General features: G+C 39.3%; 57 protein-coding genes, 2 tRNA genes, 1 rRNA gene and 5 pseudogenes (1 of these 65 running past the window's edge). 53 read left to right on the plus strand and 12 right to left on the minus strand.

Going from position 1 to position 57,671, the window contains the following annotated elements:
* The first annotated feature begins 165 nt into the window (after positions 1-165).
* The 9 genes from rrf to GN217_RS11985 all read left to right on the plus strand — a co-directional run bounded on the left by rrf (position 166) and on the right by GN217_RS11985 (position 5,876).
* A 5S ribosomal RNA gene (gene rrf / locus GN217_RS11945) occupies positions 166-281 on the plus strand.
* A 198-nt stretch (positions 282-479) separates the two neighbouring features.
* Positions 480-556: transfer RNA gene (locus GN217_RS11950), tRNA-Met, on the plus strand.
* A 34-nt stretch (positions 557-590) separates the two neighbouring features.
* A tRNA-Asp gene (locus GN217_RS11955) sits at positions 591-667 on the plus strand.
* A gap of 172 nt (positions 668-839) precedes the next feature.
* Positions 840-1,808 carry a thiamine-phosphate kinase gene (gene thiL, locus GN217_RS11960; RefSeq protein ID WP_156856915.1) on the plus strand — a complete coding sequence of 323 codons (969 nt, stop codon included), beginning with the start codon at positions 840-842 and terminating at the stop codon, positions 1,806-1,808.
* A gap of 63 nt (positions 1,809-1,871) precedes the next feature.
* Positions 1,872-2,276: a tRNA (adenosine(37)-N6)-threonylcarbamoyltransferase complex ATPase subunit type 1 TsaE gene (tsaE, locus tag GN217_RS11965; RefSeq protein ID WP_370459774.1), complete on the plus strand. Its 405-nt coding sequence runs from the start codon at positions 1,872-1,874 to the stop codon at positions 2,274-2,276.
* Between the two features lie 13 nt (positions 2,277-2,289).
* Complete coding sequence (gene tsaB / locus GN217_RS11970) at positions 2,290-2,997, plus strand: tRNA (adenosine(37)-N6)-threonylcarbamoyltransferase complex dimerization subunit type 1 TsaB (protein WP_156856917.1); 708 nt, start codon at positions 2,290-2,292, stop codon at positions 2,995-2,997.
* Positions 2,990-3,439: a ribosomal protein S18-alanine N-acetyltransferase gene (gene rimI / locus GN217_RS11975; protein ID WP_156856918.1), complete on the plus strand. Its 450-nt coding sequence runs from the start codon at positions 2,990-2,992 to the stop codon at positions 3,437-3,439. Before tsaB ends, rimI begins: the two co-directional genes overlap by 8 nt.
* Positions 3,436-4,446 (plus strand): tRNA (adenosine(37)-N6)-threonylcarbamoyltransferase complex transferase subunit TsaD, encoded by a 1,011-nt coding sequence (gene tsaD / locus GN217_RS11980; RefSeq protein WP_156856919.1) that lies wholly within the window; start codon positions 3,436-3,438, stop codon positions 4,444-4,446. Before rimI ends, tsaD begins: the two co-directional genes overlap by 4 nt.
* Positions 4,447-4,694: 248 nt before the next feature.
* Positions 4,695-5,876: an FtsW/RodA/SpoVE family cell cycle protein gene (locus tag GN217_RS11985; RefSeq protein WP_156856920.1), complete on the plus strand. Its 1,182-nt coding sequence runs from the start codon at positions 4,695-4,697 to the stop codon at positions 5,874-5,876.
* 73 nt (positions 5,877-5,949) lie between these two features.
* Here GN217_RS11985 and GN217_RS11990 read toward each other — a convergent pair whose 3' ends face one another.
* Together GN217_RS11990 and GN217_RS11995 are read right to left on the minus strand one after the other, a co-directional pair.
* Complete coding sequence (locus GN217_RS11990; protein ID WP_156856921.1) at positions 5,950-7,281, minus strand: hemolysin family protein; 1,332 nt, start codon at positions 7,279-7,281, stop codon at positions 5,950-5,952.
* An 18-nt stretch (positions 7,282-7,299) separates the two neighbouring features.
* Entirely contained in the window at positions 7,300-9,222 is a 1,923-nt protein-coding gene (locus GN217_RS11995; protein WP_156856922.1) for an ABC-F family ATP-binding cassette domain-containing protein, read from the minus strand.
* Positions 9,223-9,368: 146 nt separating this feature from the next.
* Between GN217_RS11995 and GN217_RS12000 the strand changes: the two genes are divergently transcribed.
* Together GN217_RS12000 and GN217_RS12005 are read left to right on the plus strand one after the other, a co-directional pair.
* The gene (locus tag GN217_RS12000) at positions 9,369-10,004 is read left to right on the plus strand and encodes a redox-sensing transcriptional repressor Rex (protein ID WP_156856923.1); all 636 of its coding nucleotides are present in this window, start codon (positions 9,369-9,371) and stop codon (positions 10,002-10,004) included.
* A gap of 216 nt (positions 10,005-10,220) precedes the next feature.
* Positions 10,221-11,150, plus strand: coding sequence for a Cif family virulence factor (locus tag GN217_RS12005; RefSeq protein WP_156856924.1), 930 nt, complete (start codon positions 10,221-10,223; stop codon positions 11,148-11,150).
* Between the two features lie 51 nt (positions 11,151-11,201).
* Here GN217_RS12005 and GN217_RS12010 read toward each other — a convergent pair whose 3' ends face one another.
* A complete protein-coding gene (locus GN217_RS12010) occupies positions 11,202-11,918 on the minus strand; it encodes a CPBP family intramembrane glutamic endopeptidase (RefSeq protein ID WP_156856925.1) in 717 nt (238 codons plus the stop codon).
* 444 nt (positions 11,919-12,362) lie between these two features.
* On the opposite strand from GN217_RS12010, the gene groES reads away from it, so the two are divergent.
* From groES to GN217_RS12025, 3 genes are all read left to right on the plus strand, one after another.
* Positions 12,363-12,647: a co-chaperone GroES gene (groES, locus tag GN217_RS12015; RefSeq protein WP_156856926.1), complete on the plus strand. Its 285-nt coding sequence runs from the start codon at positions 12,363-12,365 to the stop codon at positions 12,645-12,647.
* Between the two features lie 222 nt (positions 12,648-12,869).
* Positions 12,870-14,501 (plus strand): chaperonin GroEL, encoded by a 1,632-nt coding sequence (gene groL, locus GN217_RS12020; RefSeq protein ID WP_156856927.1) that lies wholly within the window; start codon positions 12,870-12,872, stop codon positions 14,499-14,501.
* Positions 14,502-15,040: 539 nt separating this feature from the next.
* Entirely contained in the window at positions 15,041-15,442 is a 402-nt protein-coding gene (locus GN217_RS12025) for a hypothetical protein (protein ID WP_156856928.1), read from the plus strand.
* Positions 15,443-15,616: 174 nt separating this feature from the next.
* On the opposite strand, the gene GN217_RS12030 is transcribed toward GN217_RS12025, so the two are convergent.
* Positions 15,617-15,904, minus strand: a complete 288-nt coding sequence (locus GN217_RS12030) for a hypothetical protein (RefSeq protein ID WP_156856929.1) — start codon at positions 15,902-15,904, stop codon at positions 15,617-15,619.
* Positions 15,905-15,998: 94 nt separating this feature from the next.
* Between GN217_RS12030 and GN217_RS12035 the strand changes: the two genes are divergently transcribed.
* Both GN217_RS12035 and GN217_RS12040 read left to right on the plus strand, forming a co-directional pair.
* Positions 15,999-16,214 carry a hypothetical protein gene (locus tag GN217_RS12035; protein ID WP_194461799.1) on the plus strand — a complete coding sequence of 72 codons (216 nt, stop codon included), beginning with the start codon at positions 15,999-16,001 and terminating at the stop codon, positions 16,212-16,214.
* A gap of 285 nt (positions 16,215-16,499) precedes the next feature.
* Entirely contained in the window at positions 16,500-18,281 is a 1,782-nt protein-coding gene (locus tag GN217_RS12040) for a S9 family peptidase (protein WP_156856930.1), read from the plus strand.
* A 243-nt stretch (positions 18,282-18,524) separates the two neighbouring features.
* Here the strand turns inward: GN217_RS12040 and GN217_RS12045 are convergent, their stop codons facing one another.
* The gene (locus GN217_RS12045) at positions 18,525-18,839 is read right to left on the minus strand and encodes a hypothetical protein (protein WP_156856931.1); all 315 of its coding nucleotides are present in this window, start codon (positions 18,837-18,839) and stop codon (positions 18,525-18,527) included.
* A gap of 133 nt (positions 18,840-18,972) precedes the next feature.
* On the opposite strand from GN217_RS12045, the pseudogene GN217_RS12050 reads away from it, so the two are divergent.
* The 3 genes and pseudogenes from GN217_RS12050 (at position 18,973) to GN217_RS12060 (ending at position 24,448) form a co-directional block, all read left to right on the plus strand.
* Positions 18,973-20,921, plus strand: a pseudogene (locus GN217_RS12050) (putative thiazole-containing bacteriocin maturation protein).
* Positions 20,918-22,864 carry a TOMM precursor leader peptide-binding protein gene (locus GN217_RS12055; RefSeq protein ID WP_156856932.1) on the plus strand — a complete coding sequence of 649 codons (1,947 nt, stop codon included), beginning with the start codon at positions 20,918-20,920 and terminating at the stop codon, positions 22,862-22,864. Before GN217_RS12050 ends, GN217_RS12055 begins: the two are co-directional and overlap by 4 nt.
* A 12-nt stretch (positions 22,865-22,876) precedes the next feature.
* Positions 22,877-24,448: pseudogene (locus tag GN217_RS12060) on the plus strand (SagB family peptide dehydrogenase).
* Between the two features lie 445 nt (positions 24,449-24,893).
* Here the strand turns inward: GN217_RS12060 and GN217_RS12065 are convergent.
* The gene (locus GN217_RS12065; protein ID WP_156856933.1) at positions 24,894-25,175 is read right to left on the minus strand and encodes a hypothetical protein; all 282 of its coding nucleotides are present in this window, start codon (positions 25,173-25,175) and stop codon (positions 24,894-24,896) included.
* 216 nt (positions 25,176-25,391) lie between these two features.
* Positions 25,392-25,712: a hypothetical protein gene (locus GN217_RS12070; protein ID WP_156856934.1), complete on the minus strand. Its 321-nt coding sequence runs from the start codon at positions 25,710-25,712 to the stop codon at positions 25,392-25,394.
* 498 nt (positions 25,713-26,210) lie between these two features.
* Here GN217_RS12070 and GN217_RS12075 point away from each other — a divergent pair, with 498 nt between their 5' ends.
* Positions 26,211-27,260: an ATP-grasp domain-containing protein gene (locus GN217_RS12075; protein WP_156856935.1), complete on the plus strand. Its 1,050-nt coding sequence runs from the start codon at positions 26,211-26,213 to the stop codon at positions 27,258-27,260.
* Positions 27,261-27,304: 44 nt separating this feature from the next.
* A complete protein-coding gene (locus tag GN217_RS12080; RefSeq protein WP_156856936.1) occupies positions 27,305-28,384 on the plus strand; it encodes a M20 family metallopeptidase in 1,080 nt (359 codons plus the stop codon).
* Between the two features lie 387 nt (positions 28,385-28,771).
* Here GN217_RS12080 and GN217_RS12085 read toward each other — a convergent pair whose 3' ends face one another.
* Together GN217_RS12085 and GN217_RS12090 are read right to left on the minus strand one after the other, a co-directional pair.
* Positions 28,772-29,608, minus strand: coding sequence for a DUF6398 domain-containing protein (locus GN217_RS12085; RefSeq protein WP_156856937.1), 837 nt, complete (start codon positions 29,606-29,608; stop codon positions 28,772-28,774).
* 795 nt (positions 29,609-30,403) lie between these two features.
* Entirely contained in the window at positions 30,404-31,432 is a 1,029-nt protein-coding gene (locus tag GN217_RS12090; RefSeq protein ID WP_156856938.1) for a ketopantoate reductase family protein, read from the minus strand.
* 172 nt (positions 31,433-31,604) lie between these two features.
* Here GN217_RS12090 and GN217_RS12095 point away from each other — a divergent pair, with 172 nt between their 5' ends.
* The 10 genes and pseudogenes from GN217_RS12095 to GN217_RS12140 all read left to right on the plus strand — a co-directional run bounded on the left by GN217_RS12095 (position 31,605) and on the right by GN217_RS12140 (position 39,235).
* Entirely contained in the window at positions 31,605-33,086 is a 1,482-nt protein-coding gene (locus GN217_RS12095) for a methyl-accepting chemotaxis protein (protein WP_156856939.1), read from the plus strand.
* A 6-nt stretch (positions 33,087-33,092) separates the two neighbouring features.
* Positions 33,093-33,365, plus strand: coding sequence for a prefoldin domain-containing protein (locus tag GN217_RS12100; protein ID WP_156856940.1), 273 nt, complete (start codon positions 33,093-33,095; stop codon positions 33,363-33,365).
* Positions 33,362-33,505 carry a DUF5344 family protein gene (locus GN217_RS12105; protein ID WP_156856941.1) on the plus strand — a complete coding sequence of 48 codons (144 nt, stop codon included), beginning with the start codon at positions 33,362-33,364 and terminating at the stop codon, positions 33,503-33,505. The genes GN217_RS12100 and GN217_RS12105 overlap by 4 nt, the downstream gene beginning before the upstream one ends.
* Positions 33,506-33,521: 16 nt before the next feature.
* Positions 33,522-33,866, plus strand: coding sequence for a T7SS effector LXG polymorphic toxin (locus tag GN217_RS12110; protein WP_188856897.1), 345 nt, complete (start codon positions 33,522-33,524; stop codon positions 33,864-33,866).
* Positions 33,867-34,168: 302 nt separating this feature from the next.
* Positions 34,169-35,284 carry a glutamate 5-kinase gene (gene proB / locus GN217_RS12115; RefSeq protein WP_156856943.1) on the plus strand — a complete coding sequence of 372 codons (1,116 nt, stop codon included), beginning with the start codon at positions 34,169-34,171 and terminating at the stop codon, positions 35,282-35,284.
* The gene (locus GN217_RS12120; RefSeq protein WP_156856944.1) at positions 35,281-36,528 is read left to right on the plus strand and encodes a glutamate-5-semialdehyde dehydrogenase; all 1,248 of its coding nucleotides are present in this window, start codon (positions 35,281-35,283) and stop codon (positions 36,526-36,528) included. The genes proB and GN217_RS12120 overlap by 4 nt, the downstream gene beginning before the upstream one ends.
* Positions 36,529-36,959: 431 nt before the next feature.
* Complete coding sequence (locus GN217_RS12125) at positions 36,960-37,100, plus strand: hypothetical protein (RefSeq protein WP_156856945.1); 141 nt, start codon at positions 36,960-36,962, stop codon at positions 37,098-37,100.
* A 47-nt stretch (positions 37,101-37,147) separates the two neighbouring features.
* A complete protein-coding gene (locus tag GN217_RS19210) occupies positions 37,148-37,414 on the plus strand; it encodes a protein kinase family protein (RefSeq protein ID WP_255454388.1) in 267 nt (88 codons plus the stop codon).
* Positions 37,411-37,863, plus strand: coding sequence for a phosphotransferase family protein (locus GN217_RS19215; protein WP_156856947.1), 453 nt, complete (start codon positions 37,411-37,413; stop codon positions 37,861-37,863). Before GN217_RS19210 ends, GN217_RS19215 begins: the two co-directional genes overlap by 4 nt.
* Before the next feature lie 374 nt (positions 37,864-38,237).
* Positions 38,238-39,235 (plus strand): annotated as a pseudogene (locus tag GN217_RS12140) (bile acid:sodium symporter family protein).
* 234 nt (positions 39,236-39,469) lie between these two features.
* On the opposite strand, the gene GN217_RS12145 reads toward GN217_RS12140, so the two are convergent.
* Positions 39,470-39,757, minus strand: a complete 288-nt coding sequence (locus GN217_RS12145) for a restriction endonuclease subunit S (RefSeq protein WP_156856948.1) — start codon at positions 39,755-39,757, stop codon at positions 39,470-39,472.
* 362 nt (positions 39,758-40,119) lie between these two features.
* Here GN217_RS12145 and GN217_RS12150 point away from each other — a divergent pair, with 362 nt between their 5' ends.
* The 10 genes and pseudogenes from GN217_RS12150 to GN217_RS19005 all read left to right on the plus strand — a co-directional run bounded on the left by GN217_RS12150 (position 40,120) and on the right by GN217_RS19005 (position 48,194).
* On the plus strand, positions 40,120-40,296 hold the full coding sequence (locus tag GN217_RS12150) for a hypothetical protein (protein ID WP_156856949.1): 177 nt from the start codon (positions 40,120-40,122) through the stop codon (positions 40,294-40,296).
* Positions 40,297-40,384: 88 nt separating this feature from the next.
* Positions 40,385-42,070 carry a methyl-accepting chemotaxis protein gene (locus GN217_RS12155; RefSeq protein ID WP_232334423.1) on the plus strand — a complete coding sequence of 562 codons (1,686 nt, stop codon included), beginning with the start codon at positions 40,385-40,387 and terminating at the stop codon, positions 42,068-42,070.
* 266 nt (positions 42,071-42,336) lie between these two features.
* Positions 42,337-42,864, plus strand: coding sequence for a hypothetical protein (locus tag GN217_RS12160; protein WP_156856950.1), 528 nt, complete (start codon positions 42,337-42,339; stop codon positions 42,862-42,864).
* A gap of 3 nt (positions 42,865-42,867) precedes the next feature.
* On the plus strand, positions 42,868-44,202 hold the full coding sequence (locus GN217_RS12165) for a hypothetical protein (RefSeq protein ID WP_156856951.1): 1,335 nt from the start codon (positions 42,868-42,870) through the stop codon (positions 44,200-44,202).
* A complete protein-coding gene (locus tag GN217_RS12170) occupies positions 44,192-44,401 on the plus strand; it encodes a hypothetical protein (RefSeq protein WP_156856952.1) in 210 nt (69 codons plus the stop codon). The genes GN217_RS12165 and GN217_RS12170 overlap by 11 nt, the downstream gene beginning before the upstream one ends.
* A 299-nt stretch (positions 44,402-44,700) precedes the next feature.
* A pseudogene (locus GN217_RS12175) lies at positions 44,701-44,868 on the plus strand (BMC domain-containing protein); the annotation flags it as partial.
* A 127-nt stretch (positions 44,869-44,995) separates the two neighbouring features.
* The gene (gene mdh, locus GN217_RS12180; protein WP_370459773.1) at positions 44,996-45,943 is read left to right on the plus strand and encodes a malate dehydrogenase; all 948 of its coding nucleotides are present in this window, start codon (positions 44,996-44,998) and stop codon (positions 45,941-45,943) included.
* Between the two features lie 57 nt (positions 45,944-46,000).
* Positions 46,001-46,855 carry an ethanolamine utilization protein EutJ gene (gene eutJ, locus GN217_RS12185; RefSeq protein WP_156856954.1) on the plus strand — a complete coding sequence of 285 codons (855 nt, stop codon included), beginning with the start codon at positions 46,001-46,003 and terminating at the stop codon, positions 46,853-46,855.
* Positions 46,839-47,240: pseudogene (locus tag GN217_RS19220) on the plus strand (flavoprotein); the annotation flags it as partial. The gene eutJ and the pseudogene GN217_RS19220, both read left to right, overlap by 17 nt.
* 372 nt (positions 47,241-47,612) lie before the next feature.
* Positions 47,613-48,194, plus strand: a complete 582-nt coding sequence (locus GN217_RS19005) for a cob(I)yrinic acid a,c-diamide adenosyltransferase (protein ID WP_232334426.1) — start codon at positions 47,613-47,615, stop codon at positions 48,192-48,194.
* 223 nt (positions 48,195-48,417) lie between these two features.
* Here GN217_RS19005 and GN217_RS12195 read toward each other — a convergent pair whose 3' ends face one another.
* Entirely contained in the window at positions 48,418-48,696 is a 279-nt protein-coding gene (locus GN217_RS12195) for a hypothetical protein (RefSeq protein WP_156856956.1), read from the minus strand.
* 165 nt (positions 48,697-48,861) lie between these two features.
* Between GN217_RS12195 and GN217_RS12200 the strand changes: the two genes are divergently transcribed.
* The 8 genes from GN217_RS12200 to GN217_RS12235 all read left to right on the plus strand — a co-directional run bounded on the left by GN217_RS12200 (position 48,862) and on the right by GN217_RS12235 (position 53,043).
* A complete protein-coding gene (locus GN217_RS12200) occupies positions 48,862-49,335 on the plus strand; it encodes a DUF7986 domain-containing protein (protein WP_156856957.1) in 474 nt (157 codons plus the stop codon).
* Between the two features lie 579 nt (positions 49,336-49,914).
* Positions 49,915-50,193: a CD3324 family protein gene (locus GN217_RS12205; protein ID WP_156856958.1), complete on the plus strand. Its 279-nt coding sequence runs from the start codon at positions 49,915-49,917 to the stop codon at positions 50,191-50,193.
* Positions 50,194-50,619: 426 nt separating this feature from the next.
* Entirely contained in the window at positions 50,620-50,772 is a 153-nt protein-coding gene (locus GN217_RS12210) for a hypothetical protein (protein WP_156856959.1), read from the plus strand.
* Between the two features lie 300 nt (positions 50,773-51,072).
* Positions 51,073-51,282 (plus strand): spore coat protein, encoded by a 210-nt coding sequence (locus GN217_RS12215; protein ID WP_156856960.1) that lies wholly within the window; start codon positions 51,073-51,075, stop codon positions 51,280-51,282.
* A gap of 121 nt (positions 51,283-51,403) precedes the next feature.
* Positions 51,404-51,967 (plus strand): spore coat protein, encoded by a 564-nt coding sequence (locus tag GN217_RS12220; RefSeq protein ID WP_156856961.1) that lies wholly within the window; start codon positions 51,404-51,406, stop codon positions 51,965-51,967.
* 20 nt (positions 51,968-51,987) lie between these two features.
* On the plus strand, positions 51,988-52,422 hold the full coding sequence (locus GN217_RS12225; RefSeq protein ID WP_156856962.1) for a spore coat protein: 435 nt from the start codon (positions 51,988-51,990) through the stop codon (positions 52,420-52,422).
* Between the two features lie 32 nt (positions 52,423-52,454).
* The gene (locus GN217_RS12230; RefSeq protein ID WP_156856963.1) at positions 52,455-52,817 is read left to right on the plus strand and encodes a DUF2642 domain-containing protein; all 363 of its coding nucleotides are present in this window, start codon (positions 52,455-52,457) and stop codon (positions 52,815-52,817) included.
* Positions 52,818-52,833: 16 nt separating this feature from the next.
* Entirely contained in the window at positions 52,834-53,043 is a 210-nt protein-coding gene (locus GN217_RS12235; RefSeq protein ID WP_156856964.1) for a hypothetical protein, read from the plus strand.
* A gap of 180 nt (positions 53,044-53,223) precedes the next feature.
* Here GN217_RS12235 and GN217_RS12240 read toward each other — a convergent pair whose 3' ends face one another.
* A complete protein-coding gene (locus tag GN217_RS12240) occupies positions 53,224-54,159 on the minus strand; it encodes a Gfo/Idh/MocA family protein (protein ID WP_156856965.1) in 936 nt (311 codons plus the stop codon).
* Between the two features lie 136 nt (positions 54,160-54,295).
* Here GN217_RS12240 and GN217_RS12245 point away from each other — a divergent pair, with 136 nt between their 5' ends.
* The 4 genes in view from GN217_RS12245 to GN217_RS12260 are tightly spaced (at most 38 nt apart) and all read left to right on the plus strand, a layout consistent with a single transcriptional unit that may run on beyond the window.
* Positions 54,296-55,222 carry a glycosyltransferase family protein gene (locus GN217_RS12245; RefSeq protein ID WP_156856966.1) on the plus strand — a complete coding sequence of 309 codons (927 nt, stop codon included), beginning with the start codon at positions 54,296-54,298 and terminating at the stop codon, positions 55,220-55,222.
* A gap of 18 nt (positions 55,223-55,240) precedes the next feature.
* Complete coding sequence (locus GN217_RS12250) at positions 55,241-55,921, plus strand: acyltransferase (RefSeq protein WP_156856967.1); 681 nt, start codon at positions 55,241-55,243, stop codon at positions 55,919-55,921.
* 38 nt (positions 55,922-55,959) lie between these two features.
* Entirely contained in the window at positions 55,960-57,186 is a 1,227-nt protein-coding gene (locus tag GN217_RS12255; protein ID WP_156856968.1) for a glycosyltransferase, read from the plus strand.
* A 22-nt stretch (positions 57,187-57,208) separates the two neighbouring features.
* Positions 57,209-57,671: the 5' end (the start) of a glycosyltransferase family protein gene (locus tag GN217_RS12260; RefSeq protein ID WP_156856969.1), read on the plus strand. Its footprint extends 542 nt past the window's final position; the window shows 463 of its 1,005 coding nt (coding positions 1-463); it begins with the start codon at positions 57,209-57,211; its stop codon lies off the right edge, out of view.

Consider the following 57,671-nt stretch of genomic DNA (forward strand, 5'->3'; position numbering starts at 1 on the left):
GATAGGTTCGAGGTAGAAGCATGGTGACATGTGGAGCTGACGAATACTAATCGATCGAGGACTTAACTAACTTCTATTTTGATGTCGTGATCTACTCTTATTTAGTTTTCAGGGTATAAATATAAACTTGCATTAGGATTATATTTTGTTATAATGTAGTATATGTCTGGTAACGATGGCGGAGAGGTCACACCTGTTCCCATACCGAACACAGCAGTTAAGCTTTCCAGCGCCGATGGTAGTTGAGACTTTGTCTCTGCAAGAGTAGGACGTTGCCAGGCAGATTTTAATTATTATGCATGAATCATAATTGCATATTTTCTATTATCGCGGTGTGGAGTAAAGCCGTAACATCATTGAGAAACATCTCTGAATAGGCTTTGTGAGGAGTGTAAGCTTCTCCGAATTACCCCAAGACACGACGAACAGTCCTTTATTCCTTTATTATGCATGAATCACAATTGCATATTTTACACTATCGCGGGGTGGAGCAGTCCGGTAGCTCGTTGGGCTCATAACCCAAAGGTCGCAGGTTCAAATCCTGCCCCCGCAACCAAATAACATTTAATTTTTTAAAAAAATAAAATTAGGGTCCGGTAGTTCAGTTGGTTAGAATGCCTGCCTGTCACGCAGGAGGTCGCGGGTTCGAGTCCCGTCCGGACCGCCATTACACATAGTTTATTTGCACAGGATTTCGAATAAGAAATCTTGTTTTTTTGTTTTTAAGTAATTTATCGAAAATATATCGTTAATGAGGGCGTAAGAAACATCTCGAATATTTCTTTTTACATCGTATTTTGCTATGATAGATAATGTAAATAGATGAAAAGGTGAAGGCTATGGACGAGTTTTCCTTAATAGAAGCGATTAAACAAAAACAAAAAACATACAAGCAAGCATCCTTGCAACGGGGGATTGGAGACGATACCGCTGTTTTCCGTGAGGCAGCCGGGGAGCTTGCAATTGCTGTAGATACATTTGTTGAAGGAGTTCATTTTACGGAAAAAACGACGGATCTTTTTCGATTAGGTTACCGTGCGTTGGCTGCAAATTTCAGTGATCTTGCCGCAATGGGCGCGTTACCTATGTATTATTTAGTTTCGATTGTTGTACCGCACAGAATGAAAGAGTCGAAGCTGGGTGAAATATTTAATGGAATGAAACATTTGGCTGATCGTTATAATGCTGATTTAATTGGCGGTGATACGGTATCGGGTAATGAGCTTGTTTTATCTGTTACAGTTATTGGTCAAATCGAACAGGGGAAAGCCAGATATAGAAATCTGGCGGAAGTGGATGATATTGTATTTGTCACAGGAACGTTAGGTGATTCCCAGGCAGGTTTATATATTTTGCAACATGACTTGGAGAGTGTCCATAGGCAGTATTTCATTAACAGACATCAACTTCCTGTTCCTAGGATAGCTTTTGCTAGTTCGCTTGGGAGTATAAAGCGATTAGCATTAAATGATATAAGCGATGGTCTTGGCAATGAGGCTTATGAGATTGCTGAAGCGTCTCATGTTTCGATTATCTTGGATGATAAAAAAATACCCGTTCATCCCGGGCTTGCTGCATTTCCCATGGGACTTCAGGAAAAGTGGAAGTATTTTGGTGGGGAAGATTTTGAACTTGTCGGTACGGTTGCAAAAAAGGATTGGCAGACAGTTCAACAGGCAGCGGAAAAATTAAATCTTCAAGTGACTGAAATTGGTCATGTGATTAATAAAGATGAGCATGCTGTATATCTTAAGAAGAACGGGAATATGACCAAGTTGCAAAAAGAAGGATATACACATTTAAAGTAGGTGGAACATTTGAGTGTGGTAGAATTAATTGCCCATTCCCATGAAGAAACAGAAAAGATTGCGATGAAGCTCGCTAATTTTTTACGACCAGGTGATACACTTACCTTAGAAGGTGAGTTGGGCTCTGGAAAAACAACTTTTACTAAAGGGTTGGCAAAAGGACTTGGGATTACACGTAATGTAAACAGTCCTACATTTACAATCGTTAAGCAATATAAGGGAAGAATTCCTTTATATCATATGGATGTATACCGGTTGGAAGATTCAGATGAAGATATCGGATTTTCGGAATACTTTCATGGTGACGGCGTTTCTGTTGTTGAATGGGCGAAGTTTATTGAAGACTATTTACCTGAAGAACGCTTGGAAATTAATATTGAATATACGGATGATGACCAAACAAGGAAATTGAAGTTAAAAGCGTTTGGTGATCATTATAGTAGCATCTTACATGAGATGAAGGATTAGGGGTAACCAAAATATGAATTTACTTGTCATTGATACATCAAATCATGTCCTCGGCGTTGCCATCATGAAAAACGATCAGGTGATTGGGCAAATCATGACAAATTTGACGAAAAACCACTCGGTTCGGTTAATGCCAGCAATTGATAAGTTGATGGCAGAAGTGGGGATGCGTGTCGAAGAATTAGACCGGATAGCCGTTGCGAAAGGTCCGGGCTCTTACACTGGAGTACGAATTGGCCTAACAACGGCAAAGACACTTGCCTGGGCGCTTGGGACTCCTGTTGTTGGTGTTTCAAGTCTAGAGGCACTCAGTTACCAGGGGCGTTTTTTTGACGGGTTAGTTTGCCCGTTTTTTGATGCGCGCAGGGGGCTTGTTTATACAGGAATTTATGAATGGGAGGGCGGAAACATAACGAATCCCGTTCCTGATCAGAACACCCCATTTGTAAATATCCTGGAAGATTTAAAGGAAAAAGGTAAATCTGTATTATTTTTAAGTCCAGATGTTTCGGCATTTAAAGAACAAATTATAGAAACAATGGGCGAGCTAGCTGTGATTCCAGAAGGTCCTTACCATATAACTAATCCAGCCCATCTTGGCCTTGCAAGTATGACGATGGAGCCGGATAATATTCATGGACTTGCACCGAATTACTTACGTTTGGCCGAGGCGGAAGCGAACTGGTTAAAACAACAAAAGGAAAAAGAAAGCAATGACTAAAATTACGATACGAAAAATGGAAATTGAAGACGTACCCGGTGTACTGGAAGTAGAGAAATCTTCCTTTCCTGTTCCTTGGACATCGGATATCTTTTATCATGAATTAACAGATAATAGGCATGCTTTATATTTTGTTGTCGATTATGATGGTGAGGTTATCGGTTATGCCGGGATGTGGATTGTCATTGATGAGGCACAAATCACAAATATTGCTATTCTACCTGAGTATCGCGGGAAGAAGCTAGGTGAACAATTATTCCATCACCTGATGATGACGGCAATTCGTGTTGGGGCCGTGCAGCTTTCGTTAGAAGTGCGGGTTTCCAATGTAGTGGCACAAAAAATGTACCGTAAATTCGGGCTTCTTCCTGGAGGCATCCGAAAGAATTACTATACAGATGATCAGGAAGATGCACTTGTAATGTGGGTGAGTTTAAAATGAAAAATGATAAAATTATCTTAGGTATCGAGACGAGCTGTGACGAAACTGCGGTTGCTTTAGTAAAGAATGGGACGGAAATACTTTCAGACGTTGTTGCTTCTCAAATTGAAAGCCATAAACGTTTCGGTGGAGTTGTCCCAGAGATAGCTTCTCGCCATCATGTGGAACAGATGACGATGGTACTTGAAGAAGCGATTGAAGAAGCGAAAGTGGAATGGGAGGATATTGATGCAATTGCAGTAACGGAAGGGCCTGGACTTGTCGGTGCCTTGCTTGTAGGTGTCAATACTGCAAAAGCACTTGCCTTTGCGAAACAAAAGCCTTTAGTCGGGGTCCAGCATATTGCGGGACATATTTATGCGAATCGATTCGAGCGGGAATTTGAATTTCCATTGCTTGCCTTAATCGTTTCTGGTGGTCATACAGAACTTGTTTTAATGAAGGAACATGGCGATTTTAAACTGATTGGCGAGACACTCGATGACGCCGCTGGAGAAGCTTATGATAAGGTTGCAAGAATGTTGGATTTACCATATCCAGGCGGGCCAGAGATCGACCGGTTAGCTGCTCTAGGGGAGGAAACAATCGATTTCCCGCGGGCGTGGCTCAGTGAGGACAGCTATGATTTCAGTTTCAGTGGATTAAAATCTGCTGTTATCAACAAGATTCACAATGCGAAACAACGCGGAGAAACATTAAAGAAAGAGGATATTGCAGCAAGCTTTCAGGCGAGTGTGATTGAAGTGTTAACCACAAAAACATTGCGTGCTGCCAAGGAAAAAAACGTGAAGCAAGTAATTGTCGCAGGCGGGGTTGCAGCAAACCGTGGCTTGCGTGCAGAAATGCAAACCCAGTTCGAACGAGCAGAAATTCCACTATTAATTCCACCGTTATCGTTATGTACGGATAATGCTGCAATGATTGCTGCTGCAGGAACCATTGCTTTTGAACAAGGAAAGCGGGACTGCCTTGATTTGAACGCCAATCCCTCTCTCGAGCTTATATAACAAGAGAGAAATCCCTAACCAACTGTGGAGTTTACTCGCTCTTATTCACAGCCTTGTGGATATAATGTTGAAACCTTTGTATGACGCTGTTCGTATTGTGAATAAAAACAGGATAAAAAAGCATATTTTTTGTGGATAATGTGGATGGCTTTGTTGATGACCATTGTGAACAACTTTATTCTTTCAAAAGTGTGTGGATAATAGTTGGGGAAAGATAGATTTTAGAAAAGAAGTATGGTGAAGCAGCTATGACAAAAAAACAGTCCTACTTTGTGCAAGCCGATTTATTGATTTTAATCGTTTTATTTATGGTGACAAGTCTTATTGCGATATACAATGCAGCTCAGTTTGAACAATATGCAGAAGAGAATTTTGTTATGAAGCAGATTGTCTGGTTCTCTGTAGGACTACTGTTTGCTGTATCGGTACAATTTTTGGATATGGAACAATTGTATAAGGGTGCCGTATATATATATGCTGCTGGTATTTTAGCATTAGTTATTTTATATGTGAGCCCATCTTCCATCGCTTATTCGGTAAATGGTGCGAAAAGCTGGTTCAACGCAGTAATACCAGGAGTATCCATTCAACCGGCTGAATTCGTTAAATTGACGACGATATTATATTTATCGGTTGTGATTAGTAAACATAAGCAAAAATTTGAAGAGAGCACGTTAAAGTCAGATACGATGCTCTTACTGAAAATGGTTGGGGTTACGCTGCTTCCAGTCGGCTTGATTATGTTGCAACCCGACTTTGGTACAGCGATGGTTTATTTATTCATTCTCGGGATGATGATCATTTTTGCTGGGATCAGCTGGAAGATCATTCTTAGTCTAGTAGCGATTGTTGGTACATTTTTAAGTGGTTTACTTATCTTTATCGTACAATTTCCGGCACTAGCTAAATTGATTGCAGGTCCGAGCAGACATTATCAAATCGACCGTATTCTGACGTGGTTTGATCCCACCCAGTCAACTGAATCGGCCAACTGGCATTTTGACCGGGCCTATATGGGACTTGGTTCTGGACAATTAACAGGGAAAGGCCTTGGTGGGGCAGAAGTATATTATCCGGAAGCGCAGACTGATTTTATTTTCTCCATCATCGGAGAGACATTCGGATTTATTGGCGGTTCTTTTGTGATTCTTTTATACTTTCTATTGCTTTATAAGCTCGTAACACTGGGCTTAAATATGTATAAGTTTGTTTCTTTCGCTTCGTATTTCTGTTTTGGCTTCTTGAGTTTGATACTTGTCCATGTGTTTCAGAACATTGGTATGACAATCGGGGTTATGCCAGTAACAGGTATTCCATTGCCACTCATTAGTTATGGTGGAAGTTCCGTGATGGCAACAATGCTTGGAGTGGGACTCATTTACCGGATTGCTGTGGAATATACGATACAGAATGATTATTTATTTAAATAAAAAATGAGCACTCTCCAAGAGAGTGCTCATTTTTTAATTCATAGGTGGCAGGAAAACGAAGAAGAATTGTTTTTTAACTCTTTCTCGTAGTTATTTGCATCGTAATAAACACTTCTTCAATCCGATTTTCACCTATTTTCGTCGCTTTAAATTCAGCTTTGTTATAAGGGATGACAACTTCCTCATCAGAGGATGGTATATGTCCAAGTTCATGGATAAGAAATCCATTTAATGTATCAAACTCATGAATTGGTAATCCGATGGCAAGCATTTCATCCAATTGGTATAAGCCGATTGTACCTTTAACTACATACTCATTCGTACCGATTTCTTGGAATTCTTCGTTTGCTCCTAACTGTGTGTGGAAAAGAATGTCTTCACTTGAAATTTCTCCGACGATTTCTTCAATAATATCCTCGATCGTTACTAAACCTTCTGTCCCACCGTATTCATCAAGGACAATCGCAATATGGATATTTTGTTTTTTCATACTGGCAAACAATTCATCAATCTTGCGTGTTTCAATGACGAAATACGGTTTCCGCATGACGTTTTTTAAAGAAAAATCCGTGTGACTGAATTGATCAAGATAGCGGAATAGGTCTTTCGCATGCAGGATGCCGATAATGTTATCCACACCCCCATCATAAATAGGTAATCTGCTGTATGGGTGCTCATTAATCTCTTTTATTGTTTCCTCTAGTGTGGCCTCAACTGGTAGGGCTGCCATGTCAATCCGGTGGGTAATGATATTTGAGACACTTTTATCATTGAACTCAAAAATCCGGTTAATCATCGCTTTTTCTAACCGTTGAATTGTACCACGTTCACCCCCGACATCGACCATCATACGAATCTCTTCCTCGGTAATATCCTCATCCTTAGCATGCGGGTCAGCACCTAAGAGGCGAACAAACCCATTCGTTGAAAAGGTAAGGAATTTTACAAGGGGAGAAAAAATCGTAAATAAGCCGGTCAATGGTCTCGCCACCGCAAGAGATATTTGTTCCGATTTCTGCAGGGCAAGCTTCTTCGGTACAAGTTCACCGAGAACGAGCGTAAAGTAAGATAAAAGCATCGTAATCAGGATGACACTCACGGTGTTTAATGTCGAATAGGGAAGCGGTAAACCGAGTGTATTCAACCATGCGGTAAGTGGGCCTGCGAAGAAATCGGCCGCAAAGGCACTGGCAAGAAAGCCTGCCATTGTAATCCCAATTTGAATCGTGCTTAAAAAACGGCTCGGTTCAGAGATTAAATTAAATAACAGGATAAATTTCTTATGCCCAGCTTCTGCTTGCTGTTTTACTTTATTATCATTCAATCCGATTAATGCAATTTCAGAAGCGGCAAAAAATGCGTTAATTAAAATAAGAATAATAAGTGTCGTTATTGCTATTGTCATAAGGCCAACCTCCAGTTTCTATCCATCTTGTAAATTGGCCCATTCTTCCATTAGTTTTTCCAATTCTTGATTCATCCCATCAACTTTTTTCGTTAATTCTAATGCTTTTTCATGATCTTGGAAGACTTCAGGTTTCGTCATTTCCTCCTCGAGCCTTGCGATATCCAATTCTTTTTCTTCAATTGCTACTTCAAGCTGGGCTATTTTTCTTTCTTTTCTTCTGTTCTCACTTTGCAGCTGTTTTTCTTCCTGAAAGCTCCTGCGTCTGTTATCGATCTTTGGCTTGTCTGTTTTTTCCTTGGAAAGTTTAATGAACTCTTTTTCTTCTTCTATTTTTTCAAGATAGTAATCATAGTCCCCTAGGTATACTTTAATCCCGTTCTTGCTCATTTTCGCGACTTGGTCTGTAATGCGATTAATGAAATAACGGTCATGGGAAACAAAGAGGATTGTACCAGGATAGTCCATTAATGCTGCTTCCAGCACTTCCTTACTGTCGATGTCCAGATGGTTTGTCGGCTCATCAAGTATAAGCAGGTTAGCCTTCTGCATCATTAGTTTTGCCAGGGCGAGCCTCGCTTTCTCTCCACCACTTAACTGATCGACCGTTTTTAAAACGTCATCTCCACTAAATAAGAAATTGCCTAGTACCGTGCGGATATCTTTTTCCATTACAAGCGGGTATTCATCCCATAATTCCTGCAGGACTGTTTTATTGGAGGAAAGATTCGCCTGTTCCTGATCATAGTAGCCGATTTTCACATTTGTCCCCAGTTCAAAGGACCCGTTCGTTGCCTGGAGCTTGCCGATAAGAATCTTAAGTAAACTCGTTTTACCAACCCCGTTCGGTCCAATAAGGACAACCCGTTCGCCGCGGGTGAGGCGGAGGTTTGCTTGCTTGAAGGTATATTCATCTTCATCCGGATAGCGGAGGGAAAGGTCTTCTATTTTCAAGACATCATTTCCACTTCTTCTTTCTATATCGAAAGAGAAGGACATAGAAGCCTCGTCTCCAAGCGGTCTGTTCACCCGTTCCATTCGTTCAAGCTGTTTCCGTCTGCTTTGCGCCCGTTTCGTAGTAGAGGCACGGGCGATATTACGTTGGACGAAATCTTCCATCCGTTTAATTTCTGTTTGCTGCTTTTCAAATTCTTTCCGTTCCCGTTCGTAGTCGGCTGCTTTTTGTTCGAGAAATTTACTATATGTCCCGTGATATTTCTTCGTCTCATGTCTTGAAATTTCATAGACGAGGGATACGGTTTTATCAAGGAAGTAGCGATCATGGGAAACAATGACAACTGCTCCTGGATACCCGCTTAAATAGGATTCGAGCCAGCCTAATGTTTCAATATCTAAATGGTTGGTCGGTTCATCAAGAAGCAGGAGTTGTGGCTTTTGCAGGAGCAGCTTGCCGAGAGCGAGCCTTGTTTTTTGGCCGCCACTAAGTTCACTAATCATTGTATGGTAATCATAGTCCTGGAAATTGAGTCCATTCAATACTGCCTTAATCTCAGCTTCATACGTATAGCCGCCACCGGTCTCGTAAGCGTGCTGCAGGCGATCATACTCTGATAGTAAACTTTGATATTCATCATTTGAAAGCTTCTCAGTATCTTGCAATTTCTCTTCTATCTTCCGTAAATTTTCTTCTTGTTGTTTTAAATGGTCGAATACGGTGACAAGCTCATTCCAGATTGTCTTGCCGGATTTTAATTCCATATGTTGTGAAAGGTAGCCGATAGTAAGTTCTTTCGGCTTAATAAGTTCCCCGGTATCATAAGAAAGTTCGCCGGCCATTATTTTTAATAAAGTAGATTTCCCAGCCCCGTTTCTCCCAACAATTGCTATTCGATCAAGATCTTTAATTTCAAGTTTTACATTTGATAAAATGGTTTCCGAACCAAAGGATTTCGAAAGTCCATTCATTTGCATTAAAATCATACATTCACCCCATTATATGTATTGTAACGCAAAAAGCAGGAGAAGGAAATTATATGTGAAAATAATCACGACATTTCGCTCGTTTTCTGGTAGAATAGACATAAGTATAACTATTATTATTGTTATTAATGAAATGAGGAACAGATATGAGACAAAACAAAATACCACAAGCAACAGCAAAGCGGCTTCCGTTATATTATCGCTATTTAAATAATCTGAATCGACAAGGGAAAAAACGGGTTTCTTCAAAGGAACTATCAGAAGCAATCAAAGTTGACTCCGCTACAATCCGTCGTGACTTTTCATACTTCGGCGCTTTAGGAAAGAAAGGTTACGGCTATAATGTCGAATACTTGCTCGGATTTTTCCGCAGTACACTCGACCAACATGAAACGACAGAGGTTGCTTTAATCGGTGTCGGTAATCTAGGTACCGCCTTTTTAAATTATAACTTTACGAAAAATAATAATATCCAAATCAAAATGGCCTTCGATAGTGATGAAGAGAAAATCGGTCAAATTGTCGGGGGTGTTCCAGTTTACGGGATAGATGAAATGATGGAGAGAATTGAGGGAATCTCTGTCGCGATCCTCACTGTACCTGTATCGGAAGCTGATGTTATTACAGAAAAATTAGTTAAAGCAGGGATTGAAGGAATCTTGAACTTCACACCTGTTCGTATTACAGTACCGGAAGATGTGCGCGTTCATCATATCGATTTAGCGGTTGAACTACAGGCACTTGTTTACTTTTTGAAGCATTATCCATTGCAATCAAAATAGAGCACACATAAAGTGAAACTTTATTCAGTGGGGAATTCCTTACCTCCCACTGAATGTTAGTTGAACAGAATCAGGTATTTACGGACTGTTTATCCCCTTTACATATTGGGCTTCCCTCATGTTTAGAGGTGGGGGTATTACAGACCGTTAATACGTGATAAAGAAACAAGAAAGATAGTGAAACGGGAGAAAATAGTAGGGGCGTGGGAAAACGTGTTGAATCGTAAAATATGGACAGGAGTATTGCTTTTACTCTCCTGTCTGTTTTTAGCAGCTTGCTCGAATAATACAGAGGAGAAAGAAACGGAATCAGAGCAAGAGGTTGAAGCAGGGGAGGATGTATTTTTTGCTGTCCTTGAGGATAATGTTGAAGCGTTGATGGCAAAGGACTTGGACGGTTATATGGAGACAATCCACGGGGAATCTCCTGCTTATGAATCAACAAAGGAGACGATCACTGAGTTCTTTGAGTATTCATTGGATATCGAGTTGGCAGATCTTGAGATGAAAGAACAATCTGAGGATGAAGCTGTCGTCCACTATACACAACGTACGATTGAAAAAGATTCAGGCGACTTCGAGAACAACGAAACAAGAGGAGAACATATTCTTCGTCCAGACGACGGTAAATGGAAAATTTATGAGTCGGAAATCTTCGAAGTCAATCCACTGCCTGAGGAAAGAGAAGAGGTTGAGATGACTGGAGATTATGTGGAAGTAATTTCTAGTCTTCCTACTCCTTTTGATGAGGAAGAATGGATGCTTGCCGCTTATGATGAAGCGGAAGGGGAAGCAACCGCTGAATACATTCCGGTTGCGGAAACCTTAGGGAATTACAGTGCAATCATCACCTATGATTATTATGAAGATGGTAATGAACGAAGCGGGCTTGCGAATTTCATTGATGTGCTGGAGCTAAGCTTACAAGATATGACAACAGGAGAATTTGATTTTGAACGTCTCTATGCAACGGAAAGTGAAGTCATGTACCAATTCCGTGTAGATGGGGATGCAAAAGAACCAAATCAAGAAGAAATCGGCCGCATTTTCGTTAAAGATGAGGACTTATATCTTGTACGCTATACGGTAATGGAAGAAATGATTGAAGATACGGATGAAATCATTACGATGTTAAATGAAATATAATAAAAAAGCGGGAGATGACGTTTGAATAGTCCGTCAGGATCCCGCTTTTTTTCATACCCAGCTCAACAAAATTGTCTGCAACTGTTCAAGCTGATCAATCATTTTTTGGATTTCTTCTGGTGTTAAGTTATACTGCTTATAAACAACGTAAGAGTTCATCCCTGCATGGACGATAATCGGAACGATAATCCGTTTTGTTTTTACATAAAGGAAAGCAAATACGAGTCCCATTGCTGTATACATAAGAAGATGGGAAAAGTCTACATGAAAAGCAGCAAAGACGAGTGCTGATAGTATAGCGGCGAAAAAGAAGTTCATGCGCTTATAGAGACTACCGAAAATAATCTTTCTAAAAATGATCTCTTCAAGGATTGGCGCAATAATTGCTGGAATCAAAATGAAGAGCATATTTGCCCGGGCATATTCCATAATCCCCATTGTGTTCTCCGATCCTGCTGGGATGCCGAAAATAAAGATTTCAATCATTGCTGCAATTGTTTGAGCAAAGAAGGCTAGAAACACCCCAAATATGGACCAAAGGATAACGGAAGAAACGGGGGAAGCATCCCGGTGTGCTGGCATTTTCATGTCTGGCCTCATTAGCCATAACGTAACGAGCAGTCCAGCAGTAAAACTAAAAATCGACCAATAAATCATATTTTGTGAATAACTTTCGGGGAAATATAATTCCATATACAACGCTACCGGAAGGGCGGAAAACTGCATAACCAAATACGTCACAATCACATACCAATATCTTTTCGGCAAACCCAACGACTCCTTCTATATAAAGTGAAACTTCATTCAGTGGGCGTTCTTTACCCCCTGAATGTTGGTTGAACAGAATCAGGGATTTACGGACTGTTTATCCCCCACCTTCACATATCGGGTTTCCCTCATGTTTAGAAGTGGGGCTATTACAGATCGTTAATCCGTGATAAATTCACATAAATGTATTTTAACATAAATCGGGACATGGGGTCAGAGCATTTGTCCCATTACATTCTTATCTTTACCCAATTATATGTTCAAATCCTTATTAATATCTATTTCCAGCTCCTTTTCCAGTTAAAAATAGAAAATCACAAAAATTAAACATACATCGCTTGCATTTTTTTGACTTATTACTTATTATAATAATTGGAGTTAGCACTCGAGCGAAGTGAGTGCTAACAAAAATATAAAAACTTTAGAATCAAGGAGGAGTTCTAGATGATTAAACCATTAGGAGATCGTGTTGTTATCGAACTTGTAGAGCAAGAAGAAACAACAGCAAGCGGAATTGTACTTCCAGACTCTGCACAGGAAAAACCACAAGAAGGTAATGTAGTAGCAGTAGGTTCTGGCCGTGTAACAGACAGTGGTGAAAAGATTGCACTGGAAGTGTCTGAAGGAGACCGCATTATTTTCTCTAAGTTTGCTGGAACAGAAGTGAAATACGGCGGGAAAGAATATTTGATTCTACGAGAAAGTGATATTCTAGCTGTTATTTCATAACTCAATTAACTTATACTTAAGAAACTTAAAACATATATCAATAGAGTGTTCAAAAAGGAGGATAAAAGGACCGAGGTCGGCTAAGTATGCGATTCGTTTTGCAACACCGACACTAGCACGGGACGTGGACGGTTTTAGTAGAACCTCTTTTTCTCAAAGTGTCATTTTTACCGGACTTTTTGAACAACCTTTAATAATAGAATTTAGGGAGGAAATGTAACCATGGCAAAAGATATTAAATTTAGTGAAGACGCACGTCGTGCAATAGCTCGTGGGGTAGATACATTAGCAGATGCAGTGAAAGTTACCCTTGGACCAAAAGGACGTAACGTTGTATTAGATAAGAAATTCGGTGCACCTCTAATCACGAACGACGGTGTAACAATCGCAAAAGAAATCGAACTGGAAGATGCATTCGAAAACATGGGTGCACAGCTCGTATCTGAAGTAGCATCTAAAACGAACGATGTAGCAGGGGACGGTACAACAACAGCTACAGTTCTTGCACAAGCAATGATCCGCGAAGGACTGAAAAACGTAACTTCTGGTGCAAACCCAGTAGGTATCCGCCGCGGTATTGAAAAAGCTGTTCAAGCAGCAGTAGAAGAATTAAAAAATGTTTCCAAGTCTGTAGAGAACAAAGAGTCTATCGCACAAGTTGCAGCAATTTCTGCTAACGATGAAGAAGTAGGAGAGCTAATTGCTGAATCGATGGAGCGCGTTGGGAAAGACGGCGTGATCACGATTGAAGAGTCAAGAGGTTTCAATACAGAGCTTGACGTTGTAGAAGGTATGCAATTTGACCGCGGATATGCTTCCCCGTACATGGTAACAGACCAAGATAAAATGGAAGCAGTTCTAGAAGATCCATATATCCTAATTACAGATAAGAAAATCAGTAACATCCAAGAAGTATTACCAGTTCTTGAAGAAGTTGTTCAACAAGGCAAGCCATTACTTCTTATCGCAGAAGATGTAGAAGGTGAAGCACTAGCAACATTAGTTGTGAACAAACTTCGCGGAACATTTAACGCAGTTGCGGTTAAAGCACCAGGATTCGGTGACCGTCGTAAAGCAATGCTTGAAGACATCGCTATACTAACTGGTGGTGAAGTAATTACAGAAGATTTAGGACTTGACTTGAAGAGCACTACAATCGAACAACTTGGACGCGCTGCTAAGGTTGTTGTTACAAAAGAAAACACAACAATCGTTGAAGGTTCTGGCAGCCCAGACCAAATCGCAGGCCGCGTAGCACAAATCCGTGCACAAGTAGAAGAAACTACTTCTGAATTCGATAAAGAAAAATTACAAGAGCGTCTAGCGAAACTTGCAGGCGGTGTTGCAGTAATTAAAGTAGGAGCTGCAACTGAAACAGAATTGAAAGAGCGTAAACTTCGTATTGAAGACGCACTGAACTCTACACGTGCAGCAGTAGAAGAAGGCATTGTTGCTGGTGGAGGTACTGCGCTTCTTGAAGTTTACAAGAAAGTTAACGAACTAGAGCTTGAAGGTGACGAAGCAACTGGTGTTAATATCGTACTTCGCGCAATCGAAGAACCAGTTCGTCAAATCGCAGACAACGCGGGTCTTGAAGGCTCCATCGTCGTTGAGCGCTTGAAAGGCGAAGAAAACGGCATCGGCTTCAACGCAGCTACAAACGACTGGGTAAACATGATTGAAGCTGGTATCGTAGACCCTGCAAAAGTTACACGTTCTGCACTACAAAACGCAGCATCTGTAGCAGCTATGTTCTTGACTACTGAAGCTGTAGTTGCTGACCAGCCAGAAGAAAACGCTGGCGGCGGAATGCCTGATATGGGCGGTATGGGTGGAATGGGCGGCATGATGTGATAGCCGTCTAACATCTTGATATATAAGGGTTTTTGAGTTAAATGAGAATGATTGGCTAACATTCGATACATTAAAGTAGTAGGCTTCTCATAAGTTGATCAAACTTTTGAGAAGCCTCTTTTTTCTATTGCTTTGTAACGCGAGATAAATATTTCTTGTTGTTACTTTCTGGAGTATGACCAAATCTATCCATAGTTTCTTCCAAGTCAATTGTGGCCATGTCAAGAAAAGAGGCATACGTATGTCTTAGTGAATGAGGAATTTTATACTCTTGTCAATCTATGCATAAAGTCATTCTATTTTAATTAATCTTCTTTTCTCTCTACGTAATGAGCTTCAATATGCACTACTTGAGAATGCTGCACCATTACAAAGATTTAGAACACTAACCCATATATATCCTGCTAATGGATAATTGAATAATAATAGATGATTGCAAAAGCGAGTAAGGGAAAAATTTGAGATTATTATTTAAAGAATGTAAGATAAAATGTCATTAAATATTAATATAAGAGAGTGTGATTAAAGTGTTAGAATTAATGACGAATCCTATGATACAAAATTTACTAACTAACTTTATTTATTCTGGTATTCAAAAAGGTGGAAAAAAGCTTATCTCAGACAATCTGAGCCAACAATTTGAAACTGCAATTCTTGATGCTTTCGATAAACTTTCTGAAAAATACCCAATTATAAGTTTTCAAAAAGAAAAAACGTACAGACAAAGTGAGAATTTAAAATATACATTAAAATATCTTCATGAAGAAGGAATATTAGAACAACATATTTATCTTGATTTTAGCAAGGAATTTAGGAAAAGCTATTTAGATATTTCAGATGAACAAGGGGATATCTACTTTGATTTGTATGATATTAATCAAGAAACCTATGAGGAAAAGTTTTCCGAAGTGGAGGAGCTGTTTAGAAAAGCGCAAGAATAAATGGTGCGCACCGCCACGAACTTCCGACGCGCAAGAAATGAATGAGAGGAAGGCCGACTAAAAACAGCCTTAGCCAACTTAGATATGCGAAGTGTCATTTTCACTGGACTTTTTAATAATCTCTAAAAAAATAACAGCAAATCCCGGGGTGGGGTTTGCAGTTTTGGATTAGATTTATTTTTTCCTTGGTACTAAATCCGCTACATAGTCAAAGTAAAAGTTCCGTTTCCCTCTTTTAATAAGGATGATCATCGTATGGATAAATAATACGGCCCAGATCATGATGAGAAATGCAAATATAATCACAGTGGTCCATACGTGATAAGGATAAAGGTTTGAATTTATATCCAACTCGATACTAGTAAATATATTTAGGATCCATGATGTTGCTAAAGGTAAATATAGCGCAAAGGATCTTTTCAGCAAGGACTGCCACGCAGGTGCTCTTCCATCGATATTCATTAGTTTAAAACGCAGTATATTTGTTCTGTTTCCATCTCGAAAGAACCTGATTGCCAAGGGTGAAAAAATAAAAGAAAGTTCTTTGGTACCTCCATTGTCGCAATTATTGGCTGTGATTATAGACTATCTGTTAATTAAGATTAGCTGGTCTCTTGCAGCTGGACTCTTTTTAACAAACGGATTTGCAGAATTTGTTTATAAATCGATTTGCTTTTTTATTCTTTTCCTTGTTGTTCCACTTCTTTGGGATGGAAAAACAATTGGAATATTACAGCAAAAACCTCATTTGAGCAATGACTTTTTTCAGTAAACCTTCAATTATTTGAAGGTTCGATACCTCATGCCACACTTAATAAAACAGATAGGTTCGGTATTTTAAAAAAAGGGTTTTTGCTGAACTGATCCATTCAATTCAATTCCTCGACCAATTATTTCGCCATGTCATTTGAACTCGCAGTTGTAACTAAAGAGGGACAATGCATACTGCCCACTCTTCTTAAATATAATGTTCTGAACGTCACTATTGTATCAAGAGCATTTTAAGAAAACTCCATATTGTTTTCATTCATAAACTAGAGAATGGGTGGGGAAAGAAATGACTAAAAAGATTCCAGACCTTTATGTCCACCAGCGTACGATTAGTGATTATGATTATGAACCAAATCATAATCAAATAAGTGTGATTGTCGAATATAACGGATCGGTACGAGTAGAAAAGTGGAATCTAGATCAGAGAGAACCTGAGCAGCCATCTTTTATATCAGAAAGTATTACGTTTGTAAAATATGTTAAGGGCACTTCAGATTTAATTATCGGGATGGATCCTACTGGGAATGAAAGGGAGCAATTATATCTCCTTAAGCAAAATAAGACGCTCATCCCTCTTACCAAATCGCCTGAACATGTACATCGGTATGGGGGAAGCTCACCTGATGGAAAATGGATTGCCTGGTCCAGTAATCGACGGAATCCTGCCTTTTTAGATATTTATATCCAGAATCTCGAGACTTTTGAAACTCATCTAGTCTTTGCTGAAGACGGTATATTTTCTGTAGTAGCATGGTTTCCTAATGGAAATGCACTATTAATCAGAAGAACGAACTCTCCGCTGGATCATGATTTAGGAATTTTATCTCTTTTAACTGGAAACATCGACTGGATTACAGAGCATTCAGATGAAACAAGTTACCGTGATATCCATTTTAGTCAGGACGGGGAAGATTTATATTTATTGTCAAACAAAGATAGTGAATTCTACGGACTGATGCGCATTCATCTGCCTACGAAGCAAATAACTTCGTTGCGACAGGGGGAATGGGGTTTTGAAGGGTTGGCATTTAATAAGGAAAACAACCAGTTTGCTTTTACCGAAAATCAAGGTGGAATCTCAAAAGGTTATTTTTTTGATTTGAATAAAGGGACACTTTCTACATGGGAAAACCCTATGGGAGTGATAACCAATCTCACCTTTTTACCCCAACGACAAATGCTGCTTTTTAAATTAAATGGACCTGCGCATCCCTCTGAACTATGGTCACTTCACCTTTCAACCCTTAAGGCTCAACCGTTAATCAATACAAGCAAACCTCTCTTAGGAAAACTAACGGAGCCAAGACTACTATCCTATCGTTCATTCGACGGTCTTCAAATCCCTTTTTTTTACTATAAACCAAAGTTAACTGCCGAGAAACGCCCAATTATTATTTATCTTCATGGCGGACCGGAAAGTCAAAGCCGGGCGTCCTTCAATCCCCTTTTGCAATTCTTACTAAATCAGGGCTACGCCGTCACAGCACCTAATTTCCGTGGAAGTACAGGCTATGGAAAGTCGTATACCCATCTGGATGATGTACGGAAACGGTTGGATGCGGTTAAAGATGTGGTCTCCCTAGTGGATTGGCTTAAACAAGATCCAGCTATTGATACGAGTAAAATTGCTCTTCTCGGAGGCAGTTATGGTGGATTTTTAACGCTTGCGGCAATTAGTCACTATCCTGATTTATGGGCTGCTGCAATTGATATTGTTGGCATGTCGAGCCTGCGAACATTTATCCAAACTACGAGTCCATGGAGAAAGCGGCTTAGAGAAATTGAATACGGTACGGTTGAACAAGATGGGGATTTTTTTGATTTGATTGACCCTTTGAATCATGCTGACGAGATTACTGCTCCCTTGTTAGTCTTCCACGGTGTAAATGATCCACGTGTTCCCATTGGAGAATCAGAGCAAATCGTCTCTAAACTGAAGCAACGCGGACATCCCGTTACCTATCATCGCATGGAAGGGGAGGGGCATAAAATAGTGAAACCAGAGAATGAAATTTATGTTTACTCTCTCGTAGCTGCTTTTCTTGAGAAATATATGGGCTGTGATTAATATAATGGCGCTCATCATCCACCTTCGTTCTCAAAATATTAACTTTTGGTCATCTAGGCTCTCAATCACTTTGGTTGGGGCCTAATTTTATTCGATAAATAAAATGTATTGATTTTATCAGTTCCGTAAAATAGGCTCCTGTATTAGTAACCACACCCATCTGTTGTACATAATTTGTTGATGAGTACTCGAAAAATAATAATGGTTATCTGGAAAACACTTCTTACTTGATTAACATGGCAGCTATCGTTTCAGTTTAGAAGACCTGACTTTTAATTTAAATTTAGGGGGAAAAGAAAAATGAATAATTTTCATAATGAAATTCAAATGTTGAATGTTGACGACTTTCAAGCGACTCAGGCAATACCTTGGGAGTAAAATCAGTACGATATGAATCAAGAGCTCATTGGATTTGGTTTTGGTGGATGTTTCGGCTTTGGCGGCTGCTTTGGCTTCCGGTGCTTTGGTTGTGCTCGTTGTTTTCGATGCGCTAATTGCTTCAGATGCGGTCGCTGTCACGGCGGATTTTGGTAAGCCCTTAAATTGTTTAGTATTCAATTTTAGAAGCCTCCTGCATTTTTGCAGGGGGCTTTCCCTAAAAAAACAGGACATAATGGACAAATTACGGTACATACGATGAAAGTGGCAGTATTAATGAACAATTATGGTCAAAAGGATAAGGAGGCTAGAGATGCCGAAATTGAAACCTTCTATGCGTCTAAAAGTGAAAAGGGACACGTTTTATCTCCCGGAACCAAACCGAGGAGTATATTTTCGGAACAATTCAAGTTCTTTCCGCATTGAAGGCAGTGGGATCGATCAGTGGGTTGAAAAACTGTTACCGATGTTCAATGGGGAGTATACATTAGAATATTTGACTAACGGATTACCTGACCCTACCGAAACCGGGTCTTTGAAATTGCAGAGGTACTTTATGAGAATGGATATGTTCGTGATTTAAGTCAGGATCTACCGCATCAATTGTCGGATTATCATCTTAAAAAGTATGCATCTCAAATTGAATTTGTTGACAATATAGTTGGTTCCGGGGCAGCCCGTTTTCAAAGTTTTCGTCAGGCTAACGTGCTGGCAGTTGGCTCTGGTCCTATGTTAAATTCTGTTGTTTCTTCTTTGCTTGAGACTGGTTTGACTAAGATACAGGTGTTAGTTACAAACGAGGTTCCGACCAATAGACAGAGGTTAAATCAACTCGTGGAGCATGCACGAATCAAAGACCCAGAGGTTAACTTGAAAGAGTTCTCGCAAAAGCAGGAGAGTTGGCGAGAAATAGTGGAGCCTTTTGATTCCATATTGTATGTGAGTCAGAAGGGAGAACTAGAGGAACTTAGACAACTTCATACGGTTTGCAGGGAAGAGAACAAAATGTTTCTCCCAGCTTTATGCCTGCAGCAAGTAGGTTTGGCAGGTCCACTCGTACATCCGGATTCCGAGGTGTGTTGGGAAACGGCATGGCGTCGTTTACATGAATCCGCTTTATCTAAAGATAGGAAGTCTCAAGGCTCCTCCGTAAATTCTGGTTCATTGTTAGCTAATATGATTGTATTTGAGTTGTTTAAAAAGATTACAGGAGTCACAGAATTGGAAAAGAATAATAGGATTTTTCTTCTAAATCTGGATACATTAGAGGGAAAATGGCATGCATTTTTGCCTCATCCTCTGGTGACAGGTGATATATCTGCTGAATGGGTTCAAAATGTCGAGGACCGGATTCACACAGATATAGAGGAAGTTGAATCAGGTAATTTACTTCTTTCTTTCGATCAGTTAACATCAGCGGAATTAGGAATCTTTCATATTTGGGAGGAAGGTGACTTAAAGCAGCTCCCGTTAGCTCAATGTCGCATTCAGGTAGTGGACCCGTTGTCGGAGGGACCAGCTGGGCTGATGCATGAGGATGTCTGCTCAGGTTTGACTCATAAGGAAGCACGCCTGGAGGCAGGACTAACAGGAATTGAATCATATGGGGAGCGAATGGCGAGCTTGATTGTTAATGCGCTGCCACTTGAAAATGGTTCAGTAGTAGCGGATGAAATGATCGGGATTGGAGCTGGTGAATCGTTTGTGGAAGGTGTTGGACGTGGGTTACAAAAGTGTTTGAGAGAGGAGCTTCGCAAGCAACAATTTAATCAGAAGTATTCTGTTTCCCGAGTGCAGTTGAATTCTATAGAAGATGAAAAATGCCGGTTCTATTTAGAGACATTAACCACGATGCAGGGAGCACCAATTATCGGGATAGGAAAGGAAGTATTTGGTTTTCCTGTAATATGGATAGGTGCGGAAGATGAGTGGTATGGCAGTATAGATTTAAATGTAACAATGGCGTTACGAAGGGCTTTACAGCAGGCAATTAGCAAAGTGCAAAATAAATCGGATTCCTCGAGCAACCTAATTTGTAAGGTATCATCCTCATCCATCTATTTAGAAGAGAACTCACCAATTAGTCTTGATATTCCCGTGTGTGAAGAGAGGATACAAGCCGACATTCTACAAGGAGCCATGGAAAGATTGAAATGGAATGGTAAACGGGTCTTCGTAGCCGAATATGGGCTTGAACCTGTTTTTAAAGAGCGACTAGCCGGAGTGTTTGGTGTCTTGCTGCGAGAGGGGGATTCACGATGAACTCCTTCGTGTTGATTGTCGGAGAAGGGGTGCTGGCTGATTGTGTAAGTCACGAACTGTCAGCAAACTATCCAATTATACGTAAGTCCAATCTCGGTGAAGGTATTCTAAGTTATACGGATTTGGTGCTGTTTTTGGATGATGGTTGGAGACCCTCCGTTCATCAAAATGCGGAAGAAGTATTACAAAAAACTAGTACTCCCTGGCTCAGAGGCTTTGTTTCATTTGGTGAAGGTATAGTGGGCCCGCTTGTACAACCAGGTGCAGCAGGCTGCTCTCAATGTGCAGATATACGGCTTCTTATGGGGAGTCGGGATCGAATAGAGATGGTTGAGGTAAAACAAAGACTTGAACTGGACAGAGGAATGGAAAGTGATCCGTGGGCTTCACGTACGGGACTTTTACAAATGGCTTACGTGATAGGTGGAGAGGTACAGAATTTATTGCGGGGGGATCGGGTTTATTCAGAAGGCAGGGTTTATTCAATTGATTTGAAAACACTGAAGAGCTCCTGGCATTCTTTTTTGCCCAACCCGTTATGTCCGGTCTGTGGTCAATTACCCGACGATTCGCGAGACTTAGCCCATGTTTCACTGCAACCAAGTCCGAAGATAAGTTCCAGCAGTTTCCGCAGCCGTCGGTTGGATGAGATGAAGGAAGATATTGTAAATGACTATCTGGATAATCGTACTGGCATTTTAAACAGTAAAATGTATGACCTAGTTACTCCATTTGCTGATGCGAGTGTTAATCTGCCTATGTTAGCAGGGGACGAAGGAACAGGTGGCCGGACCCATTCATACGAAGAGAGCGTATTGACAGCCATTTTAGAAGGGGTGGAGCGGTACTGCGGAATAAAACCGCGCGGCAAACGGACTGTGGTCCATGATAGTTATCGTAACTTAGAAAATCAAGCACCTCATCCTTTGAGGGTAGGCGTACACGCAAAGGAACAATATGCGCAGCCTGGTTTTCCATTCAAGCCGTTTGATCCTGACCGTTCCATTGATTGGGTATGGGGTTATTCGTTTTTAGAGGAGCGTCCTATTCTAGTCCCAGAGCTCCTTGCTTATTACAGTGTTGGACACGGAACAGAAGGTTTTGTCTATGAAACTTCAAATGGATGTGCGCTTGGAGGAAGTTTAGAAGAGGCCATTTTCCATGGAATTATGGAAGTGGTCGAGCGTGATTCATTCTTAATGACATGGTACGCAAAGCTTAATCTTCCACGAATTGATCCTTTTACAGCTAACGACCAGGAGTTGGAATTAATGGTCGAGCGGATGCGAGTGGTCGCTGGGTATGATTTGTATTTGTATGACGCTACGATGGAACACGGTATTCCAAGTATTTTTGCAATAGCTAAAAACAGAAAGGAAAAGGGACTAAATCTCATTTGTGCAGCCGGGGCTCATCTGGATCCGGTGCGGGCGGTGAAAGGCGCAATTCACGAGCTTGCTGGCATGATGCTCAACCTCGATGAAAAATTTGAAGCGAACAAAGAGGAGTATGAAAGAATGCTACATGATTCATCCTTGGTGCGGCAGATGGAAGATCACGGCATGCTTTGCGGTTTGCCGCAAGTAGAAGAGCGTTTTAGTTTTTTGCTTGACGAAAATGGTCCAATGCGATCCTTTAATGAGGAGTTTAATTGGAAGTCGGATCATGCGGATCTTACCGATGATTTGCAAGATATTTTTCAGGTGTTCCGCCAGTTAAACCTTGAAGTAATTGTGGTAGATCAGTCGACTCCGGAAACGATACGAAACGGATTGTATTGCGTAAAAGTACTGATTCCAGGGATGCTGCCGATGACATTCGGGCATCATCTTACCCGCTTAACAGGACTTGAGAGGGTCCTTCGAGTCCCGATGGAGCTTAAGTTCACGAAAGAACCATTGACAATCGAACAACTCAATCCACATCCGCACCCGTTTCCTTAAAGGAGGTAGAGGATGAGTCTGGAAGAATTTCTGCACAATTTGCATTTTGATATTGATAAAGCAAATCAGCTGAACTGGGAAGTGGATTGGGAGGATGCACCGCTTGCATATAAACTTTACCGTGGATTACCGGTCGCTCCATTGTCCGAAGAAGTACCACTGACGCTTACTGGTGGAGAACCTTCTGCAAAACTGGATATCAATAGAGTTGGCCATTTTCTCTGGTATGTATTCGGATTGACTCAATTGAGTCAATCCGTCTTGCAAATAGATTCGACAGATCAAGATACCTTTCCGATGCAGTCCTATAGGCGTTATGCTCCATCTGGCGGGGCGCTATATCCTAACGAATTGTACGTTTATTTAAAGGTAGAAGGACTCCCGGATGGAGTTTACCATTAAGCACATTACAGCTTGGTGTTGCTGCGGGAAGGAAATTTCGATTTCTATTTAGCTAGAGCTCTGGGGAATCGGTGTGACATCCCCTCGTGTTTCGGTATTGTCTTTGTCTCGACAATGTTTTGGAAAAACTTTTTTAAATACAACAACTTTGCGTATCGACTCCAAGGGTTAGATGCTGGTGTGTTGATTGGACAGCTAATGGAGGTAGCGAAGCGGTTTGGCTTTGCCACAGGTGTGTACTTTCAATTTCTTGATACCGCAATAAATCATCTGCTTGGACTATCTGATCTGGAGGAGAGTGTATATAGTGTAATTCCCCTGTCGGTGGAAGCCACCAACTGGTCTATGAGCGGAGAGGACCGCCACAAAAATATTATAGCGGATGAATTGAAACAAGAGCTGCCAGCAATTCAAACCAATCATTTCGAGCGGTCACTACGGATCAAAGAATATCCGATGATAACTGCAATGAATAAAGCATCTAACCTAGAATCTACATGGTCATTTCGAGAAATAAAGGGGAGGACAATTGCAGAATATGGGGAGAACACGGTGACATTGCCTCATACAAAATCCTTGCCCTATGATCTCGCGGAAATATGTAAAAATCGATTTTCTCCAGACATGGATTTCGTATTGGAGAAGGTGGATCAACAACAGTTGGCTGCCCTTCTCCAAGAAGCAATGGCTGCTTTTTCATACAGAAATGATTTGGATGTTGCGTATAACAATGATCCGCCTCGTGTAACAATTTACAGCAGTTTATACATGGTTGAAGGAATTCCAAATGGGGCGTACTATTATGATAGCACCGAACACATGTTAAGGGAAATTCGTCCCGGAGACCATCGACTTCATTTGCAGAATGGAATGTCTTTTAATAATGTAAATTTACTCCAGGTTCCAATTTGCCTGCATGTGGCAGGTGATAAGGATTTCTATAAGAAAGAACTAGGATACAGGGGTTACCGAATACAGCAGATGGAAGCAGGTATGCTCGTGCAACGATTGCTTTTGGCTGCGTCGGCCCTTGGGATGGGAGGACACCCGCTGCTAGGGTTTGACGCTAATTTGAGTGATGAACTTTATAAAATCGATCGACAAGGAAGGACCAGCCTAATCCAGCTCCCAATTGGTCCCTACCGACCACGTCCAATGCTCAAGGGAAGCTTGCACGGATAATGTAGCTTGCAGGGAGTTAGGGAATTCCATGTATTAACGGTCTGTAATATCCCCACTGAATGAGTTTCACTTTTAGAAAGTTAAAAGTCTGGGTATTTATAACGCAATAAACGGTAAATCCCCGTTAAAGATGGTACTGCCAACAGCATCTTTAACGGGGATTTACCGCACATTTATAAGAGAAGAGCTTTCATACGTTTACTGAAATTAGTGGGAGACCCACTTTTTTTAAAGGAAAGTATAAAATAAAAATGCTAAGATAACATAGGTATCCAGGATTAGCCACGTCCGGCTCCAGCGCCCAGCAACTAGCAAACTTCACACTCCTCCAATCGATAAGTCAACATCAACTCACTATCGTTCGTTGTGTTTCCTTTATCTCATTCCAGAGTGCTCTAGTTTGTACGTTGCTAAACGGGCGCTTGCGCCTTTGCTCATGTCATCTTCATCGTTTTTTGTATAGTTTCACTTGGGATAAATCATTCATATCTCTGATTGTCGGATTGATTCCTTTTTTAATTAAATCTTCCAATCTATGGACAGCTTTTTTGAATTCAAAGTCAGATATCTGTTTTGTAGCTAAAAGTGTACATAACATAGCATATGCAATCGGAGTGGTATCAACATTGACTTCTATATCGACATCGGAATTACCGCTATAATCAATGGTAGATCGTGTATCGTTTCTAAAATCAATTGGATGGACATTGCTTCTTGCGTTTTCCAAGTAACATCTCTCCTTTCTTCACGCATTAACGGTCTGTAATACCCCCACCTCTAAACAAAAGGGAAAACCAAAATGTTAAGGTGGGGGATATACAGTCCGTAAATACCTAATTCTGTTCAACTAACATTCAGTGGGGGGTAAAGAATTCCCCACTGAATGAAGTTTCACGTTATAAGAAAAAAGTGGGATAATAAAGCTATCCCACTAATCGTTCATTTAACGACATCTTTTTTTTCTTCTGCGATGGCGTTTTCTACGGCGATGGTCATGATCTTTTTCATCATCTTCTTCACGGGATCTAACGTTAACATTTGAGTTGCCGCTTCTGATAACTTTTGCAACGTTTAGATTACGGTTTTTGTTTTTCAAATCATTATCATTATCATTGTCATTTCTGTTATCTAAATCGATATCACTATCAAAATCACTATCAAAATCAAAATCTACATCTACATCTGTATCTTCATGACCTCTACCGTCAGAGTAAAAATACTCTTGGTTTCCATCTTGATCATATTTTCTTTCGTACTCAGACATATCACTTTCCCCTCCTTTTCATCGTTCTACTATACTATATACATAATTAATTTTTATGAGTTGACTTTTACCTTGGATAAAACGTTTGTTTTTCACCTTTTAAAAAGAAGGTTTTGTTTTCTAAAGAAAGTTATCTTTTAAACACCCAAGACAACAACTAATAAAATAACAAAAGATGAAGGCCACTTTTTATAAGGAAGCCCAACATGTGAAGGTGGGGGTATACAGTCCGTAAATACCTGATTCTGTTCAACTAACATTCAGTGGGGAGGTAAGGATTCCCCACAGAATGAAGTTTCACTTTATGGAGCGTTTGCTTTCAAGATATTAACGTTTTAGATGACGTATATATTCGATCCTTAAACAAGAAAGTCGATGTTCAATGCTCCCAAGTTGTGAGTTTTACGAATAAAGGAAAAGATTAAAGTTTATCATGCTGGGTAAACATTAATATCTTGTTTCCGAAAAAATGATATAAACAACGAGGAGTTGAACAAGTTGAACATCTTATTGACATCAACAGCAAGAAGAATAGACTTGGTAAATTTTTTTAAGGATGCTTTAAAAAAGGTTGATATCGATGGGAAAGTAATTGTTGCCGATCCTGAATATAATTCGCCGTCACTCCAAACTGGAGACGAGAATTATGTAATTCCAGAACAAACAGATACAAATTATATGGATGCAATTATTGAGATTTGCAAGAAGCATGAGGTGGACTGTCTTGTTCCATTAAATGATTGGGAAGTACCCGAAATATCAGACCACAAAAAAGAACTGGAAAAATTAGGTGTATCTGTATTTGCGCCGAATTCCAGTATTGTAGAAAAGGTGCGGGATAAAGGGAAATACCGAGAGTTGCTGGAACCGTTTAACGTAAAATCCCCACTTTCCTATTTTAACGCAGAAGATGCGAAAAGAGCATTGGAAAAACAAGAAGTATTCTTTCCGTTAATCGTGAAGCCTCGTAACGGTTCCGCCTCAATAGGAATAGAACTTATTGACAATGTAGAGGATATGGAGTTTGCTTATCAGCATGCTATTCAGGAGATTAAGGGAAGCCCACTCGATGGAGACACTTCAAGAAAACCGCAAGATAATATCATCATTCAGGAAGTGATTGAAGGGGATAAGTTTAGTGTCGATATGTTTAACGATTTAAATGGCCGCTTTCTTACATCCTTTGCTAGGAAGCAATTAGGTATGAGGGGCGGAGATATTGACCGATGTATTACTGTAAATATTCCGGAATTAACAGACATTGCACAGCAGCTAGGTGAAGGTTTTGGCCATGCAGGTTATATAAACACAGATGTTTATTTTAATGGGAAGGATTATTATGTTATTGACATTAATCCCCGTTTTGGCGGTGGCTATGCGTTTACCCACTTAGCAGGAGCTGATATTCCATCTGCAATAATTGCACTAACTGCAGGGAAGGAGATACAAGAAGAGTGGCTGCATCAAAAACCTAATATCGAGCTAGCGCGTCATGATATCGTTGTTCCCATAAATAAACGTAAAATCATGGAAGCACTTGAAGAGTAGTAGCTGGTAAAACACTTGAATATTTTAAATGTAGGAGGGATAAAATGCGTGATCCAATTCCCTTACTAGAAGAATTAATAAAAATAGACAGTTCCACAAAGGCAGGTGCGAATGAAGCAATTGCTTATTGTGAGCAATGGTTAACCAACCAAGATGTCCCTGTTAAAAAAATAGAAAATCACGGATTTCACATGCTTGTAAGTGAATTAGGCCAAGGTGATTTTACGATTGTCTTGAACGGACATATCGATGTCATTGCAGCAGAGGAAAGACAATTCCAACCATATATGGAAGATGGGAAAATGTATGGCCGTGGTACAGCTGATATGAAAGCAGGAGTAGCTGCTTCAATGGTGGCAGCTGCTCAATTGAAAGATATGGAATTAACGTCCAAAGTTATGCTTCAAATCGTTCCAGATGAGGAGACCGGTGGCAAGTATGGAACGAAATATTTAACGGAAAAAGGCTACTTGGGAGACTTTATTATTTGCGGTGAACCAACAAATATGGGGATCGGCATTCAATCTAAAGGAGTACTCCAGATGGATATTACTGTCCTGGGAAAACCCGCACATGGAAGCCGGCCTTGGGAAGGTACAAATGCAATCACGAAAGCAATTGAACTCTATGAAGAAATTTTAGAGCTTCCTTTTGCACAAGAACGTTCATCCATGTTTACAAAGCCTTCTATCAATCTCGCAAAGATCCAAGGAGGGACCGTTTATAATAAAGTCCCAGAGCGGTGTGAGCTGTCACTGGATATCAGATATCTGCCACATCAATCTCCGGAAGATATCATTCATCAGATTAAGACAATTACAGACTGCAGTCTATCAATCCATAATCGCAATAATCCAATCAAGACAAAAGAAGACAATCCTTATGTGGAAGCGTTGGAAGAATCAATTAAACGAATTACTCATCTGGAAAAAGTTAATCTATTCGGTCAACATGGTTCCAGCGATGGACAATTTTTTACCGAGTACGGAGGTGCCGCTGTAGAATTTGGACCGATCGGCAGTGATTGGCATGGAGAGAACGAAATGGTTTACGTAGATTCGGTGAGAGAATACCGGGATGTGCTGGTGGATTTTGTTTTATCTTTAGGGGATGATTTAAGATAGAATTTTACAATTAGCGAGTCTAAAGCGCTGGAATCTTACAAATGTAAAGATCCAAAAGAAGCTTTTCAAAAGTTTGGCCAACTTTTGAAAAGCTTCTTCGTTCTAGGAAAACTCATAGCTTAGATTCAATTATAACTGGCATTTTTTTAAAAACACGATAAAACAGGAACATAGGTTCTCTGTGGTGGAATCAAATTATGAAAAAGACCACTCCTGTCAAAACGGTGACTGGGTGGTCTTCCTAGAGAAACTCCCTATCAAAATGGTGATTGGAAGTAATACATTACTTTTCCTTCATCTGTTTTTCACTTTCTAACATAACAATGTGTGATTGGGAATGCAATGGTGTGTAGGGTGTGAATATAGATAGATGTTCTCTACTTACACTTAACGGTAATTCCAAAACCAGTCCTGATAATCATTCACTAAGTTATAATTCTCATGACTCTCATCAAGCTCCAATTCGGCTAAAGGGATATATATTTTTTCTTCTTTTTGGATGCATTCCACTAAAATTCCATATAGATGATGAACTTTTATGTCCTGCTCTAATCGAATAAAATCGATATGTTCTTCTATTAAAAATAGACCAATTTGTTGTTTAGTTGTTATTCTAAAAGGGAATTTCATTTCTTTTTGCAAGAATGCATGATAGCGAAGGAGTCTTTCTTCCGTTACTTGCAGTAATTCAGACAGTTCTAAATCACTGTATGCTTTTTTTACTAAAGATAAGCCTATTATTTCTGCAACTCTTTTCTCCCAATTACTTATAACGAATTCTTCTTCTATTATACTTTTCGGAACTATAAAGCCATCGATAGTTGTTAATTGATTAAATGGACTGCGTTTATTGACTGATTCTACACCGAAAGTGCTGTCAAAATAAGACAAATTAAACATATCCCTAATTTGCTTTGATCTTTGTGAGGTGGTGCTTTGTTTGGTATTGAAGTGATCATAAATAACAGATGGAGAAGAAACATATGGCTCTGTATCCTTATCAAATAAAAAGTTGATTGTTCCGAGTGCATGGATGATAGCAGCTGCCCAAATTTCAATTCTCCCCTTAAGGAATGGAACTTCACGTTTTCTAGCCATTTTATTTATTAATTTTTCGATTACTACATCATATTCTTCATTTAAATGTATCCTACTAAATTCATTCGTAAGCTGAAAAAGCTGTTCTTTCTTTTCATTTTTCATTTCTTTAATATTTGCTGCCATATTCTTACCCTCTCCTATTTAGACTATATATTTAAAATGATTTTTTGGTTATCCTCACTTACAGTTCAATTATACACGTTCTAGCATACTATTTTTAGGGAATCTTTAAAAATGTGCAAGTATAAAATTAGAATAGTTATGTCCCAGTCTCAATAGCAAAATAAGACGGTGAAGGATCACTGCATTGTACCGGAGTACTTTAAAAATGGCAAAGTATTTAGTAGCTACATATGGTAAGCAGACTTGGGGAGTCGTAAGTGGTATGTAGGAAGAAAATATATTATGAACGTGTCTTAAAAGATTGGAATGACTTGAGTAAATGTAAATAATTATGTATATTTAAACTTGAGGGTATGATACCTTCCCTCCCTTTATAGAAGGGAGGGCATAGAAGTATGGAGCAGGTTTTGATTCTGATTACGTCTGTAGTCAATCTGATAATAGCAATCACTAATCTGATTGTCATATTATTAGACAGAGACAACAAAAGACGTAAAAAGAAAAAGAACTCTAAACGCTCACAACGTTAGAGTTCTAAACCACATGGGAGGGGAGTAAAATCTCCTCCTAACCATAATCTATGTCAATCATACCCTCTTTATTCAAAAAAATCAACATAAAGGGTGAAAATTATGGTGGCTGCAGCCTTAATGATTTCAATTGTGGCTCTTGTGGTGTCTGTAATCAATTTAGTAATTGTATCTAAAAACCGAAAATAACGATGGTTGTATAATGAAAAGTACATAAAATTTTTTATAATGGAAGCTGTGTTTACAAATAATAAAATGAAGTGATTTAAGAAAGTAACTCTCTAAAATAAGCAAGATTCTCCTCAAATTCAGGAAGCCCTTTTCCTTCCTCGGCTTTCTTCACCAATCGCACAAGTAAATCATTAAACGGAGTGTTGATGTTCACTTCTTTTCCTTTCGAAGCTACAAACCCATTTATATAATCAATCTCCGTTCTTTGTTTCTTCTCAAGGTCTTGCAGCATACTTGCTTTCAGTAAAGCTTGTGGACCAAATGCTTTTTTCGAAAAGCCAATAGCTTGTGGCAAGTTCGATTTGTCTGCAGCAATATTAAAGATGTTTAAATTAAATCCAGCAAGTTCGTCAAACTCGACACCGGATGCAGTGCCAACTTTAATCGTTTCATCGGCTAACATGACAGCACTCGTTACTGCAACTTCATCCTTTAAAACATCTCCATATGTACAACCTAAAGCAGCGGACATACCACTCATCGCGACGTTTACTAGCAATTTTGCCCACTTTGTTCCGATGAGATTTGCAGAAATTGTTGTGTTACCTACAGCATCAAGAATGCCTTTAATTTCTTGAATGCGGTCTGTAGTTGTTCCATCTAACTCACCGATTTGGAAAGCATTTGCTTGGAAAGACTCAGCGGCCGTTGTTAATTCAGATACCCCAGGCTCGACCCATGTTGCTCCAAATTCAACTGATCCGCCAACTATTCGTTTCTTTCCTAAAATAGAAGCTAAGGAATCTTCTGGAACTCCATTTTGTAATGATAAAACAATACTATCCGTATCTAAGTGTGGAGTGAGATTTTTCAAAACCTCTGTATTATACAATTGCTTCGTTAATAAAAGCACTAAATTATATTGGCCTTCCATTTGGTCCGGTGTGATTGCTTTTACAGGGATCGTTTCATTTATCGTACCAGTAATTGTAGCGCCCGATTGATTTAAGGCATCCACATGCGCCTGATTAACATCAATTAGCTCAACTAGTTCGTTATTCTTAGATAGATATGCTCCAATGATCGTCCCTAAGGACCCTGCACCCATAATTGCGATTCTCATATTACTTCCTCCTAGTACATAAGTTGTGATAACATAGGATAGTATACTGTACTTTTATGGAAAAATCATGTGGAGTGAATAAATACATATATTTATAGTTTGATTTAACATTGATCCCAGATAACCGATAATAGAAGCGGGATGTATGAGAAAATAGAAAAAGGAGATTGGCATGAAACAAGATACATATAACACACAGCGTGTTCATAAGGTTAACTTATTTCTGATGATTGCAACCGTTTTACTTTTAGTAGTACCAATTGTTTCTTCACGGGGTGTGGATGACACGGTTAGTATTATTATAGCGGGAGTTTTAGTTATTGTTTTATCAGTCGCTAATTATTTTTTACCTTTTCCGCCATATGTAAAAGGGTTAATCTTCGCCTTACTGCCATTAATTGTTGCGACATCAATGTTTTATTTAGATGGTTTTGCTTTAAATAAGCATTATATTATTCTTTTGTCTATCGCAATGGTGACACTCTATTTTAAAGAAGAACTTATACTTATATTTATTGGCATTGTTAATCTTGCATTTATTGTAACCTATCTGAGCGAACCGGAAGAGCTGCTCGGAATCGATAGTGACTTTAAAGGATTTATTACGGTCCTAGCGTTAATTAATGGAATAATGGCTGCTTTATACTTATTGACGAAATGGGGAAGAGAGCTAATTGATGAATCCTATCGCAAGGAAATGGAAGCCCAGCGCTTGACCGAGCGATTACAAGCAACCATACATACGATTGAGGAAAATACACATACACTGGACGACAATATTGACCATTTAAACACAAATATTACAACGATTTACGATTCAAGTCATCAAATTAATCAATCGGTGGAAGAGATGGCAGCAGGAATTCAAGAAGAGGCAGGTAGTATTAGTTCCATAAGTGAAGCGATGGGGGGTTCCGTTGAGAGGGCAAATCGATCAATTTCGATCTCGCGGGATATTGTAAATAAATCAGAGGCGATGAACGAAAACGTGCAAGAAGGCTGGCAGAAGATCAGCCAGCTTAATAATCATATGTCCACTGTAAATACTGCAATAAGTACAACTGCCGTCACGGTGAATGATTTGCAGACAAGTCTAGAAACCGTTAATTCACTCTTGCAGGGGATTAAGGATATCGCAGATCAGACGAACCTCCTTGCGCTGAATGCTGCAATTGAATCGGCTCGTGCTGGTGAACATGGAAGAGGTTTTGCGATTGTAGCGGATGAGGTTCGCAGATTAGCGGAACAAAGTGCCAATATAACCGTTGATATTGAAAACGTTACAACTGAATTCTTCGACAAATCGCGAAATGCGCACGATCGATCGCTGCAAGGAGAATCTGCTATTAAAGAAGGAGAAAAAATACTAGAGGAAATTTCTGCATATTTTGCAGAGATAAGAGATTCTTTCCAGTATACAAATGAAGAGCTTGCTACAGGGATGGAAGAGATACAATCATCGACAAGAAACTTTAAGGATATTCAAGCCCAAATAGAAAGTGTGGCAAATATTTCAGAGGAAAATGCATCAGCCACAGAGGAAATTGTTGCTACGATAGAAAGTGAACATGAGTTAATTGCCAATATCAATGAGGCGATTGAAGAGATCAATAGGTTGAGTGGGGAATTAAAAGGGATTGTTGTTGGGGATTGATCAATTATGAAAAAAGCTGGAGTCGCAGGGGGAAACCTCTCGACTCCAGCTTTTTTAACACACTTCCAAAAGAAGTCTCCCTCTTCAATTGGAAGCGTGGAATTATTGGCGAGTTATAAAGACATTGGAACGGTTCAATTAAACACTGTTCTGAACAGATTAGAACAAGAAATAGAGACTCTCGAACAATCAATCACTAGCTTACATGAACAAATTGCTTCGACCAACTCAAGTATTTCTGCTTTAAAAGAAAGAAGAGAGGAGCTTCGCAATCAATGACTAAAGAAATTAAACTGAACGAGGCCAAAGTAAAATCTGCATTATCGGAATTGAAATCTATTGCGGATCAGTTTGAATCCACTTTCTCCAGTATGAAGGAAGAAGAAAACAAGCTAGACATTTTTTCAGGAAGCACATGAGAAGTTTTTAATCCATTTGTATGAGATTCTAATTGATTTTGAAAACGGATTGAAGCGGATGGAACAAGCAATCCAGTCGTTTGAATTAATTCCAAATGTAAGGATTGAGCAAAGTTTTTTAGAAAATGATATTAATTACGGACTGCAAAATGTTAAGAATACAACACTGAATTTGACAGATGCTGCGAACCATACGATACAAAGTGTCCGCGATATTGTTACTCTGCCACAGCTCCATCCTGATGAATTGATCCATCGGGTCCGGCAAGGCGAAAAGCAAACCAAGCAACTCGTTGAACAGTTCCCTATTGACAATCTTATCTTTCCTCGCCATAATAGTGTACATATATCCGAACGGTGACAAAGGAATAGTATGCAGTACTTGCTATGAAAGAGAGTGGAATTTATAAGCTGAGAGATTCCGCCATAGACAACCTGCAGAACCTGCCTTTGGAGTCCCATGCAACACATGGGCGCGAGATCAAGCGTTATTGATGAAGTGGAATGTGCATACATTCAAGTAATGGTGGTACCGCGGAAGCAAGCCCTTTCGTCCTTATAATATAGGATGAAGGGGCTTTTTTAGGTGGATTATAACCAGATTTATCACTTTATTCTGTAAAGTAAGTAAAGCGTTAATAGAGTAAACGGAGGAAACAGAAAATGCGTAGACAACGAATTGTAGTCAAAATCGGCAGTAGTTCACTTACGAACGAAAAGGGTGAAATAGATCAGCAAAAACTGGATGAACATGTTCGTGCACTTGTTGCGCTAAAGGAAGCTAACCATGAAGTAATCCTGGTATCTTCAGGTGCAGTTGCGGCAGGTTTCCGCGGACTTGGTTATTCTTCAAGACCGGTAACCCTAAAAGGTAAACAAGCAGCCGCGGCAATCGGACAAAGCATGCTGATTCAGACATATATTGAGAAATTTAGTTCCTTCGATATAAGGGTAGCCTTATTATTGTTAACTAGGGATGACTTTTCAGACCGGGAGCGCTACCGAAATGTTTATGCAACGATGACAGAACTGTTGGAAAGAGGCGCAATACCAATCATCAATGAAAATGACACTGTATCAGTTGAAGAATTGACATTTGGTGATAATGATATGCTATCCGCTTTGGTCAGTGGCTTTATCCATGCCGATCAGCTCATTATATTAACAGATATTAATGGAATTTATAATGGAAATCCGCGAACGAACCCCGCCGCAGTAAAATATGACTACTTAGATGGAATAACAGAAGAGATGATTCAAGATACAGATTCGACTGGATCGAAGGTAGGCACTGGAGGAATGAAATCAAAGCTAATCGCAGCCAAAACCGCAACGATGCTCGGCGTTCCTGTCTTTATCGGGCACGGGAAAGGCCATGATAAACTCATCCAAGTTTTACAAGGAAATGGCGATGGCACGTATATTGCGAGCCATTCCAAAGCTCCAATCAATACGAGAAAACAATGGATTGCGCTCCATTCTGAAGCAATGGGGAGAATTTATGTGGATAAAGGAGCAGAAGAAGCAATATCCAATCAAGGAAGCAGTTTACTTTCAGCAGGAATATTAAAAATAAGCGGGACCTTTGAAAAGGGTGATGTTGTCCATGTGTATGGAATGCATGATTTACTTGGAAAAGGAGAAATAAGCTGTTCATCTGATGAACTCGAGCAGACGATCAAAAGCCATAGCGATAGAGAAAAAGTCACACCATCTATCGAAGTAATCCATCGTGACGGTTGGGTTAGTGTAGAAAAAATAGGGGAGGCATTACCATGAGTGAAGTGATTCAAAAAGGAAAGGCTGCGAAAAAAGCAAGTTATGCTATGTCAAGCGCAACAACAGAAGAGAAAAACGAAGCACTGTCCTTGATTGCAGCGCAATTACTTAACGATCAAGATATGATTCTTAAAGAAAATGAAAAGGACCTTACCGCAGGACGTGAAAGTGGGCTTACTTCATCTGTATTGGACCGAATCATGTTAAATCAGGAAAGACTAGAAGGGATTGCTGCTGCGATAGAGGAAATCATCGTACTTCACGATCCGATCGGCGAAATCCTGGAAACAATCCATAAAGACAATGGGATGAAAATCGAGGAGAAACGTGTCCCGCTTGGAGTTGTCGCGATGATTTATGAAGCTAGACCGAATGTTACGGTCGATGCAGCAACCTTGACACTCAAAACGGGAAATGCAGTTATTTTAAGAGGAAGCTCCTCCGCTAAAAATTCCAATCTAGCGCTAGTGAACTCAATCCACCGTGCTATGGAAAAAAGTAAACTACCCGTTGATGCTGTTCAGCTAATTGAGGATACGAGTAGAGAAACAGCTAGCGAATTATTCCGGTTAAATGATTATTTAGACGTATTAATACCTCGCGGTGGTAAAAACTTGATTGATACGGTTGTTCGAGAAGCTACCGTACCGGTAATTGAAACAGGTGCTGGAAATTGTCATGTATTTATTGATCAAACTGCAAAGCAACCGATGGCAGAAGCGATTGTTTTAAATTCGAAATTGCAACGCCCATCCGTATGTAATGCAATTGAGTCGCTTTTAATCGATGCTTCCTGGTTTGCCGAATATGGCAAGGAGCTTTTAGAAAAGTTAAAAGTGAATGATGTACAGATTTATGCTGATGAGCGGGTTCGTGAAGATTTCCCTGACGTTCTTGAAGCATCGGAAGAAGACTGGGCGAATGAATATCTCGGACATGCCATTAGTGTTAAAGTGGTGGATTCACCGCAGGAAGCAATCGAACATATTAATCAATATGGAACAAAGCATTCTGAAGCGATTATTACGGAAGACGCTCGAAATGCTGAAATGTTCCTACAACATGTGGATGCAGCGGCAGTTTATCATAATGTATCGACTCGCTTCACGGATGGATTCGAGTTTGGATATGGTGCGGAAATTGGAATAAGTACGCAGAAGTTACATGCAAGAGGGCCAATGGGACTCAAAGCATTAACTTCGAGTAAAGTGCGTATTACAGGAGATGGGCAGGTTAGAAGTTGATATTTAGCGGAATTCCAGAAGAGTTTTTTTTAAAACCAAAGGGTCAGACCAGCTGCACCACCGGCTCACTTTTATTTAACTAAGAAAAGCCTCTCAAAAGTTCAGTGAACTTCTGGGAGGCTTCATTAAAATCTTTGGTTTAGGTTGTCGTGTTACTTTATTAGTACCTACCAGTGGTTCTCAACATTTCTTCTTATATATTTTTTATAAGGAATCGTGAGGGGGGAGAGTATAAAGGTTGATACGACAGTTATGGTAACGTTTACAATTAAGCGGGAATATGTTATAATATATACAGTAAATCATATACTATTTTTTATTTAAGAGAGCCCACCTTTGGCTCTTTTTGAATGTATAGGAAACAATAAATAAAATTGCTGCCGAATGCATGCATGTTTTCTGTACTAATAATATTAAATGGAGGGGGTCACATGGATAAAAAATTGATGAGCTCGTTGATTGAAAATACACAGAATATTCCGGTATCGAGTATTGAAGATATGAGACGGACGCCCGGTGGGATGACAAATGACAGTTATTTTGTCACAGTCAATGGGGAAAATATGTCGTAAGGATTGCTGGCAAAGGAACTGACGAATTAATTGACCGCCAATCGGAAATGAATAATCTAATATATGGAACAGAAATTGGAATAAATCCAGAACTTATATATTTTGATATAGAAAGTGGGCTAAAGATTACTCGGAAATTAGAGTCTTCGAAAGCATTAACTCCAGAATTGGCAAGAGAAGGTCAAATCATGCAAAAAATCATTAACCTGTTCCAGCGACTTCACTATTCTAAGAAGCCAATGACCAATCGGTTTGATTTATTTGGATTAATGGGACACTATAAAACCTTGTTCAAGAGGTCCAACCTTTCATGATGGAAAAGATTGCACATATGAAAGAGCATATATTGGCCTTAAAAAAAGAGTATGAAACGATGGAAGTGATAGAGGCTCCGTGTCATATAGATACGGTTCCTGCCAATATTTTAGTAGATAAGAAAGATCAGTTGTATCTGATTGATTGGGAATATAGCGGAATGTTTGACCCAATGTGGGATATAGCGACATTGTTTCAAAGATTATTTTTCACAGAGGAAGAACAACTGTTTTTCCTAAAAACTTATTTTGGACGCGATCCTAGACCTGAAGAAATGCAGCGTATTTTGTTGCATGAAATTTTCCAAGATTATTTATGGTGTTTATGGACGATTTATAAAGAGGCAAAAGGCGAAGATTATGGAGCGCTTGCAATGGAACGCATGGAGCGAGCTATGAAAAATATTGCGGAATACAATACGACGTATAATTTTGATGATGTTGTATGACCAATTTATCACGTATTAACGGTCTGTAATACCCCCTCTCTAAACATGAAGGAAACCTAATATGTGAAGGGGGAAACAGTTCGTAAATTCCTGTTTCTGTTCAACTAACATTTAGTGGGGGGAAAGGATTCCCCACTGAATGAGTTTCACTTTATAGTCGTATCAAGGGCTTTTCTAGAAGAGGAAGAGCCCTTTTATATTACCGCAGAAAAGTAAAACCTAACCTTTTGCTTAAGTTACATTATTTCTTTCCGGATCACCAATGTTTAATTTATCTAAACATTCACTTTACATTATCCGAATAAAGTGATACTATCAATCTCAATTATACATAGGAGCATACCAACAAAGCACAAACAAAAGGGGAATCAGTCATGGATGTAATCAACAAAATAAGTAACATAGCCGGTAAATATTTCGCGCTTATTATCATCATTTTTTCAGTCATTGCTTTCTTGGTTCCGGAGTGGTTTTCTTCATTTGGATCATACATAACAATTTTACTCGGAGTCGTCATGTTCGGGATGGGGCTGACATTAAAAGCATCCGACTTTAAATTAGTTTTTACGAAACCAATACCTGTTTTAATTGGAGTCGTTGCGCAGTTTTCAATTATGCCCACGGTGGCATTTGTTATCGCTTATTTATTAAAACTGCCTGCAGAAATTGCAGCTGGCCTTGTTTTGTTAGGAAGCGTTCCGGGCGGGACGGCATCCAATGTAATGGTGTATTTGGCAAAAGGAAATTTGCCGCTTTCGATTACGATGACAAGTGTTTCCACCTTGCTTGCTCCTATCATGACCCCACTTCTATTATTAATATTCGCGGGGCAATGGTTACCGGTTGATCCATGTCGATGTTTATGTCAATTGTACAAGTAATCGTTATCCCAATCATCTTAGGATTATTGGTTAATAAATACTTCCCGAAAACAACGGAAAAAGGGGCATCCATTCTGCCTTTAATATCCATTGTTGCGATTACAATTATCGTTTCATCTATCGTTGCAAATAATAAAGAAAACATTGCGAGTGCTGGAATTCTAGTATTCGTCTCCGTATTGCTCCATAATGGATTTGGACTATTATTAGGATTCTATGCAGGAAAATTGTGTAGATTACCAGTGCAGGATCAACGTGCAATTTCAATTGAAGTAGGAATGCAAAATTCAGGTCTCGGTGTTGCTTTAGCTTCCGTCTATTTCACGCCATTAGCAGCATTGCCAAGTGCATTTGCGTCTGCTTGGCAGTTGATTACTGGTACCATGCTTGCCTCCAAGTGGGGGAAAAGTGAAGTTCCAAATAAACAAAACACACGAGTTGAAGAACAATCAAACGATGCTGCTGTAGAAAAAAAGAAATTAACAAATTAACAGAGGCTTCTCAAAGGTCCGTCAGACTTTTGAGAAGCCTTATTCTATCAAATTGATCTTTGCAATAGGGGAGGTTATCTTATCAGCGTAAAATAAAAAGCGCCTATAAATATAGGCGCTAACGATTATTCGTGGCGAGAGAACTATGTGTTCACATCACATGTTTAACCTGTTCCTCGACTTACACGAATCAGCTCATCGCTATATAAGTATACCATGGTTCGGCTAAGATAACTAGATGGCCATTACTTGTCTAGCGATGTGTGATACATCATACGGATTGATTGCCAATTCGCCTATTGTTCCTTTTACTGATATTAAAATATCTCCATTCCTTGAAAAAACACTTGGTTTTTGTGTTGTTCTTACCGTGTTCACGGTGCCTGCTTTAAAATTGTTAGCACCTGTAATATAAGGAATGCCTTCTTTTGAACTGTCCGAATAACTGTCTGATTTTAAGTCTCTCTCAGAAATCAATTCAATTGCGTTTCGTAATCCGCTCCATTCCCAACCCTCAGGCAATCCACTGTATTATATTGGAAGACTTAAAACGATTGCTAGCCGAAGAAGGTATTGAAACAAGAACTCCCAGAGAAGCACTAAAACAAGTCTATGCTGTAGACTGGATATAAAATGAACAGGCCAGATCATAAAGTGAAACTTCATTCAGTGGGGGTTTTCTTACTTTAATCCTTCCCCCACCCTTCACATATTGGCTTCTTCTCATGTTTAGAGGAGGGAGGGTTAAAGACCGTTAATACTGATAAATGCAAGAAAATAAATAAGTAACTTTACAAATAACACACTCCATAATATACTATAAAAATCTAGTTCTTTCGTAGGATATGGATTTTTTGTTTGAATTGGAGTGAGGTGGAGTACATATGAAGAAAACATTTGGTTTGCTCATTGGCGGACTGCTGGCCGGTATATTTATTTGGTTGTTTATCACTCACAGTTCCGTAAATGAGTTGAGAGATGATGTGGAAAGAAAGCAAGCTCTTGTAAACGAAATTGAAGAGAAGTTTGAAGAAGTTGCTGTAGAAGTGGATGCAGATTAGAAACAGTCGTCTATTATAGCGATGTAAACGAAATACCCATCTTATTAAATGTTCAATGCTTAACATGGAAGGGAAGCGAATTTTAAAAGTGAAATTTAAAAGTATACGTGCAAGAACTTTAGCAGGATTTTTTATTATAATCGCCTTTGTTATTGGAATTTCAATCATGGGCTTTATCTCCACTACGCAAAGCAATAATGTATTAAGGAACATTGCAGATGAAGATCTGCCAATGCTGATAGCGGATGAGGGGTTGACTACGAATTTTGCTAATCGTGTGGGCAGTGTCCGTGGCTATTTACTAACGGGAGATAATGAATTTAAGGAAAAGTTTGATCTTCTTACAGACGAAGCTCGTGAATTTGAGGATGATATTCTTGAAAAAAATTATTCTGAAGAAATGGAGCAACTTATTAACGATACAGTCGAATGGCGTGAAATAGTCATAAATGATGTATTTGCTACGTATGACGAAGGAAACGTAGAGGAGGCACTGCAGTTATTCGAAGAGAATGTTGTCCCGATAGGTGAAGGGTTGCTGGACAGTTACCAGCAATTGGCAGAGGGTCGAGAGGCAATGATTCTTAACGCAGCAGATAATGCGATTACAGAGGGAGAATGGACATTAGTAATATCACTTGTTATCTCGGTTCTGGCAATAATCTTAAGTATTGGAGTTGCTATTCTTTTCGCCCGCATGATTTCAAGTCCAATTAAAATAGTCATGGAACGAATGGATCAAATTGCGGCTGGTGATTTAAGTCAAGAACCGCTTGAAGTAAAAGAGGAGGATGAAACAGGACAATTGACTGTATCGACGAATATGATGAATAAAAATATGCGCGATCTGTTGCAACGGATTAACACCGTGTCCGAAACGGTCACAAGTCAGAGTGAAGAGCTAACCCAATCGTCCAATGAAGTAACGGAAAGCTCGGAGCAGGTGGCAGCTACGATGGAAGAAATCGCAGCTGGTTCTGAATCTCAAGCGAATAATGCATCGGACCTCTCGAATAATATGGGGATATTCACGACGAAATTGCAAAAGACAGCTGAAGAAGGTGAAGAAATTCAACAAACGGCATCTGAAGTACTCCATTTGACGAATGAAGGTTCCGGGTTGATGGAGGCTTCGATGGAGCAAATGTCGGAAATAGACCGAGTAGTTCATGAAGCTGTATCGAAAGTGGAAGGGTTGGATACCCATGCTCAGCAAATATCAGAATTAGTAGTAGTCATTCATAATATCGCGGAACAGACAAACTTACTTGCATTAAACGCGGCGATTGAGGCGGCGAGGGCAGGCGAGCATGGTCAAGGATTTGCGGTTGTGGCAGATGAGGTAAGAAAGCTTGCCGAACAATCTTCCCAATCCGTAACGAATATAACAGATATTGCCGAGCGGATCCAAAGTGAGTCCAGCATGGTTGTTGCGTCACTTAAGGCTGGATATGCAGATGTCATCCGAGGTACCGAGCAGATTACAAAAACAGGAGAGACTTTTAGAAGGATTACAACATCCGTAACCGGTGTCGCAGGTAGTATTAAAGAAGTCTCTCTCAATCTGCGCGAGATAACGGAAAGTAATGAGCAGATGAACCGAGCAATTCAAGAAATTGCAGCCATATCAGAAGAATCTGCAGCAGGGGTAGAGGAAACCTCAGCATCGATTGAACAAACGAGCTCTGCGATGGTTGAAGTTGCCGCAAGCTCTGATGAACTGGCGAAGTTGGCAGAAGAATTGAATATGCTTGTGAATGAATTCAAGTTGTAAGCTTATCTTAATTCCTAAGTGATTTTCTCTATAACACAAAATTAATAAACCCCTATACTAAATGGTTAATTGTATTTAGACTGACTGTTTAGCGTGGGGGTCTTTTGTTGCAGGTAGAATTGAATTTTTCACTATAATATTCTTGAAAGATATATAGGATAGTAGTGAAATAAGTTTAGAAAACGCTTTTATTTATACTTGTTATTAGGCGATAGGTATTAAGTAGAAAGTCTTTTCATGAAATAAACATCAAAGGGGGACTTCAAATGAAGTTAAACAAAAAGTTTTTATTATTTATGCTTGTTCTACTTATTACAAGCGTATTGTTGGGGGCATGTAGCAATAATTCTGATTCGGAAAACGGTGAATCGGATACCAAGGAGGCAGATGTAACACAAGAAGCTTCAACTGAGGATAGGGTTGTTGCAATCCAAGCAGATACAATTAATTCACATTTAGTAGAAGATGCTGTCTGTGTAGTGAATAGTCGTTTTGAACAAGGATGGCGCATGGTATTTAGAGCAGCGGTAAATGACGCCACTACTGATGAGTTAATTGAGGATGCGGATGTTAAGGTAGTACTAGAAGATGGACAAGAATTTGAAATGGAACTAGGAAATCACGGGGAAGACACACAGCTTTATACAGTTGGATGGACAATTCCTGAAGACTATAATACTGGTACACTTGAATATGAAATAATTGCAACGGTTGATGGAGAAGAATATGCGTATGAACCTTTTGATGTGGAGCCTTCCAAAATGACGATCATTGAAGGAACAACGGAAGAATAGTATATGTCAAAAACTAAAAATCTATTATTTGTATTGCTATTATTCGTTCTCCTAATATTGACCGGTTGCGCATCAGACGACTCACAAGAAAATACAGATAATCAATCAGATGAAGCGACAAATGGTGAAAAGGCAGATAGTGAATCAGCTGAAGAAAGTGACGAACCTGAGGAAAAAGAAATACTTACCGGAAAGTTAACGCTGGATAAATCTGAAGGTAGAATTGGTGATGAGGTTCATCTGTCAGCGGAGGAACTTGAGCCAAAAGAGCCCTTAAAAGTCATGTATGTTGATATGGAAGGAAGCTTTGACATAGATAATAATTACTCTTTCAATGGGGCGCTCTATGAAGAAGTGGAGAGGGAACTAGCTGACGGTACAGCGGATGAAGATGGAAACTGGAGCGGTGTCATTACAATTCCAGAAGGTTTTGGTGATGACCATGATATTATTATTTATCAAAATGACAAGAAAGTTGCTAAAGCAAACTTTTTCGTTGAAACTATATTTAGTATTTCTCCTGAATCTGGCCCAATTGGAACTGAAATTGAAATTATTGGAGAAGGCTTAAGCTGGCAAATGTATGGTAGTGTTTGGCATCTCAATTATGATAATGCCTATACAGGAATGTTTACCGGTGTCTCTACAAACGGCAAGGCAAGAGGTGTTGTACGTGCAGCAGGGGGCATTGGTGACCATATGATCACAATTGAGAGTGGAGCTTCTGGTGCTCCTTATATAAGTCGGGATTCATCCGCGATTAATTACATTCATACACAGAATTTTACTTTTGAAGTGACAGATGACGAGCCAGAAACAGAACTAGTCTACGTTGAAGAGCCACCAGAGCCAGCACCTGGTGGAATAGAAATGCCCGATGCTGAAAATAAAGAGGGTGTTCAAATTTCCATAGATAAAGAGATGGGAGTAGTTGGCGAACCGGTTGAAATGACTGGTAGTGGATTACCGGAAAATGTTGAAGTTACGTTGGACTGGCATACAATGGTAGGTAACCGGGTAACAGCAGAAGGCTTCAGTTCCGAAGTATCAGAGTTAGGTACCGTGATGACAGATGAAAATGGCGAATTTACATATCCATTCGAGATTCCGGATGACCTCGGTGGGATTCCTCATTTAATTGACGTAAAAGTCGAGGAGGAAATTCATGGTCAAACGTATCTGCGAATCCTGCCATCTGTAGAATCAATCACACCTTCCGAGGGACCACCAGGAACTGAAATTACTGTTACCATTAAAGGTGCCGGCTGGACGGAATTTGATAACGCATTAGGCGTAACATATGATAATGCTTATATAGGCTATATTTGTGGGATTTAATAGCCAAGGTACAATCACACTTCCTCTTGTGGCATCTGGAGATCTAGGTTATCATGTACTTGATATCTATCCTTCTATTTACCAAGGAAAAGTGCAAATCCCAGATATTTACCGGAAGCCACAATTGACGTATCGTGATGACCATCCAGGAACAGGGATTCCAGCAATTCGCACATTCTTTAAGGTAACAGAAGAATAGAAAAACTGCTCGCATTGAGCTAAGCGAAGTCAACTTACTGTGATTAGAAAATGACCGTGTGAAGTCCGTGATAATATAACAGACTTCACACGGTTTTCAAATAGTAAATTACATCTTTTAGAATTTTCACATACATGTTCTCATGTTTGACACCAAAAACCGCCAAAGACGTTGTAATTTCAATGTTTTTAGCGGTTTTTTGATGGCTAAAAATAGCGTACTATTTTCCTTTTTTCATCCTTTTTTTGGCAACGTGTGGTACGGGATCAGAGGTCACTTCCTTTTCAATTATCGAACTGATCGGTGCTGGATTAGTCACTGTTTTAGTATCAGGTGATGTTGGTGCAGTTAAGGCTGCAACGGATGCAGGAAGTGAAGCTGCTAACCGTGTTGGTGAATTAGTGTCTGTACATGTTATCCCGCGTCCACACAATGAATTAGATGCAATCCTTCCGAAAACGGAGTAAGCTTGAATTAGTAGGAAATAGGGACAGCGCGTGAAGTCAGTAGCTGTCCCTATTGTAATTAAAGATGGAACAAGTGAGTGGAGTCATAATATTTTACTCATATGTACAAAAATGAAGGAGGAAGAAAATGTCTATGTTTAAAAGAAGAAAGTTTGCTGTTATTGGAGCTGGTTTTACCGGAACGACGACTGCTTTTTTATTAGCACAAAAGGAAATGGGAGATGTCGTTTTAGTTGATATTCCGGAACAGCAGAATCCGACAAAAGGAAAAGCGCTCGATATGCTGGAAGCGGGACCAGTGGAACCGTTTAACGGAAAGGTTACCGGTACATCCAATTATGAAGATATAAAAGATGCTGATATGGTCATTATAACAGCTGGAATTGCGAGAAAACCCGGGATGAGTCGCGACGATCTCGTTAACATCAATGCGAAGATTATGGTTGATGTATCAAAAGAAATTGTCCGTTATGCACCTGACAGTTATATTCTTGTCTTGAGTAATCCGGTCGATGCAATGACTTATACTTGCTTTAAAACAACAGGATTTCCGAAGAATCGCGTTATCGGTCAATCTGGTGTTCTTGACACAGCACGTTTTTCCACCTTCGTAGCGGAAGCACTTAATATAGCGGTTGAAGATGTTACCGGGTTTGTCCTAGGCGGCCATGGAGACAGCATGGTTCCATTAATTCGCTATTCTAATGTAGGAGGCATTCCACTCGATCATTTACTACCCCAAGAAAAAATCGATGCGATTGTGGAACGTACTCGAAAAGGTGGGGGAGAAATTGTCAACTTGCTCGGAAATGGAAGTGCTTATTATGCACCCGCTGCTTCATTAGTACAAATGGCCGAAACTATTGTGAAGGATAAAAAGCGAATATTGCCATCCATTGCTTATTTAGAAGGAGAATATGGTTATAAAGACATTTACCTCGGTGTTCCGACAATTCTTGGAGGAAACGGAATTGAGAGCGTTATTGAATTACCGTTAACAGCTGATGAACAGAAGCAGCTGAACCAGTCAGCTGAAGACGTGAAAAAAGTGATTGAAATATTACCAGTTGATTAAGTTTATTAATGAATAGCCCAATATATCTCTTGAGGTAGGAATGGAAGGTTGATACGTTTGTCAGTATCTATTAGGGAAATTAATCACTATGTTAACACCTTTGCTAAAGTTATCAACAAAGAGAAGGTCCCGGTCTATTCTGGCAATGTTAAAGTTGGCGTAGATTTGGGGACCGCCAATATTGCAATTTCCGTTATTACTGAAGAAAATCAGCCTTTAGCCGGAGCATTATATCCAGCCTCTGTTGTTAAAGATGGAATTGTTGTTGATTTTTTGCAAGCTGTGGATATTGTAGAGAAAATGAAACGGGATATGGAAGAATTATTAGGGTTTCCTCTAACGAAAGCTTCGACAGCAATCCCGCCACGGGTAGACAAAGGGAGTCGAAAAGTGATAACGAACGTACTTGAATCAGCACTATTTGAAGTGACGGACGTCCTAGAAGAAACGAATGCGGCAGCCGCTGTTTTAAGGATAACTGATGGTGCTGTCGTTGATGTAGGTGGCGGAACAACAGGGATTAGTATATTAAAAAATAATAAAGTGATTTACTCAGCGGATGAACCGACAGGCGGAACACATATGAGTCTAGTCTTAGCTGGTGCTAAAAAAATACCATTTGAGGAAGCGGAAAAGATGAAAAAAGATAAGACTAAGGAAAAGGAGGTTTTCCCTATTATCAAGCCAGTCGTTGAAAAGATGGCTGCCATTATTAAAAGGCATTTACAAGGGTTTGATGATGTGGAAACGATTTATGTCGTTGGCGGAGCAAGTTGCTTTAGTGAATTTACAAAAGTTTTCCAGAAGTATATTGGAATTGAGATCGTAAAGCCGGAGCACCCGTTACTTATCACACCACTAGGAATCGCGCTTAAAGGTGGTTTAAATAAGGGGGATGAACGTGGAAGCTAACCATACAGTCAGCCATGTTGATAAAGAGAAGAAGACAGCTCTTATAGTATTTACGGGCGGAGCTGTAGGCTTTAAAGAATCAATCGTTCAATTAAAAAAAATGCTTCAGGCTAATTGGAAGCTGAAGGTAGCATTGTCTATAAGTGCAGAATATATTTATTCAATCGATGATCTAAAAAAAGAATTAGATATAGAAGAGATCTATCTCGAAAGTGAAAATATGGGATTGAGTCCGTTATATGAAGGCGTTCCAATTATTATTATGCCCACGTTGACCGCTAATACAGTGGCAAAGATAGCGAATGGAATCACGGATAATATGACGACTAATCTCATCTCCCATGCCCTAATGTACAATATTCCTGTAGTTGCCGCGAGGGAAGCTAGTGATTTATCCTTGCAGGATCAAGCAGGAATAGCATCCACTGCCTATAAAGAGTTATCTGCAGCGCATTTAGCGACCATTGAAAGATTCGGAATTCAGCTTGTTAAAGCAACTGAATTATATCAAGCTGTCGAGGAAAATGTGGTACGAGCCCATTCAAAAGATTCAATTGTGCAAAATGTTTTTTCAAAAAACTTATTGAGCCGTGCAGATATACTGAAATATAAAGGAATGGTTGGGGAGTTGAAAGTTGCGAGAAATACTATCGTTACCCCATTAGCACAAGAAGCAGCAAAAGATTTAGGCATAAATATTGTAAGAATTGATCAGCAAACACGAAATCAATCGACTGACGAAACAAAAGACTTTGAAATGAAGATTTATACGCGGACAGGTGATAAAGGAAAGACATCATTAATTGGTGGACGTGTATTTAAGGATGATATCCGAGTCGAAGCCTATGGAACGATTGATGAATTAAATGGATTTGTAGGCAAGGCGATAACCGAACTTAGCAAAGATCAGTTCTCGGATATTATAGATGACTTAGAGAAAATTCAGCACGAACTTTTTGATTGTGGCGGTGACATCGCTAGTGTCGTTAAAGAAAGAAAGAATAAATTAACAGAGGAAACGGTTAATTATTTGGAAGAAAAGATTGATAAGTATTCAGAAGAAACCCCGGCAATAGAACGGTTTATATTACCGGGCGGCTCGAAGGCTTCCGCAACAATTCATATTGCAAGAACTGTAGCGAGACGAGCGGAACGACTGATTGTAGCATTAATGAAAGAGGAAAATGCTCCCCCACCTACAGTGTTACAATATTTAAATCGATTATCGGATTACTTTTTTGTGGCAGCCAGGCTTGTTAACTTTAGGTTGAATATTCCCGATGTGGAATATATTCGGAGTGCAAAGGTATTTCATTTGACCCCGGACTCGAATAAATAAACCAGTTGCCGGAAGTATCGCTTAAGGCAATGAAAAATCTTGCGCTATTCTTGATTGCATGAAAATGCACCTTGCGAATTGGTATTTTGGTTGTTCAGGCACTTCCACTTTACCATATTTCGCTAAAGGTGCATTTTACTTTTTGGCAGATAGGAAAGTATATATTCTGTCATACTGCATAAATGCCAAGTTTTTTAATAAAGGACTTAATGGTAGAATGAGATTACAAGTCTATATTCATATCTTTCGCTAGAGCAGCCTGCAATTTTACTCCGCAAGCACTGCTACAAACCGCAAACATACCATCTGTACCTGCCTTCTTCGCCTCCGAATCAGCTGTCGTTACAACCATTGAAACATTTCTATCCAGTGATTGTAGATAGACTGGAATGATTTCTCCTTCATGCTCTGAAAAATCCATCCCTTTTGTAAACTTAATATTAACGGCAGATAATGGTTGATCATCAGCAATTTTCTTCATGCACCAACCGCAAGTAAACATGTTATCCCTCCAAACTGAATGAAGTATTTAATTTATTACATCACGACTTCAATTTTGCCCGTACTTAGAAATTTCTTTGTAAGTTGGGGCTGTGTTAGAAAACTCTTTATGATATATTAAAGGGGATTACAGCATGCAGCAACAATAAGGATAGGGTGAATACAAATGTCTCTATTGGAAGCTTATAAAAAATATAGAAATAATAGAAGTGCAGTTTCTGAATATATGGAACAATTTGAAGCGGAAAATAATATTGAGAAAGAGCTATTATCTGCAATGGTAAAATCCGATACAGCACTTTATCATGTGATGGAGCGCAATCCGGAAAAGGGGACCGTTCTTTTAAAGGGCGTTACAAGCAAATCCGATGATATTATTACATTAGTGGATATAGAGTTTAGTAAGTCTATACCGCTAAATGCTCTTATATTCACGCGGCTCATAGAGTTAAATGGATTTTGTATGTCGTCGGGTCTCGTCTTTGTTTTTAAAGAAGAGCATCTACAATTTTTACTGAAAAGAAGTAAAAAAATGATGAAGAAGGTAAATAGCGGGGATGAATCGATCGACCGGTTTATTGCTTATTTTTACCTTAATCGTTCAGATGGCCAAGACATTTATTTTAAACATATCGATTAATATTTTACGTTTAGTATTAGTTAACTACTTTCTGGAAACGAACTCCACTTTTAAATTTTTTAAAGAAAGGTTTCTTAATCGATAGGATATTATATCATTTAGTTATGTCCTGTTCTAGTTAATTTCAAACCGTCAAATACCAATTAATGGAGTATAATCGTTTTTTTTTTGACTTAAACTATGAGCTTTCTTCTCGGAAATAAGTCGAGCGATAGCAGGGAAAAATCAATTATAATCATTCTTACCCTTGTAACCGAACCTGGAAAATGAGTAAATAAAGGTGTCGGACCGACAGACTCTTTCGGGAAGGAGGCTGATAATATTGATTACAGTTAGTGAGGTGGTTTCCGCTTAGCGGGAATCACCAGCATGGGACCGCCTGAGTGCGGTCCTTAATTATTTAAAGTGAATTTTAGGAAAATTAACATCTTTCCATCGTCTAGAAAATCAATTATAATCAAAGGTAAGTAATTTAAAGAAACAGGTCATAAATTTAAAAAGAAAGGAGTAGGATGAAAATGGACTATTTAACAAAGAGCGGTTATTTAGATTTCTACGTTTTCAAGGAGGAAGTTAAACATGCAGTACAAAAATGCAAAAGAGGTGCTTCCCCCTAGTCTGCTTAAAGAAATGCAGAAGTATATCCAGGGGGATTTAATTTATATCCCGAAAGCAAAAAAAGAGCGGGCAGCTTGGGGAGAAGTAAGTGGATCAAGAGAATTGATCGCGAAACGAAATGAAGAGATATTCCAGTTATACAATGAGGGAAAATCATTTGAAGAATTAGAGAAGAAATTTCATTTATCCTTTGATACGATTCGAAAAATCATTTATAAAATGCGAAACAATTATAAATAAATAATGACGGCGCGAAGTTCTATTCAGGAACTTCGCGCTTTCTTTTATTGGAAGAGCCCTGGGGAAGTTTGATTATAACTATTCTGTCGCTTGTTCCCCCGAACGTTTTCGTGCATTAATAAGAGTATAGCAATTGATAATTCTGAAAGGAGGTAGTGAGAATGTTTATAAAAATAATTGAGGTGGCTCTATTCTAGTCATTACCAAATTTCAGGTACATGCCGAAAAACAAGCAGCCTTCCTCATATTCAGGTAAATGATAAAGTGAAACTCATTCAGTGGGGTTTCCGTACCTCCCCACTGAATGTTAGTTGAACAGAATCAGGTATTTACGGACTGTATAACCCCCACCTTAACATATGGTTTTCCCTCTTGTTTAGGGTGGGTATTACAGACCGTTAATGCGTGATTAAGGGAGGAACAATCGTGCATATTGATATTGCTGTATATAAATGTATGGTCGATGAACGACTGGAAAAAGTAAAAGACGAAACGTATGGAAAGAAATGTTATGATGAGCAAACAAGAAATACGCAATTTAAATTGAAATTAATCATGATGTTGAACGTATTATTATAGAGAGAAAAAAAGAGCCACTATCTGCTACGGATAGTGGCTTTAAAAATATAGAAAGGGTTGTGGAAAAAGAATTATAAACATGGACACTGTTTGGGCAGCGTTCAGGAAGGATCGCCCCTTCCTTACTATATAACATGCATTTGCAATATTTTTGCTAGAGACAATGGTGCAGTTCCTGCTTAAATGTATGATTGTACATGAGTAAGTTACCCTTCCTGTAAACATATAGACAACAGCATAGTCAGCTAACTGATTGATATCATAGTCTAATATAGACATGTGAACAGGAGGGTGAGTTATATGAGTGAATCATCAAAACAGCCACCATTAAATGAAAAGCTAGTAGAAGTGATGGTCCAGACCATATTGAGGAAAAATGGTGTGAAGCCTGGCGAAGTGAAGAATAATATACCTGAAGAGCAGAAAAAGATGATTAGAGAAATGGTGGAAGACCTAAAGAAACAGGTTGCAGATTTCCAACAAAATCAAGCCAAAGATAAGAGTGAGTAAATAGTGAAAGCACCCGCTGTAGGTGCTTTCGCTATTTTTTTGAGACGTAGTGAATCTGTACAATCTTCTAGAGGAAAAAACCATAACAATATTATATAGCCAATAAGAAAGGAGTGTCAAAATGACGATTTATAGACATTCGGAATATGACTACGATGTAAGCAGAGGAAAAGGAGATAGATATTCCTACTTTACGGAAGATCCTTTAAGAAGCTGTAGCTGTGGCCATAGCTGTAGTGGCAAATGTTCTAACGAATCTAGCAAAAGCCCATCCCATAAGTCAACAGAATCCGACTTCAAAAGTGATAACAATGCGTTTGTACTGCAAGAGGGTACCGAATTATCTTTTATGGATCAGGAATCAGCAGAGCTAATTTGGGTGAAAGAATCGTGTAATATCACCGTAAGTTCAACAGATACGCAAATTGGGGTATCCCTGCAAGCTGCTTTACAGCTCGCCATTGCACTTGTTTTAAATATCTCGATTGCTGATGGCACACAACGTGATGCAGTGTCTCAAGAGTTGACTCAACATTTTAATATGGCGCAGAGAAATAAGCAAAAAATCTTTATCTATAATACGAAAGATGCGGTTGTAACGACTAGAGATACAGACCTAGCGCTTAATCTCCAGTTAATGCTTCAAGTACTTGTTGCCTTAGTGCTATTAGTTGAAATTCTATAAAATGAAAAGAGGTGGATTTGATGTCGAAAGTGAAAGAATGGAGAGCATTAGACCATTGCGATGATAAAAGAAATAGATCACAGGCTATCGTAGAGCAAGATGCGAATCAAAAAAATATTACGAAGCAACAATCAGAAGAATGGATTATTATTAAAGACTCAGAATTTGTTGAGGTAGAGACAACGGACACACAAGCCGCAGCATCTTTACAAATTGGGATTGAGGCGGCACTGGCGGTTGTACTCCGTTTAGCCATTGCGGATGGTGGCAAAGTGGAAGATATTTTGCAAGACTTTAACCAAATTACCAGAACGAGACAAAGCAACCGTCAGAAGACAATCGTGGAAAAATCGAAAGATGTCAATATCACGACAATTGATACGGATATTGCAATTAACCTGCAATTACTCATTCAACTGCTTATTGCTGTTATCGTTTCGCTGGAAATCCTTTAATGCTAAATCTTGAAAGAAAGGAGTGAATCATCTTGCCGTCACTAACGAATAGACAAAGAAATTTGTTGAACTTAATTAATCAACTATCACAAAACACAAGCACCGTCATTGAGAGTAAAACCGGTCTTGGAATAGATTTTCCGTCGGTGGACTTCAATATTGATTTTGGAGGTGTATCTACGTCACCTTCTACTGGAAAACCACCGGCAGGAAATGTTCCAACAACAATGAGAGAATTATTAATGACTCTAGTGAACGAACAAGTGGAGGTTACAACTCCATTTGGAACGGTTTCGGGATTATTGCTTGCTGTTAAAGACGACTATATTGTGCTTGTTGAAAGTGGGTCACAAGTTTTGGTCCGGATAGAAGCAATTGAACTGGTCAGTGAATGATAAAGGAGGGTTTGACATGTTTGAAGCAACTTTTGCTGCTGAAATGGCTAAACGAATCGGATCAACTGTTGAGGTTGTGACTGACAATAATTTAATTGAAGGAATTTTATCCACTGTTACTGCCGATTTGGTGCTAGTTATCGAAGTTGATAATGGTTACGATAATCTCAAGCAGTATGTATCCGTTGATGCAATCAATTACACACGCTTTCCCGCTGCAGCTTAATTAACTAGTCTAGTCTGTTCTGTTCCAATTCAAAACAGCCCTGCCTTAATTAGACAGGGCTGTTTCATTTAGATTCAAAACTCAACTTGTGCACATTTGAATAGTTCCAGAATGCGAAAGCTGAGTACAAAATAAATAAAAGGTAAGAAATGAACATATAGATAATTGGTGTTGTAGAATTTAAGCTGGATGAATCGATTCGCTGATTTTAATTGTAAGCTCCACGATTCGTTTCCCTTGTTTTCCTGAAACAGCAGGTGGTTTATCAAATTTTATGCAATGAAGGAATTCTATTAATTGGATGTCTAATGGCTGAACGCTATTATCGATTGTAATCGTTTTTGTAAAAGGAACTGCAATTTTCTTTGAGAAAGGTGTGGATGTTCTTGTTACGCGTATCGTTCTGTTCAGCAAATCAGCTTCAATCAAGGCCTCTTTTGTAAACACTTGAATTGTCCGAACTTTTCTTTTTGATTTAAAACTGGCAATCAGCTCTACGGTTACTCCTTGCGTCGATTTAAGAATTACAGCCGCGTGTTTCGTTGAATGATCGATAATATTTCCTAAAGCATGGAATTCCACTATTTTTTGCTTCAGAAGTTCATCTAAAATATAAAGATCATGAATCATCAGGTCTTTTACGACGTCAATATCTTTTAGTCTTGCATTGTACGGATTCAATCTGAAAAATGAGATACCGATAATCTCTTCATTTTCCAGTTCCTGTTTCAGGATTGGAATGAGTGGATTGAATAGTTCAATATGTCCCACTTGCAGCTTCACTCCAGCCTTTTTCGCTTTTTGTATTAAATCATCAGCTTCTGCTACAGTGCTTGTAATCGGCTTTTCAATCAACAGATGCGTCTTATTTCTGATGCATGCTAGACCGATTTCATAATGATAATCCGTTGGGACAGCAATACTTACCGCGTCTACACTTTGGAGAAGTTCATCCACGGATAGAAATTGTTTCACTTTATATTTTTCAGCAATTTCTCTGCTTCTATCTTCATCGTTATCAAATATACCGACTAGCTGACAATGATCTTGTAATGCTAGATATGTTTTCACATGATATTCTCCCATTTTACCAGTTCCAATCACACCGACTTTCATAGATAAATCTCCTCACTATTTAATTTCAATGATTACTGTCATTCTATGCAAGAGACTCGAAACGAGATAGACTGTCATAATGAAAATCTAAATTTGGCTCTTGTCTACGAGATAATAGAAAGGGGTTTATAGATCGATGCGGCATGTCTTATTTATTGGGGAAGATACTTCCCGGTTTATCAATAGAAACTTTTATTATTTGGAACAAGAACTGGCAAGGATTGTTCGCCTTACCGTTTGGAGGAAATCCGGCAATATTGATTATATTTTAAATAGGCTGGAGACAAAGCCGGATTTTATTTTAATACTGAATGATATGGGACACCAATTGTTCCCAATGATTAAAGGACTAAGGAATTGCAGTATACCGACAGGATTATTTGTGACAGATGTCCATCGCCTTGTTAAAATACGAGAAAATTATATCAATAAAAATAAAATTGACTATCTCTTTACAATCGGATGGGAGAAATCCGTCCAAACATATCCACAGTTTAAACATAAACTAGAATGGTTCCCTCACTTTGTTCATCCTGGAATATATAAAGACTATTTTTTAGAAAAAGACATAGATTTCCTAATGATAGGTGCCGTTAATAAGACTTATCCACTACGTGAGAAAATAGTAAATGCTTATTCCAAAGATCCACGGTTCATCTGCTATCATCATCCAGGATATCGTGACTTCACGAGGGAAGAGGAGAAAGATAAACGGGTTGGTGTACATTATGCCAAGGAATTGAACCGCACGAAGATCTTCTTCACCTGTCCTTCGATCTATAATTACCCTGTGATGAAATATTATGAAGCCTTAGCATGTAAAACGCTCCTACTAGCACCAACGTTCAATGAACTGGAAAGCTTAGGATTTATCCCAGGTAAACATTTCGTCGCAATTGATGAAAGTAATTTTAAAGAAAAAGCAGACTATTATTTGGCGAATGAGAAGGAAAGACAGCGGATTACCGAACAGGGTCATCAATTCATTCAGGAGAACCATACGGTGAGGATTCGGGCCAAGCAACTTATGGAGAAAATTGAATGTATTCTAGAAAGCGAGTAGCTGAAAGGAGGATTCTAGTTGTCAAGTATACCTAAAAGTACCCATTTAGGTCATCACGTCGTAATCGAAGACGGAGTTTCTATCGGTGAGAATGTTGTGATTGGCCATCATACCGTTATTTTGCAAGGAACACAAATTGGGGATCATGTCACGATTGGTAGTAATTGTGTCGTTGGAATTCAACCGGCGGCAAATGAGAAAATGCGAAAAGAATCACCTATAGAGCGTAATTTGATTATTGGAGCAGGTACGAAAATCGGGCATCTTGTTTCAATTTATGCCGGCAGTACAATCGGGAGAAATGTCTTTATTGGGGATCACGCAAGCATTAGAGAAAATGTCCACATTGAAGAAGGCTCGGTCATAGGTAGAGCCGCGATTATTGAATTGAACACGACGATTGGGAAGAACTGCACGATTCAAACCCAAGCCTATGTGACAGGTGATACAACTCTTGAGGATAATGTTTTCATCGGTCCTTGTGTTTCCATGTCCAATGATAAATACATGGGAGCACAAGCATACACTTTGAAGGGACCGTGTATTAAACAAGGAGCAAAGATTGGCAATAATGCCTCTTTGTTGCCAGGTATAACGATTGGCTCGAATACAATTGTTGGAGCAGGTGCTGTCGTTACGAAGGACGTTGATACAAATATAATTGTTGCAGGGGTACCAGCTAAAGAAATTGATGCCTGAATCTACTAGCCTCTTCTTAAAGGAAAGGATGAATCGAGATGTCCAAAAAGGTTTGTATGGTTGTTGCCTATCATCCGTTTTTGGATGCGAGGATATTTAAAAAGGAAGCCAAAAGTCTACAAAAGATGGGGTACGACGTCTCGATGATTGTACCTAGGAAAAATGGTAATTTATTTGATATTGATGGCACACCTTTTAAAAAAAGCTTTAGAAGTAACGTGTTCATCCATGAAGGGATAAAAATAGTCACTTATCACGCTGAAAAAACGAGAAAATCATTGAATAAAGTGTTAAGTAGTGAAGATGTTTGGGAAACGGAAGGCTTCAATAATCCGCTAACAAATTTGGCGATGGCAGAAGATGCGGATATTTATCATACCCATGAATATTTATCGCTCTTTGCTGGAATTGGTATTAAACGGCGGATGCAGAAGGAGAAGGGAAAGAAGGTAAAATTAATTTACGACAGTCATGAGCTGACACCTGATCCGCTTCATCCAAGAACGTCTGAAGAAAAAAGGAAAAACTTAGAAGATAAGCTGTTCATCATGTTGAAAGAAGTCGATTACTTGATTACCGTTTCCGATTCAATCAAGGATTGGTATATAGCACGAATGCCGGATTTACCGATTGAGGTGATTTATAATTCACCTCCACTTATCAAAGACGTTGAGCTAAAAGCTTATGAAGGAAGTCAGTTAACAGTTGGTTATGAAGGAAATATTACACATCATAAAGGCAATCAGGAAAAGATTTTCGGAATTTCAGAAATATGTTCTCAGAAACTAGACTTTCAATTTAAGATTATTGGTGGCAGCCAGTTTGGAACTCCACTTAAAATCCCGAAGCATCTTACAACGATCATCAAGCAAACGGGCTGGGTGGATTACCATTCGATTCCGAAGCATATGCAAGCTATTGATATCGGTTGGATTGACTTGGAAGAGGTGCATTATTCGCTTAATAGTGATTATGCGCTACCGAATAAATTTTTCAGTTATCTGAATAACGGGGTTCCGGTCGTCGTAAATAAATGTCAGGAGATGGAAAATTTCATCCGAAAGCATAAATGCGGTTATGTGATCCAAAAGCAGCAAGCGGACGCAAAAGATTTTGCGAACGCATTTCTTTATCTCAAGCGAAATCCGGAAAAATTAGAGAAGATGAGTAAGAATGGAAGGAAAGTAATGGAGGAAATCTATTCATGGGAGGAAATGGAGAAACGGTTGGCCGGTGTTTATGCAAAACTTTTACCAACTCCGTAACGGTAGAATCGAGGTGAGATAGATGCGCGTGTTGCATATTCCGGAGGGCGGCTTACCAATGATCAATCTATGTCGCTCATTGCGTCTGCAAGGCATTGACGCGACGGCATGCCATTTTTATGCGAATCGTTACCAGTTTGAATCAGATATTTGCTTAAATCTACAGGATATTCCAAAACACAAACGGTTGGAAAAGATTCAAAAGTTTTTTAAGAAAGCTATCGAGGATTATGATGTTTTTCATTTTCATTTTGGCGGCACATTCTTTCCTGATAAGCGTGATTTAGAGACGCTTCATAAAGCGGGAAAGAAGATGGTCGTCCACCACAGGGGATCGGATGCCCGTATCCTTTCTGTTGCAAAGGAGAAAAATCCGTATGTGCGTGTGAAAAATGAATGGACAGAAGAAAGAATTAGAGAGAATCTGACGAAGCTTTCATCCTATGTTGATCATGCGATCGCGCTTGATTATGAAATAGAAACCT

This window comes from Oceanobacillus sp. AG (genome assembly GCF_009746545.1).
GTDB lineage: Bacteria > Bacillota > Bacilli > Bacillales > Amphibacillaceae > Oceanobacillus > Oceanobacillus indicireducens.

Excerpts from the sequence above, each read along its gene's own strand:
- groES (WP_156856926.1), top strand. The coding sequence starts at position 12,363 with ATGATTAAACCATTAGGAGATCGTGTTGTTATCGAACTTGTAGAGCAA.
- GN217_RS12165 (WP_156856951.1), top strand. The coding sequence starts at position 42,868 with ATGTCAAAAACTAAAAATCTATTATTTGTATTGCTATTATTCGTTCTC.
- GN217_RS12235 (WP_156856964.1), top strand. The coding sequence starts at position 52,834 with ATGTTTGAAGCAACTTTTGCTGCTGAAATGGCTAAACGAATCGGATCA.
- GN217_RS12090 (WP_156856938.1), bottom strand. The coding sequence starts at position 31,432 with ATGAGAATCGCAATTATGGGTGCAGGGTCCTTAGGGACGATCATTGGA.
- GN217_RS12220 (WP_156856961.1), top strand. The coding sequence starts at position 51,404 with ATGACGATTTATAGACATTCGGAATATGACTACGATGTAAGCAGAGGA.
- GN217_RS11990 (WP_156856921.1), bottom strand. The coding sequence starts at position 7,281 with ATGACAATAGCAATAACGACACTTATTATTCTTATTTTAATTAACGCA.
- groL (WP_156856927.1), top strand. The coding sequence starts at position 12,870 with ATGGCAAAAGATATTAAATTTAGTGAAGACGCACGTCGTGCAATAGCT.
- GN217_RS12040 (WP_156856930.1), top strand. The coding sequence starts at position 16,500 with ATGACTAAAAAGATTCCAGACCTTTATGTCCACCAGCGTACGATTAGT.
- GN217_RS12085 (WP_156856937.1), bottom strand. The coding sequence starts at position 29,608 with ATGGCAGCAAATATTAAAGAAATGAAAAATGAAAAGAAAGAACAGCTT.
- GN217_RS12030 (WP_156856929.1), bottom strand. The coding sequence starts at position 15,904 with ATGAATATCGATGGAAGAGCACCTGCGTGGCAGTCCTTGCTGAAAAGA.
- GN217_RS12105 (WP_156856941.1), top strand. The coding sequence starts at position 33,362 with ATGACTAAAGAAATTAAACTGAACGAGGCCAAAGTAAAATCTGCATTA.
- GN217_RS12245 (WP_156856966.1), top strand. The coding sequence starts at position 54,296 with ATGCGGCATGTCTTATTTATTGGGGAAGATACTTCCCGGTTTATCAAT.
- tsaB (WP_156856917.1), top strand. The coding sequence starts at position 2,290 with ATGAATTTACTTGTCATTGATACATCAAATCATGTCCTCGGCGTTGCC.
- GN217_RS12100 (WP_156856940.1), top strand. The coding sequence starts at position 33,093 with ATGAAAAAAGCTGGAGTCGCAGGGGGAAACCTCTCGACTCCAGCTTTT.
- rimI (WP_156856918.1), top strand. The coding sequence starts at position 2,990 with ATGACTAAAATTACGATACGAAAAATGGAAATTGAAGACGTACCCGGT.
- GN217_RS12080 (WP_156856936.1), top strand. The coding sequence starts at position 27,305 with ATGCGTGATCCAATTCCCTTACTAGAAGAATTAATAAAAATAGACAGT.
- GN217_RS19210 (WP_255454388.1), top strand. The coding sequence starts at position 37,148 with ATGAATAATCTAATATATGGAACAGAAATTGGAATAAATCCAGAACTT.
- GN217_RS12070 (WP_156856934.1), bottom strand. The coding sequence starts at position 25,712 with ATGTCTGAGTACGAAAGAAAATATGATCAAGATGGAAACCAAGAGTAT.
- GN217_RS19215 (WP_156856947.1), top strand. The coding sequence starts at position 37,411 with ATGATGGAAAAGATTGCACATATGAAAGAGCATATATTGGCCTTAAAA.
- GN217_RS12025 (WP_156856928.1), top strand. The coding sequence starts at position 15,041 with ATGACGAATCCTATGATACAAAATTTACTAACTAACTTTATTTATTCT.
- GN217_RS12205 (WP_156856958.1), top strand. The coding sequence starts at position 49,915 with ATGCAGTACAAAAATGCAAAAGAGGTGCTTCCCCCTAGTCTGCTTAAA.
- GN217_RS12195 (WP_156856956.1), bottom strand. The coding sequence starts at position 48,696 with ATGTTTACTTGCGGTTGGTGCATGAAGAAAATTGCTGATGATCAACCA.
- GN217_RS12215 (WP_156856960.1), top strand. The coding sequence starts at position 51,073 with ATGAGTGAATCATCAAAACAGCCACCATTAAATGAAAAGCTAGTAGAA.
- GN217_RS12125 (WP_156856945.1), top strand. The coding sequence starts at position 36,960 with ATGGATAAAAAATTGATGAGCTCGTTGATTGAAAATACACAGAATATT.
- tsaD (WP_156856919.1), top strand. The coding sequence starts at position 3,436 with ATGAAAAATGATAAAATTATCTTAGGTATCGAGACGAGCTGTGACGAA.
- GN217_RS19005 (WP_232334426.1), top strand. The coding sequence starts at position 47,613 with ATGAAGATTTATACGCGGACAGGTGATAAAGGAAAGACATCATTAATT.
- GN217_RS11995 (WP_156856922.1), bottom strand. The coding sequence starts at position 9,222 with ATGATTTTAATGCAAATGAATGGACTTTCGAAATCCTTTGGTTCGGAA.
- GN217_RS12120 (WP_156856944.1), top strand. The coding sequence starts at position 35,281 with ATGAGTGAAGTGATTCAAAAAGGAAAGGCTGCGAAAAAAGCAAGTTAT.
- mdh (WP_370459773.1), top strand. The coding sequence starts at position 44,996 with ATGTCTATGTTTAAAAGAAGAAAGTTTGCTGTTATTGGAGCTGGTTTT.
- thiL (WP_156856915.1), top strand. The coding sequence starts at position 840 with ATGGACGAGTTTTCCTTAATAGAAGCGATTAAACAAAAACAAAAAACA.
- GN217_RS12000 (WP_156856923.1), top strand. The coding sequence starts at position 9,369 with ATGAGACAAAACAAAATACCACAAGCAACAGCAAAGCGGCTTCCGTTA.
- GN217_RS12255 (WP_156856968.1), top strand. The coding sequence starts at position 55,960 with ATGTCCAAAAAGGTTTGTATGGTTGTTGCCTATCATCCGTTTTTGGAT.
- GN217_RS12200 (WP_156856957.1), top strand. The coding sequence starts at position 48,862 with ATGTCTCTATTGGAAGCTTATAAAAAATATAGAAATAATAGAAGTGCA.
- GN217_RS12240 (WP_156856965.1), bottom strand. The coding sequence starts at position 54,159 with ATGAAAGTCGGTGTGATTGGAACTGGTAAAATGGGAGAATATCATGTG.
- GN217_RS12095 (WP_156856939.1), top strand. The coding sequence starts at position 31,605 with ATGAAACAAGATACATATAACACACAGCGTGTTCATAAGGTTAACTTA.
- GN217_RS12225 (WP_156856962.1), top strand. The coding sequence starts at position 51,988 with ATGTCGAAAGTGAAAGAATGGAGAGCATTAGACCATTGCGATGATAAA.
- proB (WP_156856943.1), top strand. The coding sequence starts at position 34,169 with ATGCGTAGACAACGAATTGTAGTCAAAATCGGCAGTAGTTCACTTACG.
- GN217_RS12150 (WP_156856949.1), top strand. The coding sequence starts at position 40,120 with ATGAAGAAAACATTTGGTTTGCTCATTGGCGGACTGCTGGCCGGTATA.
- GN217_RS11985 (WP_156856920.1), top strand. The coding sequence starts at position 4,695 with ATGACAAAAAAACAGTCCTACTTTGTGCAAGCCGATTTATTGATTTTA.
- GN217_RS12055 (WP_156856932.1), top strand. The coding sequence starts at position 20,918 with ATGAACTCCTTCGTGTTGATTGTCGGAGAAGGGGTGCTGGCTGATTGT.
- tsaE (WP_370459774.1), top strand. The coding sequence starts at position 1,872 with ATGAAGCTCGCTAATTTTTTACGACCAGGTGATACACTTACCTTAGAA.
- GN217_RS12160 (WP_156856950.1), top strand. The coding sequence starts at position 42,337 with ATGAAGTTAAACAAAAAGTTTTTATTATTTATGCTTGTTCTACTTATT.